Source organism: Thalassospira australica, assembly GCF_000763295.1.
Lineage (GTDB): Bacteria > Pseudomonadota > Alphaproteobacteria > Rhodospirillales > Thalassospiraceae > Thalassospira > Thalassospira australica.
Genome location: NZ_JRJE01000020.1, coordinates 228,488 through 286,158 on the forward strand (window position 1 = coordinate 228,488; position 57,671 = coordinate 286,158).

General features: G+C 53.6%; 50 protein-coding genes (2 of these 50 running past the window's edge). 30 read left to right on the forward strand and 20 right to left on the reverse strand.

Annotated elements, in window-relative coordinates:
* Positions 1 to 962: the end of an efflux RND transporter permease subunit gene (locus JF44_RS0110180; protein ID WP_033068841.1), read on the forward strand. It extends 2,233 nt beyond the left edge of the window; only the last 962 of its 3,195 coding nucleotides appear in the window; its start codon lies off the left edge, out of view; its stop codon occupies positions 960 to 962.
* Between the two features lie 114 nt (positions 963 to 1,076).
* Here JF44_RS0110180 and JF44_RS0110185 read toward each other — a convergent pair whose 3' ends face one another.
* A complete protein-coding gene (locus JF44_RS0110185; protein ID WP_033068842.1) occupies positions 1,077 to 1,856 on the reverse strand; it encodes a substrate-binding periplasmic protein in 780 nt (259 codons plus the stop codon).
* Positions 1,857 to 2,016: 160 nt separating this feature from the next.
* Here JF44_RS0110185 and JF44_RS0110190 point away from each other — a divergent pair, with 160 nt between their 5' ends.
* Together JF44_RS0110190 and JF44_RS0110195 are read left to right on the forward strand one after the other, a co-directional pair.
* A complete protein-coding gene (locus JF44_RS0110190) occupies positions 2,017 to 2,970 on the forward strand; it encodes a TIGR02285 family protein (protein WP_081944399.1) in 954 nt (317 codons plus the stop codon).
* 144 nt (positions 2,971 to 3,114) lie between these two features.
* Positions 3,115 to 3,960 carry a transporter substrate-binding domain-containing protein gene (locus JF44_RS0110195; protein WP_156111650.1) on the forward strand — a complete coding sequence of 282 codons (846 nt, stop codon included), beginning with the start codon at positions 3,115 to 3,117 and terminating at the stop codon, positions 3,958 to 3,960.
* A 73-nt stretch (positions 3,961 to 4,033) separates the two neighbouring features.
* Here JF44_RS0110195 and pssA read toward each other — a convergent pair whose 3' ends face one another.
* From pssA to JF44_RS0110215, 4 genes are all read right to left on the reverse strand, one after another.
* Positions 4,034 to 4,894: a CDP-diacylglycerol--serine O-phosphatidyltransferase gene (pssA, locus tag JF44_RS0110200; protein WP_033068844.1), complete on the reverse strand. Its 861-nt coding sequence runs from the start codon at positions 4,892 to 4,894 to the stop codon at positions 4,034 to 4,036.
* Complete coding sequence (locus JF44_RS0110205; RefSeq protein ID WP_081944400.1) at positions 4,894 to 5,622, reverse strand: phosphatidylserine decarboxylase; 729 nt, start codon at positions 5,620 to 5,622, stop codon at positions 4,894 to 4,896. The genes pssA and JF44_RS0110205 overlap by 1 nt, the downstream gene beginning before the upstream one ends.
* A gap of 163 nt (positions 5,623 to 5,785) precedes the next feature.
* On the reverse strand, positions 5,786 to 6,967 hold the full coding sequence (locus JF44_RS0110210) for an Ig-like domain-containing protein (RefSeq protein WP_033068846.1): 1,182 nt from the start codon (positions 6,965 to 6,967) through the stop codon (positions 5,786 to 5,788).
* A gap of 233 nt (positions 6,968 to 7,200) precedes the next feature.
* Complete coding sequence (locus JF44_RS0110215) at positions 7,201 to 8,166, reverse strand: hypothetical protein (protein ID WP_033068976.1); 966 nt, start codon at positions 8,164 to 8,166, stop codon at positions 7,201 to 7,203.
* Positions 8,167 to 8,536: 370 nt separating this feature from the next.
* Here JF44_RS0110215 and JF44_RS0110220 point away from each other — a divergent pair, with 370 nt between their 5' ends.
* Complete coding sequence (locus JF44_RS0110220; protein ID WP_033068977.1) at positions 8,537 to 9,121, forward strand: LOG family protein; 585 nt, start codon at positions 8,537 to 8,539, stop codon at positions 9,119 to 9,121.
* A 109-nt stretch (positions 9,122 to 9,230) separates the two neighbouring features.
* Here the strand turns inward: JF44_RS0110220 and JF44_RS0110225 are convergent, their stop codons facing one another.
* Positions 9,231 to 9,686 (reverse strand): Rrf2 family transcriptional regulator, encoded by a 456-nt coding sequence (locus JF44_RS0110225; protein WP_033068847.1) that lies wholly within the window; start codon positions 9,684 to 9,686, stop codon positions 9,231 to 9,233.
* A gap of 149 nt (positions 9,687 to 9,835) precedes the next feature.
* On the opposite strand from JF44_RS0110225, the gene JF44_RS0110230 reads away from it, so the two are divergent.
* The 6 genes from JF44_RS0110230 (at position 9,836) to JF44_RS0110260 (ending at position 16,184) form a co-directional block, all read left to right on the forward strand.
* Entirely contained in the window at positions 9,836 to 10,798 is a 963-nt protein-coding gene (locus JF44_RS0110230; RefSeq protein ID WP_052065716.1) for an NAD(P)/FAD-dependent oxidoreductase, read from the forward strand.
* Positions 10,799 to 11,135: 337 nt separating this feature from the next.
* On the forward strand, positions 11,136 to 11,921 hold the full coding sequence (locus tag JF44_RS0110240) for a DeoR/GlpR family DNA-binding transcription regulator (RefSeq protein WP_033068849.1): 786 nt from the start codon (positions 11,136 to 11,138) through the stop codon (positions 11,919 to 11,921).
* Complete coding sequence (locus JF44_RS0110245) at positions 11,918 to 13,066, forward strand: ABC transporter ATP-binding protein (protein WP_202901497.1); 1,149 nt, start codon at positions 11,918 to 11,920, stop codon at positions 13,064 to 13,066. The genes JF44_RS0110240 and JF44_RS0110245 overlap by 4 nt, the downstream gene beginning before the upstream one ends.
* Before the next feature lie 16 nt (positions 13,067 to 13,082).
* Entirely contained in the window at positions 13,083 to 14,348 is a 1,266-nt protein-coding gene (locus tag JF44_RS0110250) for an ABC transporter substrate-binding protein (protein WP_033068850.1), read from the forward strand.
* A gap of 97 nt (positions 14,349 to 14,445) precedes the next feature.
* Positions 14,446 to 15,339 carry a carbohydrate ABC transporter permease gene (locus JF44_RS0110255; protein WP_033068851.1) on the forward strand — a complete coding sequence of 298 codons (894 nt, stop codon included), beginning with the start codon at positions 14,446 to 14,448 and terminating at the stop codon, positions 15,337 to 15,339.
* On the forward strand, positions 15,336 to 16,184 hold the full coding sequence (locus tag JF44_RS0110260; protein ID WP_202901498.1) for a carbohydrate ABC transporter permease: 849 nt from the start codon (positions 15,336 to 15,338) through the stop codon (positions 16,182 to 16,184). Before JF44_RS0110255 ends, JF44_RS0110260 begins: the two co-directional genes overlap by 4 nt.
* Positions 16,185 to 16,200: 16 nt before the next feature.
* On the opposite strand, the gene JF44_RS0110265 is transcribed toward JF44_RS0110260, so the two are convergent.
* Positions 16,201 to 17,112, reverse strand: coding sequence for a LysR family transcriptional regulator (locus JF44_RS0110265; RefSeq protein WP_033068852.1), 912 nt, complete (start codon positions 17,110 to 17,112; stop codon positions 16,201 to 16,203).
* A 213-nt stretch (positions 17,113 to 17,325) separates the two neighbouring features.
* Between JF44_RS0110265 and JF44_RS0110270 the strand changes: the two genes are divergently transcribed.
* Together JF44_RS0110270 and JF44_RS0110275 are read left to right on the forward strand one after the other, a co-directional pair.
* Positions 17,326 to 18,993, forward strand: a complete 1,668-nt coding sequence (locus JF44_RS0110270; protein WP_033068853.1) for a GMC family oxidoreductase — start codon at positions 17,326 to 17,328, stop codon at positions 18,991 to 18,993.
* 51 nt (positions 18,994 to 19,044) lie between these two features.
* Positions 19,045 to 21,555: a CoA transferase gene (locus JF44_RS0110275; protein WP_033068981.1), complete on the forward strand. Its 2,511-nt coding sequence runs from the start codon at positions 19,045 to 19,047 to the stop codon at positions 21,553 to 21,555.
* A gap of 238 nt (positions 21,556 to 21,793) precedes the next feature.
* On the opposite strand, the gene JF44_RS0110280 is transcribed toward JF44_RS0110275, so the two are convergent.
* A complete protein-coding gene (locus JF44_RS0110280) occupies positions 21,794 to 22,498 on the reverse strand; it encodes a glutamine amidotransferase (RefSeq protein WP_033068854.1) in 705 nt (234 codons plus the stop codon).
* An 11-nt stretch (positions 22,499 to 22,509) separates the two neighbouring features.
* On the reverse strand, positions 22,510 to 23,238 hold the full coding sequence (locus JF44_RS0110285; RefSeq protein WP_033068855.1) for a hypothetical protein: 729 nt from the start codon (positions 23,236 to 23,238) through the stop codon (positions 22,510 to 22,512).
* Between the two features lie 93 nt (positions 23,239 to 23,331).
* Between JF44_RS0110285 and JF44_RS0110290 the strand changes: the two genes are divergently transcribed.
* Positions 23,332 to 23,892: a MarR family winged helix-turn-helix transcriptional regulator gene (locus tag JF44_RS0110290; RefSeq protein ID WP_033068856.1), complete on the forward strand. Its 561-nt coding sequence runs from the start codon at positions 23,332 to 23,334 to the stop codon at positions 23,890 to 23,892.
* Between the two features lie 139 nt (positions 23,893 to 24,031).
* Here JF44_RS0110290 and JF44_RS20335 read toward each other — a convergent pair whose 3' ends face one another.
* Positions 24,032 to 24,205 (reverse strand): hypothetical protein, encoded by a 174-nt coding sequence (locus tag JF44_RS20335; protein ID WP_156111651.1) that lies wholly within the window; start codon positions 24,203 to 24,205, stop codon positions 24,032 to 24,034.
* A gap of 411 nt (positions 24,206 to 24,616) precedes the next feature.
* On the opposite strand from JF44_RS20335, the gene JF44_RS0110295 reads away from it, so the two are divergent.
* The 6 genes from JF44_RS0110295 to JF44_RS19955 all read left to right on the forward strand — a co-directional run bounded on the left by JF44_RS0110295 (position 24,617) and on the right by JF44_RS19955 (position 34,699).
* The gene (locus JF44_RS0110295) at positions 24,617 to 25,831 is read left to right on the forward strand and encodes an NADP-dependent isocitrate dehydrogenase (RefSeq protein WP_033068857.1); all 1,215 of its coding nucleotides are present in this window, start codon (positions 24,617 to 24,619) and stop codon (positions 25,829 to 25,831) included.
* 300 nt (positions 25,832 to 26,131) lie between these two features.
* Complete coding sequence (locus tag JF44_RS0110300) at positions 26,132 to 27,112, forward strand: AraC family transcriptional regulator (protein ID WP_033068858.1); 981 nt, start codon at positions 26,132 to 26,134, stop codon at positions 27,110 to 27,112.
* Positions 27,113 to 27,961: 849 nt separating this feature from the next.
* Entirely contained in the window at positions 27,962 to 28,228 is a 267-nt protein-coding gene (locus tag JF44_RS20340) for a hypothetical protein (protein WP_156111652.1), read from the forward strand.
* Entirely contained in the window at positions 28,198 to 30,051 is a 1,854-nt protein-coding gene (locus tag JF44_RS0110305) for a tectonin domain-containing protein (protein ID WP_156111653.1), read from the forward strand. The genes JF44_RS20340 and JF44_RS0110305 overlap by 31 nt, the downstream gene beginning before the upstream one ends.
* 288 nt (positions 30,052 to 30,339) lie before the next feature.
* Entirely contained in the window at positions 30,340 to 32,061 is a 1,722-nt protein-coding gene (locus tag JF44_RS0110310; protein WP_162181400.1) for a hypothetical protein, read from the forward strand.
* Between the two features lie 37 nt (positions 32,062 to 32,098).
* The gene (locus JF44_RS19955) at positions 32,099 to 34,699 is read left to right on the forward strand and encodes a tectonin domain-containing protein (protein ID WP_052065718.1); all 2,601 of its coding nucleotides are present in this window, start codon (positions 32,099 to 32,101) and stop codon (positions 34,697 to 34,699) included.
* 104 nt (positions 34,700 to 34,803) lie between these two features.
* Here the strand turns inward: JF44_RS19955 and JF44_RS0110330 are convergent, their stop codons facing one another.
* Positions 34,804 to 35,667 carry a pirin family protein gene (locus tag JF44_RS0110330; protein ID WP_033068864.1) on the reverse strand — a complete coding sequence of 288 codons (864 nt, stop codon included), beginning with the start codon at positions 35,665 to 35,667 and terminating at the stop codon, positions 34,804 to 34,806.
* A gap of 250 nt (positions 35,668 to 35,917) precedes the next feature.
* Between JF44_RS0110330 and JF44_RS19960 the strand changes: the two genes are divergently transcribed.
* On the forward strand, positions 35,918 to 36,439 hold the full coding sequence (locus tag JF44_RS19960) for a DUF2059 domain-containing protein (RefSeq protein WP_081944402.1): 522 nt from the start codon (positions 35,918 to 35,920) through the stop codon (positions 36,437 to 36,439).
* 93 nt (positions 36,440 to 36,532) lie between these two features.
* Here the strand turns inward: JF44_RS19960 and wrbA are convergent, their stop codons facing one another.
* The 7 genes from wrbA to JF44_RS0110370 form a co-directional block, all read right to left on the reverse strand.
* The gene (gene wrbA, locus JF44_RS0110340; RefSeq protein ID WP_033068865.1) at positions 36,533 to 37,135 is read right to left on the reverse strand and encodes an NAD(P)H:quinone oxidoreductase; all 603 of its coding nucleotides are present in this window, start codon (positions 37,133 to 37,135) and stop codon (positions 36,533 to 36,535) included.
* 106 nt (positions 37,136 to 37,241) lie between these two features.
* A complete protein-coding gene (gene glpQ, locus JF44_RS0110345; protein WP_033068866.1) occupies positions 37,242 to 38,315 on the reverse strand; it encodes a glycerophosphodiester phosphodiesterase in 1,074 nt (357 codons plus the stop codon).
* Positions 38,316 to 38,442: 127 nt separating this feature from the next.
* Positions 38,443 to 39,630, reverse strand: coding sequence for a vWA domain-containing protein (locus tag JF44_RS0110350; RefSeq protein WP_033068867.1), 1,188 nt, complete (start codon positions 39,628 to 39,630; stop codon positions 38,443 to 38,445).
* A gap of 5 nt (positions 39,631 to 39,635) precedes the next feature.
* Positions 39,636 to 40,484: an AAA family ATPase gene (locus JF44_RS0110355; RefSeq protein ID WP_033068868.1), complete on the reverse strand. Its 849-nt coding sequence runs from the start codon at positions 40,482 to 40,484 to the stop codon at positions 39,636 to 39,638.
* Between the two features lie 136 nt (positions 40,485 to 40,620).
* Positions 40,621 to 41,616 (reverse strand): helix-turn-helix transcriptional regulator, encoded by a 996-nt coding sequence (locus JF44_RS0110360; RefSeq protein WP_033068869.1) that lies wholly within the window; start codon positions 41,614 to 41,616, stop codon positions 40,621 to 40,623.
* A gap of 171 nt (positions 41,617 to 41,787) precedes the next feature.
* Complete coding sequence (locus JF44_RS0110365) at positions 41,788 to 42,363, reverse strand: YdeI/OmpD-associated family protein (protein WP_033068870.1); 576 nt, start codon at positions 42,361 to 42,363, stop codon at positions 41,788 to 41,790.
* 104 nt (positions 42,364 to 42,467) lie between these two features.
* A complete protein-coding gene (locus tag JF44_RS0110370; RefSeq protein WP_033068871.1) occupies positions 42,468 to 43,085 on the reverse strand; it encodes a TetR/AcrR family transcriptional regulator in 618 nt (205 codons plus the stop codon).
* 141 nt (positions 43,086 to 43,226) lie between these two features.
* On the opposite strand from JF44_RS0110370, the gene JF44_RS0110375 reads away from it, so the two are divergent.
* The 10 genes from JF44_RS0110375 (at position 43,227) to JF44_RS0110420 (ending at position 53,849) form a co-directional block, all read left to right on the forward strand.
* Positions 43,227 to 44,315 carry an extracellular solute-binding protein gene (locus JF44_RS0110375; RefSeq protein ID WP_033068872.1) on the forward strand — a complete coding sequence of 363 codons (1,089 nt, stop codon included), beginning with the start codon at positions 43,227 to 43,229 and terminating at the stop codon, positions 44,313 to 44,315.
* Between the two features lie 144 nt (positions 44,316 to 44,459).
* Positions 44,460 to 45,323 carry an ABC transporter permease gene (locus JF44_RS0110380; protein ID WP_033068873.1) on the forward strand — a complete coding sequence of 288 codons (864 nt, stop codon included), beginning with the start codon at positions 44,460 to 44,462 and terminating at the stop codon, positions 45,321 to 45,323.
* Position 45,324: 1 nt separating this feature from the next.
* Positions 45,325 to 46,116 (forward strand): ABC transporter permease, encoded by a 792-nt coding sequence (locus tag JF44_RS0110385; protein ID WP_033068874.1) that lies wholly within the window; start codon positions 45,325 to 45,327, stop codon positions 46,114 to 46,116.
* The gene (locus JF44_RS20680; RefSeq protein WP_033068875.1) at positions 46,113 to 47,222 is read left to right on the forward strand and encodes an ABC transporter ATP-binding protein; all 1,110 of its coding nucleotides are present in this window, start codon (positions 46,113 to 46,115) and stop codon (positions 47,220 to 47,222) included. Before JF44_RS0110385 ends, JF44_RS20680 begins: the two co-directional genes overlap by 4 nt.
* A complete protein-coding gene (locus JF44_RS0110395; protein ID WP_156111654.1) occupies positions 47,222 to 47,953 on the forward strand; it encodes an MBL fold metallo-hydrolase in 732 nt (243 codons plus the stop codon). Before JF44_RS20680 ends, JF44_RS0110395 begins: the two co-directional genes overlap by 1 nt.
* Positions 47,954 to 48,021: 68 nt before the next feature.
* Positions 48,022 to 49,446 carry an aldehyde dehydrogenase family protein gene (locus JF44_RS0110400; protein WP_033068876.1) on the forward strand — a complete coding sequence of 475 codons (1,425 nt, stop codon included), beginning with the start codon at positions 48,022 to 48,024 and terminating at the stop codon, positions 49,444 to 49,446.
* Between the two features lie 180 nt (positions 49,447 to 49,626).
* On the forward strand, positions 49,627 to 50,343 hold the full coding sequence (locus JF44_RS0110405; protein ID WP_033068877.1) for a YajG family lipoprotein: 717 nt from the start codon (positions 49,627 to 49,629) through the stop codon (positions 50,341 to 50,343).
* 185 nt (positions 50,344 to 50,528) lie between these two features.
* A complete protein-coding gene (locus JF44_RS0110410) occupies positions 50,529 to 51,371 on the forward strand; it encodes a tetratricopeptide repeat protein (protein WP_033068878.1) in 843 nt (280 codons plus the stop codon).
* Positions 51,372 to 51,522: 151 nt separating this feature from the next.
* On the forward strand, positions 51,523 to 52,857 hold the full coding sequence (locus tag JF44_RS0110415) for a DUF2254 domain-containing protein (RefSeq protein WP_033068879.1): 1,335 nt from the start codon (positions 51,523 to 51,525) through the stop codon (positions 52,855 to 52,857).
* A 62-nt stretch (positions 52,858 to 52,919) separates the two neighbouring features.
* On the forward strand, positions 52,920 to 53,849 hold the full coding sequence (locus JF44_RS0110420) for an AraC family transcriptional regulator (RefSeq protein WP_202901499.1): 930 nt from the start codon (positions 52,920 to 52,922) through the stop codon (positions 53,847 to 53,849).
* A 68-nt stretch (positions 53,850 to 53,917) separates the two neighbouring features.
* Here JF44_RS0110420 and JF44_RS0110425 read toward each other — a convergent pair whose 3' ends face one another.
* Both JF44_RS0110425 and alaS read right to left on the reverse strand, forming a co-directional pair.
* Complete coding sequence (locus JF44_RS0110425) at positions 53,918 to 55,273, reverse strand: hypothetical protein (protein WP_033068880.1); 1,356 nt, start codon at positions 55,271 to 55,273, stop codon at positions 53,918 to 53,920.
* A 158-nt stretch (positions 55,274 to 55,431) separates the two neighbouring features.
* Positions 55,432 to 57,671 carry the 3' portion of an alanine--tRNA ligase gene (gene alaS / locus JF44_RS0110430; RefSeq protein ID WP_033068881.1) on the reverse strand. It continues 415 nt past the right edge of the window, so 2,240 of the gene's 2,655 nt are visible here — the last part of the coding sequence; its start codon lies beyond the right edge, outside the window; its stop codon occupies positions 55,432 to 55,434.

Here is a 57,671-nt window from a genome sequence, read left to right on the forward strand (position 1 = left end):
ACGGGATCAATTTTTCGACCTACCGCCCGGATGATTCCACCGAGGAAATCGACATTGTTGGCCGCTATCCGGCGAACTACCGATCCCTTGACGAGTTGCAAAACCTCAAGATCGTGACCGACAAAGGGCTTGTCCCGCTTGCCAACTTCATCAAACGCACACCGATCCCCAAAACCGGCACGCTGACCCGTGTCGACAGCCGCCGTGCACTGACTGTTAAGGCCGATGTGCAGGAAGGTGTTCTGGTGGATACCAAGCTTGGCGAAGTCAAAGAGTGGATGCAAACCCTTGAAATTGATCCGCGTGTATCGGTTGAATTCAAGGGGCAGGATGAAGAACAGCAAAAATCGGCCGAGTTCCTTCAGAATGCGTTTTCGGTCGCGCTGTTTATCATGTTCATCATTCTGGTCACCCAGTTTAACAGCATCTCGAGTTCGCTTCTGATCATGATCGCCATCATCATGTCGACTGCTGGCGTGTTCCTTGGTCTGATGATTACGGGGCAGGCCTTCTCGATTGTCATGAACGGGATCGGGATCGTTGCCTTGGCCGGTATTGTCGTGAACAACAATATCGTTCTGATTGACACGTTTGACCGGCTTAAACACACCGCCGGCAGTATCGAGGCCGCGATCCTGCAAACCGGCGCACAACGTTTGCGCCCGGTGATGCTGACCACGGTCACCACCATTCTAGGCCTTGTGCCCATGGTGCTTCAGATCAACATCGATTTTGCCCATCGCGCGGTAACGGTCGGCGCCCCATCCACACAGTGGTGGGTACAGCTTTCGACCTCGATCGCATTTGGTCTGGCATTCGCCACGGCCTTGACCCTGATCTTCACGCCTTGTGCCTTGATGATGCGTCACAAGTTAGGGGGCGGGTTGCGCAATCTGCGCCCGAAGATTGCAAAATTGTTCAATTCGATGATGTCACGCAACAAGCCACAGGCATCGAACTGACGAAATAGCCGCGCGACTTTTCCCCCGACCCCGCCGCGCGGTTATGCCGGCCCCCTTCACCGGGGGCCGGTTTTTTTGGCTATGAGTGAATTGGGCCTTAGGCTCAGGACCGGGTTAGTTGGACGACACAAAACCACCAATGGCCCAGATACGGTCATAGTCACCGCGACGCTTAAGGGCGTCCAGGGCATTGCGCAAACTGCGCACCACGATCTCATCTGTTGTCAGGCTGGCGGCAAGATACAGTTCGGTTGAAAGTTCAGGAACCTCGGCCACGACTTTCAAACGCATGTCATCAACCGCCAGCGCCTTCGCGCGATAGGGCAGCGACAGGGAGTCCCCCGCCACCAACTCGGCACGCCCGGCATACAACATGCGAATGGTCGCCTCTGCCGAGGGGGCCTTGACCACATCAAACCCCGCATTTTCAAGGTATTGCGCTTTTACATCACGCATTTGCCCGGCAACATGAAAGGCTTGAAGCCTGCGCCAGCTTTCCACTTCGGGCACATCATATCCATCAAGCGAGAACAATCGAACGTGATACGGGGCGACCGTCCCGATCCACTGAAACTGTTCTTCGCGGTCCGGACGCCGTGCGATGCTGAAAATCAGGGTATTGGGCATGCGCTTGGCTGTTTCATAGGCGCGCGCCCATGGCTCAACCCGAAGCAGGCATGTCAGTTCCGCCTCTTCACAAATACGGTGGACAATATCCACAGCAGGGCCGCTCGCCTGATCGGTGTCTTCTTGATAGACGACATAGGGCGGGAACGGCGTGGTCATGACAGTGATGTCACCAGCGGAACTTACCCCTGGCAAGAACCCTGCAACATATGCAATCAGTCCGGCAAGAACCGGCCCCAACACCACCTTTGATGGATAGTCCTGCATGTCAGTATCTCAAAAAGACATTATAATCTTCCAAGTATAGATTAAATCAAGTCTGTATCACGCGTAAATACACACTTTGCTAAGGGTTTTGGCCATATCGTAACCAAGAGTGCAGACCAAATAGAGAACAAGATCAGAAAACCGGGAATGGGAAAATGTAATGGCATGGCATTTACGGGCCGTTGCAAAATCATGGATAGCCGGAGCAATATTTGCTCTGACTTTTCTTGCATCCCTGGAAACAAAAGCTCAGACTTCCGGTGACAATACCACCATAATCTGGGCCATTCCCCCGCTTGCACCAGCATTCATCTGGCATGACAATACCCTTAAAGGTTACGCCGCAGACACCCAGGAATGGTTTACAAGCCGACTTCCAGATTACGCCCACAGCGTCCTTGAAGTGCCGCTTGCGCGGTTGTTGGCAGAAATGAAGAATGGTGCAGAAGGCGAACTACGCTGTTCGACAACCCTGATCCCCACAGCAGAACGGCGTGACTACATTGTTTTTGCCAAAACCGTCTTGCTGCATCTGCCAAATGCTGTTGTCATCCGCGCAGGAGAAGAAGGACGATTTGATCCTTTCCTGACCGTGGAAGGCCATGTCGATCTTGACCGTTTGCTGGCCACAGGTGATCTTCAAAGCGCTGTCCGCATCGGGCGGGCCTATGGCACGCGCATTGATACCGCGCTTGCCCGCCACCAGAACGCCGCACAGGTCATGACTGTCGCCGATGACACCAAATTCCTGCGCATGCTTGAGCTCAACCGGATTGACTGGACGCTCTATTTCCCGTCAGAGGCGGAATATTACCGCCGCGAGCAAACCCCAAACCTTGAAATCAATGCCCTGCCCGTGGCCGGCAACACCACCTTGCTTGAGGCCACCATTGGGTGCGCCAACACACCGGCCGGACAAAAAGCCATCGCAGAAATAAATGCCATCATCGATCAAAACCCGACCATGCCCTGGACGGATTTCTATGCCCGATGGCTTGGCCCGAACGACCGGGACTGGTTCTTTGCCGCACGCGATCAGTATATTAATTCCGATCATTTCGAAACGCGCCTTGAATATAATCCCGCGACAACCGGCACATCACAAAAGCAATAAGTATTTGCAATGCAACAAAACAATCCCCTTATAAGTAGTTGTAACACTAATTAGGGGATGGAGATTGCCGGAATGCTTCCGACAGGATTGCATCAAATACGCACGTTGGTCCGATACATATGCACATATGTGTTCGGGGCGATTGTGGGCATTGCAACGCTTGTGAACGCAACGGCACAAGGCGCAGAGCAACCTGAAGTCACATGGGCCGTGACACCTTTGCCACCTGCCATGCTTGAACGTGATGACGATATTGTCGGCTATGGCATTGATATCCTCGACTGGTTTTCTGACAGGCTGCCGGACTATCACCAGACCAAGGAAATTATCCCCCTGGCCCGGTTGCTAAAGACGCTGAGCGGACCGGGTACTTTTTGCGCGTTTGGCATGAACGCAACCCCCGAACGTCAGCAGTTCCTGCATTTCACCGATGTTGTCCAACCCCATTTGCCTGTCAGCCTGATTTTAGATGCATCGCGTTCAGATCAACTCAAAAACTATTTGAACACCGATGGGGATGTGGACCTTGAAAAACTGATCATCCACAGCAAGCTAAATGGCGTCTTGCGATCACAGCGTTCCTATGGCCCGGAAATTGATGCGATCCTGCGCCGGCATGTCGAAAATCCGCGGATCACCCATATCGGCAATGATGCCAATTTTTTGCAATTGATTGCACTTGGTCGAATGGACTGGACGCTGTATCTCCCGGCGGAAGCCGAATATTACCGCCGCACGAAAGTACCCGAAGGCGCGTTTTCAAGCTGGAACATTGCGGGGAATGATCAACTCATGCCCGCATCAATCGCATGCAGCAAAACACAAACCGGCAAAAACATTGTCGATGCGATTAATCTTCTGATGCAAAACCATCCGGAAATGCCGTGGACGGAATTCTATTCGTCCTCATTGTCGGCATCTGACCAGATCCGTTATCGAAAAGCGCTTAAGGACTATACCAATACACGCACCCCGGTTGCCCCGAACTAACTTCAACAGGTCGATGACATGGACACAAAAAAGGCCGGCATCACTGCCGACCTTTTGAAATGCTTGTCTTGCATCAGTTCTGATGGACGCGGTTCAATCCTTCGTGAGGATCGTCATCCGGTTCGCCGTCATCATCTTCTTCGTCAGCCTTGTCTTGATCCTGCTGGTTTTCAACCCCCATCCGGCGGTACGACCGATAGGACAGCGGCATGGTGATGAAATAGATCGCGGCAATCGCCGAAAGGGTCAGCCACGGCGATGACACCAGAAACGCAACCGACGCCCCGAATGCCAGCATCAGCGGCAGAACCCAGGCGCGCGGCACCTTGACCTTCTTGAAACTAAAGGTTGGCAGACGCGACACCATCAAGCACGCGATCAGAACACCATAAGGTGCGACGATATAGGGGCTGTCAAAGATACCTTCGCCAAACTGGAAGGTCAGAACAATCGGCCACATCGACAGGGCCGCTGCCGCCGGGGCCGGAACCCCGGTAAAGAAGCGATAGGCCCATGTCGGCAGTTCCGGCTCACCCAGCATCTGCGTGTTGAAACGTGCCAGACGCAACATCATGCAAACCGCAAACAGCAATGACAATGCCCAGCCGATCGAACCAAATTCATGCAGCGACCAGAAATACAGCATCATCGCCGGGGCAACGCCAAAGCAAACAAAATCCGAAAGGCTGTCAAGTTCAGCGCCAAAACGACTGGACGCATTAAGCATCCGGGCCAGTCGGCCATCAAGGCCATCAATAATCCCGGCAATCAGAATGGCGGCAACGGCGGCCTCCCAACGATCCTGCATCGCAAAGCGGATCGAGGTCAGACCGGCACACATCCCCATCATCGTCGCCACATTGGGCACCAGCCGTGTTAACGACAGTGCCTTGAAGCGACGGGGACGACGGGTTGGTTCGATGCCGCCTGCCATTATCGGATCTCCCCGACTGCGGCGTCCTTGTCCTTGACCGAAACATCGGCCAGCACGGTTTCACCAGCAATCGTGGTTTGCCCGACAATCACGTTGGGCGACACACCTTCGGGCAGATACACATCAACGCGTGAGCCGAACCGAATAAGACCAAAACGCTCACCTGCCTTAAGCAGGGAACCGGTGCCGACATCACACAGGATGCGTCGTGCCACAAGACCTGCAATCTGGACCACACCAAACTCGCGGCCTTCCTTGTCACGCACCAGAAGGATCTGGCGTTCGTTATTGTCGGACGCCTTATCAAGTTCTGCGTTAACGAATTTGCCCGGCACGTAAGCCTCGCCGACAATCTCGCCATTGACCGGGCAGCGGTTCACATGGACGTTAAACACGTTCATGAAAATCGATACGCGGGTGCGCGGGGTTTTGTCGTCAAGCTCAAGTTCCTTGGGCAGTGGCGCCTGCGAAATCATGCAAACACGGCCATCGGCCGGTGAAATCACCAGATTTTCATCGGTGGGCGTAATACGATCCGGGTCGCGGAAGAAATACGCGCACCAAAGTGTCAGGATCACGCCGATCCAGCCCAGCGGTTCCGCAATCAGGAACAAGCCCACAGTGACCGCCGCAAAGATTGCAACGAATTTCCAGCCTTCCGGGTTGATCGGCACAAGAACGGATTTCAAAGTCTTTTTTCCCTGGTTGCCATGGTTGGGCGCATCAATTTGGTAACATGTCTATTGTGCGGGCGCGTTCTTAGCATCTGGTTGATATAAATGCCAACGCAACCCTCGATAAACTGTTTGCCCCAAACATAGGTCCCAATCCTAAAAAAAGGGGCAGACCACGTTTAACACGTGAACTGCCCCCGGAAAAGAAAAGTGATGTTTACTGAGGGGTTTCCTCGTTGGGCAGAGCAAATATCTGCCCCGGATAAATCAGATCAGGATCGCGAATCTGATTGCGATTCTGATGATAGATCACCCAATACTTCAGGCCTTCGCCGTAGGTGCGCCGTGCAATCCGCCACAGGCTGTTGCCCGGCTGAACGACATAGCGTGACCCAGGCTCAAGAATTTCATCCGGATTTGCCCGTTCGAACGGAATTTCAACACGTGCGGTCACGGTGCCCGTTTCATCAATCTGGTCGGCGCGCATGGTGTAATTGCCCGGCTCGATCGGTTCACCAATCGTAAGCGACCAGTTGCCGTTTTGATCGGCAGGCGCGGACCCAACCGGTTTGTTATCAAGATAAATCTGAACCGTGTGATCCATGTCGGCCTTGCCAGACATCGCAACGCGACCCTCGGTGTCATAATCGACAATATCAATCGACAAACGCGGCAGTTGGGCTGCGGGTTCGGCTTCTGCCGTGCCCTGCTGCTCGGTCACTGTGGCCATTTCCGGCGCGGTTTCCGGGGCAACCTTCGGAGCAGGCCCCTGCATGACAGTCGCGGCACCATTGCCTTCGGACGGTACCTTAAGCGCTATGATCGGCTGCTTTTCGGTTTTTGGTTCTGGCGATGCTTCGTCTGCCGGATCAGCAGAAGATGCGGTTTCATCCTTGGCGATGACTTCTGATGACGCGCCGTTTTCGGCAACCGACGGGGTTGCTTCTTCTTCAGGGATCAGCACAACAACCTTGTCATCGGCCTTGGCGACCTTGCCGGTCTCGTCTTCGGACTCAAGGGACAGTTCGCGATCACCGCTTGCCAGTGGTTTGTTGGGCAAGACCACCCATTCACCACGTTCGTCCGCCGTTGCCTCGCCGATGACCTCTTCCCCATCGGTGATACGCACCGTGCTGTTGGGTTCGGCACGCCCTGCGATCACCGCGTTGCCATCCGGGCCAATGCGCACAACGTCAAACGTTGGGTTGGTGATTTTCGGCGCGGCGGATTCCGGCTCCGGGGCCGGTTCGGTTGGCGTGGTTTCAGTGGTGGCCGCAGGCGTCTGAGTTGCCACCGGTGCGGTTTCTTCGTCCGCACTTTTGGTCAGCATGTAATTCAGCGCAATCGCGGCAATAATAAGTACAACGCCGACAATGACGAGGATATAGGGTCGCTTCACCGGAAATACCCTTTAACGATGTTTATGTTTTTAGGGGCAGCCCCTAACGATCACACTCAAAGCACGGAAATTGCTTGCCAAATTCCCCTCAAACAATCCGCCCGAGCACGTTAATTAGAAACTTGTACTACTTTCAGCTTACAGTTTCCATAACGTAACGAACAAACGATACCGCGCAACCGTTAGGTAAAGATGAAGAGAATCAGGCGACAAGCCGGAAGTCAACCTTCGCGCTAGGCGCGGGCGGCCATTTCCGCCCCGACATAGGCAACCAGGGCCGCCATGATCAGCGGCAGGGCCAAAACCCCGACCCTGATGGCACTGCCCAACAAAGCCGCCTGTGGCAGGTTATCGGTTGGCAAATGCGCTGAAAGTCTGGTCGCAGCGGGCCTGCCAGACACCACAAAAAGCAATACCGCATAGGCAACGCAAGAAGCCGGATTCATGATCATTGCACTTGCTGCGGCGGCCATCAAGGCACCGACACCCCCCAACCAAACCGTCGCGCGATATTGCGGTGCCGCCTTTTCTGAGACCAGCGCAACAATCAGCGCACTCCAAAGTGCTGCCAAAAACACAACATGGTCCGTCAGGCCAAACATATGCCCGACAATCCCCTGCCCCAAGGCAAGTGTCATTAGCACGGCAACCGGGCCGGGCTTTGCAAGGTCGCCCGGCTCAAGGGCAGCGGGTTTTGCTGATTTCGCTTTGGCGGTTTTTGGCTTTTTGCCCTTGGTTGGCTTGGCCAAGGCGTCCTCGTCTTCGGAAAAATTCGGGCGCGTTACCCACAGGAAGCAGCCCCCAACAACCAGGAATGCTACCCATGCGATGATCTGGATCATACCGGGGTGATAGGAAAGCCCCGTGATCGGCGCTGCCAGAACCAGCCACGCGCCAAGAACCAATAATACTGCCGCGACGCTCATGCAAACACGCGCCGACAGCCGGGAAAAATCCAAAATCGCCCCGCATACGCCCCCCAGCACAAGCATCAAAAGCGGCGAACCAACGCCGCCGCGTGCTGTTTCGGGCAATCCGATGGCCGCCGGGACAGCAACCGCAACCGCCGGGATCACGGCCCCAAGAACCAGCCGGCGTGCAACCGCACGATCCAGACCAAGCCAAAGTGCCAACATCAGAACACCGGCAATAATGCCCGAGATCAAAATGGCGAGAATAAACGGACTGTCGACAAACACGTTGGGCGATCCTGCCTTCTTTTTATTTCCAAAATGCGCAGCAAACCGCGCCGGGTACAAATAGGTTCTGCCCTTACCCTTCCCACAATCAGGTTCAGAACTTGTTAACCCTCCGGGTTTTTGGCCGGGTTTTTGGGCGGGTTTTAAACGGGAGCAACTCTTAATATCCCTGTGTTACACAGGCGATTGGCAATATTGCGGCCAAATTCGAACAGAATACGGCGATGTGTCACGGAAATTTAAATGCTGCCTTGCGGAAAAGACTGCCCTGCGAAGGGTTTGTTCGGCTATGGTCAGTTCCAGTACGGGTGTGCTGTTTGCAAAACAGTGCCCCGCTACCTGCGCAACAACAAAGAAAAGGCAGGTCGCCATGACAAATGTAAAATCTATCTGTGTCTTCTGCGGTGCGTCTGACGGCAAAAACCCGCAACACATGGAAAACGCCATCGCCTTTGGCAAGATGATGGCAGAACGCGACATCACCCTGATCTATGGCGGTGGCCGTATTGGTCTGATGGGGGCAGTTGCTAATGGCGCCATGCAAAACGGCGGCACGGTCGTCGGCATTATTCCGGCCCACCTTGATGACATCGAAGTTGGTCATACCGGCTTGTCCGAACTGATCGTGTGCAAATCCATGCATGAACGCAAAGTCGAGATGTTCAAACGGTCCGATGCCTTTGTCACCCTTGCCGGCGGCCTTGGCAGCCTTGATGAAGCCTTTGAGGCCATGACGTTGCGCCAGCTTGGCATTCATGACAAACCGATGGTGTTTCTTAATGCGCTTGGCTATTGGGACAAGTGCTTTGACATGATTGATAGCATCATTGACGAAGGGTTCGCCCGCGAAAGCCACAAGAACCTTTATACGGTTGCCGATACGCTTGAGCAGGTTTTTGAACAGCTTGCCGCCGAACCGGCGCCGAAATTCGACCCACGCGAAAAGCTTTTCTGATCCAAGCACGATCAAAGAACTAAATCCCGGCCAGACTGATCTGGTCGGGATTTTTTTTATGCCTGTCGTACGCAGGGCAAACCATACGCGTCGATCTGAATGAAATTTGTCAGACGAGTTCGCAGGTCGGTTTGGTTGTGATTTTTGCCATGCGTTGATCAAACTCATCGGCCAGATCGGCAAGCGTCACAGATGCAAATTTATCAATCAGCAACTGTTCGGCGGCATCAAACGCACTACCAAGCGCAGAATTAACCGCCTGTTCGACCAGACATTCGGGATGGTCCACGGCAACACTGATGGCAAAAAGTTCCGGATTGCCAAGGGCACGATGGATATCAAGCATGGTAATTTCCGACAAGGGCCGCGTCAGCACCCATCCGCCGCCATGCCCCTTTTCCGAATGCACATATCCGCCGTCGCGAAGCCCTGCCATGGTCCGACGCACCACCACCGGGTTTGTGCCGAGCATCTGGGCAATCCGATCAGATGTCGCAGCACCATCGATCCGGTCCATGTGAATAAGAACGTGCAACATGCGCGAAAGCCGACTGTCACGGCGCATTTCAAACTCCCGGTGCGGATGTGATTTCCTGCCATACGTACCATCTGGCACATCTCGCAACAACAAAAGTTTCGAAATCCTTTGACGCAGCGATATCATGATACTTATAAAGTTACATGAAACTATTTATTCGCCGATGAGGAACGAACATGTCAGAAAATCTGCCTTCTGCCGCCACACCGCCTGCAACCGGCAAACACAAATATGATGTCGCCATTATCGGGGCGGGCTTTGCCGGTCTTTCGGCGGCCATGCAGCTTGCACGGGCGCGGCGCAATATATGTGTGATTGATGCCGGAGAACCGCGTAACCGGTTTGCCACCACCGCCCACGGATTTTTAGGGCACGATGGCAAAACACCAGACGAAATCCGCAGCACGGCCATTGATCAGTTGTGTCGCTATGACACGGTTGATTTTCGCAACGGGCTGGTTACCCAGGCCATGGCCTGCACCCTGCGCGATGCATCCGATCCGCTATTTGGCCTGAAACTGGCCGATGGCAGTGCACTTGAAGCAAGGCGCATCATTCTGGCCACAGGTGTTCGCGATCAATTACCTGAAATTCCCGGCCTTGCCGAACGTTGGGGCGAAACGGTTTTGCATTGTCCTTATTGTCACGGCTATGAGATCCGCGATAGCCAGATCGGCGTCCTTGCGACCACGCCCGCATCCAGCCATCAGGCCATGATGCTGCCCGATTGGGGACCGACCACCTATTTCAGCCAATCCGAACATATCCCCGATGATGATATGCTTTTGGCCATGCGGGCACGCGGCATTACCATCGAAGATAGCCCGGTTGTTGAAGTTCTGGGCACGGCACCGGCTATTGATGGTGTCAGGCTGGCCGATGGGCGCACCCTGCCCATTCAAACCATTTTCGCCGGCCCCAGCGTTTCGATGCCAACCCCTGTTGCCGACATGTTGGAATGTCAGTTTGACGAAGGACCGCAGGGGTCCTTCATTACCGTTAGTCCCACACAGGAAACCAGTGTGCCCGGCGTATTTGCCGCCGGGGATGCGGCCACTGCACGCCATAATGCAACACTGGCATCGGCCGCAGGGGTCATGGCCGGATTTGGCGCCCACCAATCGCTTGTTTTTCGGTAACGCGACGCTGGCAATCGGCATGGCCGCAAATGTATGGATTCGCCGACAAAGCCCCAAAAATCCGGGCAAGACCCCCGAATTCATAGACAACCCATCAGGTTGTCCACATCCCGACAGGTACCGCGACACGTTATGTGCGCGGTGCTTTTGTTACAGCCTCATGCAAATCGCGATGTTCAAACGCACATTTCAGTGCCGAACAGATGGTAACCCCTTGTATTTCGCCACTTTTGGTACTGTTCGAACATTCATATGAATGTAATGCAGCTGCAACTTTAATGACAACGAATGCTCGTATGATCGTTTTCATGTTCAAAGCAACAAATTGAACGATCAAATGAATATTTCGACACGACAACGCGACATCATCGACATTCTGCGCCGCGACAGCTTTGTTTCCATCGACAAACTGGCGGAGCATTTTGACGTCACCCCGCAAACCGTCCGACGTGACGTCAATATGCTGAGCGACGCCAACCTTGTGCGCCGTCGCCATGGCGGAGTTGAATATGCCGGTGAACCGGGCATGAACCTGTCTTATGACAGCCGTCAGGTCACCAACATTGCCGCCAAACATGCCATATCGCTTCATGTCGCCAGCCTGATCCCTGATGGGGCGTCGATCCTGATCGGCATTGGCAGCACGCTTGAACTGGTCGCGCTTAATCTGGTCGATCACCGCAACCTGACAGTAATTACCAACAATATGAATGCCGCCATGGCGCTGGGCAACAATACCGGCAACCGTATTGTCATTCCCGGCGGCACATTGCGCCTGCCTGATCGGGACGTCATCAGCCCGGAAGCCGAGGCAATGTTTAACAACTACAAGGTCGATTACGGCCTGTTTGGCGTTGGCGGGATCGAACCGGACGGCACCCTGACCGATTTTGATCATCGCGAAGTATCGCTCCGTCAGGCCATCGCAAACAATTGTCGCAATTCCATCCTTGTCGCCGACCAATCCAAGTTCGGCCGTCCCGCCCCCGCCAAGGGCGGTCACATCACCGACCCGGACATGATCGTTGTTGATGGCGCACCCGGCAGGGCTTTTGACCCGCTGTTTGATCGCCATGACGTTCGCGCGCGCCTGCAAATTGTAAAAAGCGAAAACATCGAATGACTGCCCAGATGACAGACACGTCACCCTTTATTCAAATCAATGCCGTTTCGCGCGTTTTTAACGGTGGCAGCGGCGTTCACGACCTGTCGCTTGATATTCCGCGCGGCAGCTTCGTTGTTCTGCTGGGCCCGTCAGGCTGCGGCAAATCCACGACCCTGCGCCTGATCGCCGGTTTGGAAACAGCCGATCAGGGCCGCATCATCATTGATGGCAAGGATGTCACCAACACCCCGCCGTCCAAACGTGGTCTGTCGATGGTGTTTCAATCCTATGCCCTGTTTCCGCATCTGAGCGTTGCGGAAAACATCGTCTTTGGTCTGAAGGTGCGCAAAACCCAAAAGGCGGAAATCGCATCGCGCCTGACCGAGGCGCTTCGTGTCACCGGCCTAGAAGGGTTTGAAGACCGCAAACCGGCCCAATTGTCAGGCGGACAACGTCAGCGCGTTGCACTCGCACGTGCAATTGTTGCCGGTCATCCGCTGTGCCTGATGGATGAGCCGTTATCAAACCTTGATGCCAAACTGCGCCATGCGGTGCGCAAGGACATCCGTGATCTGCAACAACGTCTTGACATCACGGTGGTTTATGTCACCCACGATCAGACCGAAGCCATGAGCATGGCCGATATCGTGATCCTGATGAAGGATGGCCGGATCGAACAGGTCGGCAATCCCGCCGACCTTTATCTGAAACCTGCCACCGCCTTTGCCGCCGGTTTTGTCGGAAGCCCGCCCATGACGCTTTTGCCGGCAACCGCCTTGCCGCAGGACGTTATCCCCAAGGAACTGGATGCATCACGCCTGACCTTCGGCATACGCCCCGAAGACTTGATGCTCAGCACCAAGCCCGATGCGCAGCCATGGGGCATGCGCGCCACGGTCACAGGCAGTGAATTTTTGGGCGCAGAAACATTTGTCTTTGTCGCGATCCCGGGAAAACACGGCGAAACAGGCGATGCTACCGCCCGCCTTTCCGGACGCGTAGAAATTTCGCCCGGGACGGAAGTCTCGCTCAGTTGGTCTGGCGCTGCGGCCCACTGGTTTGACGGCGAAGACGGTCATCGTCTGACAGTGACGGGACCCGATATCGCGGCGCGCGAAACCACAACCACCATCGCAACAGACACTGCATTTTCGACACTTTAACAGGGAACTTTTGTCCATGCGTAACATCGTAACCAGTGCCGCTTTTGCGGCCGGATTGATGGCAACGGCGGGAAACCCGGCCTTTGCTGCTACTGAGCTGACCATGTATTACCCGATCGCTGTTGGCGGCCCGCTGACCAACGTGATTGACGGCATGATCGACGGGTTCGAAGCAGAAAACCCGGATGTCAAAGTCAATGCCATCTATGCCGGTAACTATGACGACACCCGCCTGCGCGCTGTTTCCGCAATCAAAAGCGGCGACCCGGCACAGCTTTCGGTGATGTTCTCGATCGATGTTTACGACCTGATCGAACAGGACCTGATTGTTCCGTTTGATGATGTGGTCGAAACCGCAGAAGACAAGGAATGGCTGAAAGGCTTCTACCCGGCGCTGATGGCCAATGGTGATGTGGATGGCAAGACCTGGGGCATCCCGTTCCAGCGTTCGACCATTGTCATGTACTACAACAAGGACATGTTCCGCGAAGCCGGTCTTGATCCGGAAATGCCGCCGCAGACCTGGGAAGAACTGGTTTCGACCGGCAAGGCGCTGTCAAAAGACGGCAAATGGGGCCTGATGGTTCCGTCGACCGGTTATCCGTACTGGATGTTCCAGTGCTTTGCCATTCAGAACGGCAAGGAACTGATGAGCGGCGATGGTACCGAAACCTATTTCGATGATCCTGCCGTTGTCGAGGCACTCGAATTCTGGCGCGGTCTTGCGACCGAAGAAAAAATCATGCCCGAAGGCACGATTGAATGGGGCACGCTCCGTCAGGCCTTTGTTCAGGGACAGACCGCAATGATGTGGCATTCGACCGGCAACCTGTCGGCGGTCAAGCGCGAAGCCAAATTTGACTTCGGCGTTGCCATGCTGCCCAAACACAAACAGCCCGGCTCGCCGACCGGTGGTGGCAACTTCTATCTGTTCAAGGATTCAACCGACGAACAGAAAGAAGCATCCCTTGCGCTAATCAAATACATGACCGCACCGGAACGTGCTGCAGAATGGTCGATTGCAACCGGTTATGTTGGTGTGACGCCAGATGCCTATGAAACCGATGCGCTGAAATCCTACGTCGCGGACTTCCCGCCAGCACTCGTCGCGCGTGATCAGCTTGAAGTTTCCGTTGCGGAATTCTCGACCTATGACACAGCACGCGTCCGCGAAGGTCTGAACAATGCCATTCAGGCGGCCCTGACCGGTGAAAAGACGCCTAAAGAGGCCCTTGGCGATGCACAGGCCGAAGCCAACCGTCTTCTTCGGGCCTTCCACTAAGGGTACCCGATCTGCACGCCGAAGCGGGATTATCCCCGCTTCGGCACCTTTCTGTTTGTGACTTTCATTGATGCCTTTACCTCAGGACGTGCCGACCATGAACGAAATGGCCCGACTTCAAAAACGCAAGCTGGCACTTTATGGCTGGATGTTGGCGGCACCGGCATTGGCGCTGATGAGTTTGTTTGCCTTTTACCCGGCCATCGCGACCTTTTGGCACAGCCTGTTTACCCGTGGCACGTCGCGCCGCCCGTCGGTCTTTGCCGGGTTTGAAAATTATGGCGATCTGTTTGCCGATCCGACCTTTTGGACGGTGGCGACCAACAACCTGATTTATGCCGGTGTCACCATCCCGGTTTCGATCATCTTTGCGCTGATCATGGCGCTTTGGGCCAATGCGCATATCCCGGCCCGGTCGTTTGTTCGTAGTGCCTATTTCACACCGACCATCCTGCCGATGATTGCCGCGGCCAATTTGTGGCTGTTTTTCTATACCCCGGACCTTGGCGTGATCGATCAGATTACCGGCTTTTTCGGGGCCTCACCGACCAACTGGCTGGGGCAGCCCGAAACGGCATTGGCATCAGTGATCATTGTGACGATCTGGAAAGAAGCCGGGTTCTTCATGATCTTCTACCTCGCAGCCCTTCAGACCATCCCGCCGGATTTGCGCGAAGCCGCCCGGATTGAGGGGGCCGGTCGCTGGACCTATACGCGGCGCGTGTTGTTGCCGCTTTTGATGCCGACCACGATCTTTGTCTTTGTTAACGCGATGATCAATTCGGTCAAGCTGATCGACCATCTGTTCATCCTGACCAAGGGCGGGCCGAACAATGCCTCCAAACTGATCCTGTACTGGATCTGGGAAATGGCATTTGCCTATTTCGACAGCCCGCATGCCGCTGCCATGACCATTCTTGTCCTGCTGGTGCTTGGCCTTGTTGCCGTCGCGCAGTTCCGACTGGTTGAAAAACGGACCCATTACCGATGAATAGCGCCATGACCGCCGTTTCAAACAAACGCACCCTGCCCGACCTCGACAAGGTGCTTGATACCATCGGGGCCTGGACGCTTGCGATTGTCTGGATTTCGCCGCTGCTGTTTGCCGCATGGGCGGCGTTGCAACCATCGGGCACGGCCCTTGGTCTGGATTTTTCCAACCCGTTGACGTTCGAGAACTTTACCTATGTCTGGGGGGCGGTGACATGGGGCGAATATTTCACCAACACGGTTATTCTCGTCACCCTTATCCTTGCCGGGCAGCTGGTGCTGTGCACATTGGCCGGGTTTGCCTTTGCCCGGTTTGAATTCAAAGGCCGCAATACGGTCTTTATCCTCGTGCTGTTGCAGCTTTTCATCCTGCCCGAAGTTCTGATCGTCGAAAACTATGCCATCGTTTCCAAGCTTGGCCTGTTTGACACCGCCCTTGGCATTGGTCTGCCTTACATGGCCAGTGCGTTTGGCATTTTCCTGTTAAGGCAGGCGTTCAAATCGGTACCCGTCGAGCTTGAAGAAGCTGCACGGATTGAGGGATGTGGCTGGATGGGTGTTTTGTGGAAGGTTTATGTGCCTGCGGCCAAGCCGGTTTATCTGGCCTATGCGCTGGTGTCGGTTGCCACCCACTGGAACAATTTCCTCTGGCCGTTAATTGTCACCAATTCACCGGAAACACGGCCACTTACAGTCGGCTTGTCACTGTTTGGCGCGCCGGAAACCGGGGTGGATATTTCGGTCATCAGTGCGGCCACCATCATGACCATCGCCCCGCTTTTGATCGCGTTTCTGATTTTCCAGCGCCAGTTCATTCAGGCTTTCTTGCGTGCCGGTATCCGCTAAACCCGAAATTCCGGTGTTACCAGGTTGTGTCCAGCACATCGAAAAGCGCCGATATCGTTGGCGTTTCCTTGCGCCGCTCGGTTGTGATCAGGCTAAGACAGGCCGGGATAGAAACTGAATTGCACACGCCAAGACCAAAGGTCTGCTTTTCATGCAGGGCAATTGAATCACGACACAGGCTAAGCCCCACGCCAGAACGCACCATTTCAAGCATCGAGGCTTCCTGATCAACCAAGGCCACTGAATTTTGCGTACAGTTGAACTGATCAAAAATGCGTTTAAGCAGCCGGGAATGCACCGATGCCTCTGTCGTGCCAATCCATGGTAGTTTGGCCAAGGTTGTCCAATCAGCATTTTCAACCCGGCTTTCCCATCCCACCGGGGCAATCACCCGATAGTTAAAATCGGCAAGCTTTACGGCGTGAATGGGGTCAGATGTTTCCGCCGAAATGTCACCGGCGATATCAGGCCCGCTTAGATAAAACCCGGCGTCGATCTGATTGCGCCGCACCCCGATCAGCATATCGCCACTAACACCGTGAACCAGTTCTGTCTCGATATCGGGAAAATCTGTGCGCAACTGGCTTAGCATCCGGCCAAGACGGATGAATTCCGGATCAACGATTGTGCCAATGCGAAGCTTCCCGCTGACACTGCCGGCACGCTGGCGGGCACTGCGGCGAAAGTCATCCATGGCGTCAAGAACCTGTTCGGCCTTTGTCAGCAATGCCTGACCGTCCAGCGTGATTTGCAAGCCGGTCGAGGTGCGCTTGAACAGGGTGATTTCCGTTTCTTCGCCAAGACGCTTGATCTGATGACTGATGGCCGGTTGCGTCAGATTAAGCACCGAGGCTGCACGCGAAACGCTGCCCTCCCGTGCAACGGTGACAAAAGCCAGCAGCATGTTGATGTTCGAAAAACGGGTCATATAAATAATACTAATATTGCTATTCGTATTTTGTCATTAGATTTGTGCGCCCGTTCAACCTTTAATGAAAACTCGGTGTCGGCATTGAATGAAGCCCGCTTGAAACACGACAGATCAAGCGATCATCAGAACCGCATATGCAGGCCTTCAATGTAACTGCCCGTTTGGGCCAACCACCAAACCAATAAAAGGGATGAAGGGAAGCGCATCACCATGACCACAAACATTGAAAAATTCGATTATGTCGTCATCGGGGCCGGTACGGCGGGCAGTCTGCTTGCCAACCGACTAAGCGCGAACGTCAATAACAATGTGCTTTTGCTTGAGGCCGGCAAGGCAGACAATTATCCCTGGATCCATATTCCGGTCGGCTATCTTTATTGCATTGGCAATCCGCGTACAGACTGGATGTATGAAACCGAACCTGACAAGGGCTTAAACGAGCGCGTCTTGCGCTATCCACGTGGCAAGGCGCTTGGCGGATGTTCGTCAATCAATGGCATGATCTATATGCGCGGCCAGGCCCGCGACTATGACAATTGGGCCAAATTGACCGGTGAAGACGGCTGGAACTGGGAACATTCCCTGGCCGATTTCAAACGCCATGAAAATCACTATAAACTTGATAATGGTAGCAACCCGGCAACACGCACCGGAAAACCGTTTGCTGACATCCACGGACATGGCGGTGAATGGCGGGTTGAAAAGCAACGCCTGCGCTGGGACGTCCTCGACAGCTTTATCGAGGCGGCCGGTGAAAATGGTATCGAACCGACCGATGATTTCAATGAAGGTGACAACAGCGGCATTGGCTATTTTGAAGTCAATCAGAAATCCGGATGGCGCTGGAACACCTCAAAAGCCTTTATCCGCCCTGCCAAAACACGCCAGAACCTGACGGTCTGGACGGAATCACAGGTCGAAAAGCTGACGTTTACGACCAATGCAGATGGTCAGACGGTTTGTAGCGGCGCCATCGTCAACAAGGGTGGTACTTCGCAAACGGTCACGGCCAACAAGGAAGTCATCCTGTCTGCGGGTGCCGTCAATTCGCCGCAAATCCTGCAATTGTCGGGCATCGGTCCGGCTGATCTTTTGAAACAGCATGGCATTGACGTCGTACTGGACGCGCCTGGTGTCGGGGAAAACCTGCAGGACCATCTGCAAATTCGCGCTGTTTACAAGGTAAAGGGTGCGAAGACGCTTAACACCCTTGCCAACAGCCTGATCGGCAAGGCACAGATTGGCCTGCAATATCTGTTTTCGCGTTCCGGTCCCATGAGCATGGCCCCCAGTCAGCTTGGCGCCTTTACCCGATCCGATCCCGACCGCGAATATTCAAATCTTGAATATCATGTGCAACCGCTCAGCCTTGAGGCCTTTGGCGGTGATTTGCATGACTTCCCGGCGATCACGGTATCGGTTTGCAACCTTAACCCGACCAGTCGCGGCACGGTTCAGATCAAATCCGGCGACTTTCGCGCCCCGCCCCGGATCGCGCCCAATTATCTTGATACCGATGAAGACCGCAAAGTTGCGGCCGACAGCCTGCGTCAGGTCCGCGACATCATGGCACAACCGGCCATGACAAAATATCAGCCCGAAGAATTCAAACCGGGCGTGCAATATCAAACCGATGAAGAGCTTGCAAAGCTTGCCGGCGACATCGCCACAACCATTTTCCATCCGGCGGGAACCGTCAAGATGGGCCGCAAGGACGACACATCAGCCGTACTTGACCCGCATCTTCGTTTGAAAGGTGTGCATGGCTTGCGCGTTGTTGATGCCTCTGTGATGCCGGAAATCACAAGCGGCAACACCAATTCCCCCACGCTGATGATCGCCGAAAAAGCCGCTGCCTGGATTTTGTCCGGCCAGTAACCGCCACCTGCTGCTTTCGACTGCAAACACATGCAGATTTCGGAGGAAAAAATGTATACCCAATTTTCCAAACTCCCACTAACCGGCGTCAAAGTTATTGATTTCGGGCAATATATTGCAGGCCCGGCCGTTGCTATGTTGCTGGGCGATCTTGGCGCGACAGTCGTTCACATTGATCCCCCCGGCGGCCCGATGTGGGATAGCCCGGCAAATGCGACGCTTAATCGCAACAAGGTCATTGTCAATCTGGACCTGAAATCCGAAGAAGGCCGCGCACAGGCGCGTGCCCTCTGCGCCGAAGCCGATATCATCATCGAAAATTTCCGCCCGGGAAAATTTGCCAAGCTGGGCTTTGATTTTGCCGAAATGCGCAAGGAACGACCGGAACTGATTACACTTTCCGTCCCCGGATTTGCATCCAACGATGCAGAGCGCCGCGAGCAGCGCGCCTTTGAAAGCATTGTCGCGGCAAGTTCCGGCGTGTTCACCGATATGGGGCTAAACCGTGTATTGATGGGGTTAAACCCATCATTTTCTCCCTTGCCGCTTTCCTCGGCCTATGCATCGCAAATCGCGGCATCGTCGGTTGTTCTGGCGTTGCAATCGCGCCAGATAACCGGATTGGGCGATCAGATCGAAGTGCCGCTGGCCGCAGCCATTATGGAGGGGCTTTGCTATAATTCGATCAAGATATCGGATGTTCCAAGACGTTATCTGACCCAGCGCGAACTTGAAATCGAACGCAGACGTATCGAAGGTCTGCCGATGAATGTCAGCTACGAGGAACTCCAAGAACTCCTTGATCCATTCTTCAGAAGCTACATGTGCAAGGATGGCCGGATGTTCTATGTGGTCTGTCCAAGCCACAAGCATCACGCCAAGCGCTGCCTCGAAGTTCTGGGGATCTATGAGGAACTGGTCGAGGAAGGCCTGACGTCCGAAGACGACACCTATAAGCCGCAAAGCGAATGGGAGTCCGAAACATCCCTTGGCGTCTATCCGATGCCAAAGGACTGGGCCGACAAGATTGCCGCGCGCATGAAGGAAGTCTTCATGACCCGGACATCGCATGAATGGAAAAAGATGTTTGGCCGTGGCGGCATTCCCGGCGCGCCGCAGCGCTGGCTTCAGGAATGGATCCATGACGAATATGCCGAAGGGTCCGGCCTGATGATTGATGTCTGGGACCCCGAATATGGCGAAATGACCACACCGGGGCCTGTCGTCTGGATGGAAGAAAGCGGTGAAGAGGCCTTAAAACCCGAACCGCGCCGCTGGGTGGATTTTGATGAAGCGCTTAAAATCCTTAAAAAGCATCGAACCGAAATCCCCGACCCGGCCGAAGCCCCCGAACAGGAAGGGTGGCTGTCGGGTGTGAAGATTCTTGATCTGTGCAATGTGATTGCCGGGCCGCATGCGGCCAGCTACCTCGCCCGGTTTGGCGCCGAAGTCATCAAGCTTGAACCATCGGTGCCCCTTTATGACAGTTGGAACACAGTCATTTACGGCATGTCACAAATGCGCGGCAAAAAGTCGATCCTTGCCGATATGAAATCCGAACACGGTCGCAAGGTGTTCGAAGATCTGGTGAAATCGGTTGATGTCATCATCTGGAATGCGCCCGATAGCCAAATCAAGCGTATGGGGCTTGATGCGGAGAACCTGCGCAAGCTCAATCCCAATGCGCTTTTCTGCAAGCTTGATTGCTTTAGCGGCGTGAACCGTGGTGTGCGCACCGACTATATTGGTTATGACGATCTGGTTCAGGCAGCAACGGGCATTATGTTACGCTTTGGCGGGGCGATGGATCGCCCCGAAGAACATGCCCATGTTGGCACGATTGACGTCATGTGCGGCTTTGGCGGCGCACTTTCGGTAGCCGCCGCCCTTTATCAGAAATACCGGTTCGGGCGGATCGGGCGTGGCAGAACGTCACTTACCGCCAATAGTGGCCTTTTGCAGATCCCGTTTGCCTATGATTATCGCGGCCGCGGCCTGTTTGACGAGCCATCCGGACCCGATATGAACGGCAATGATGACCTGAACCGCTTCTACAGCACTGCATCGGGGACCTATGTGTTGCTGAGTGCATATGAAGACGATTTGCCCCGCTTCCGCGAGGTCGAAGGCCTTGAAGAACTCCCCGACGTTCCGGCGGAAGAACGTGCGATCTATCTGGCAACCGCGTTCCAGACCATTCCCGCCACCGAATGGATCGAACGCCTGCACGCCGCGGATATCGGGGCGGCCATCTGCGACAATATTGATGCGCTTCGCGCAGAAAACACACGCATTGCCGATGGCACAGCGGGCACCGAAAATGGAAGCTATTCCTTCTCGGCCTATCCGGATCATCCAAGCGGCCATGAAGTGGTTCAGCTTGATCCCTATGCGGTGCGGACAACCCGTTCAAAAGTGTTTGCACTGTCACCGGCAGAAAAGTTTGGCGCATCGACACGCACCATCCTTAGCGAACTGGGTTATGCCGATCAGGCAATAGAAGCGATGCTGAAATCCGGTCAACTAAGTGAATCCTGGAGCGAGGAATACCTGCCAAGCTGATATATGCTCAAATTGACCAGTTTGCTGATGTTTCGTCCTGGAAGAAGTTGTCGCCTGCGGGCGATGGCGATGACAATGTCAGGACGAGACAACAGCCAATTTCGGACGCCAGATGGCCGATTTTGATTGGGAGCCGCAGGCAAAAGGCTTGGACAACCATGTGACTGCACCTGTCGATATGTCCCTGCCTAGCGATCGCATCGAACCGAGAAACAGCAACGCAGATAGATCGTGTTCATCACACCCGAATTTGATTAAGCCAAGACCGACAGACAGCGTCCGCCTTTTTGCGGAGTGACTCCCCCAACACTGCGGCATCTGCACGAAGCTGGGGGATATTTATGCCTGCATTCGACAATTCTGCTGTATGGCCAATCAGCCATTGCTCAAAACCAACTGACGTCGCCTCGGGGTGGAATTGGAATGCAATAGTGTTTTCGCCAAGGGAAAAGGCCTGGTTTTCATATTGCCGACTGCCCGCCAGAAGCTGCGCACCTTGTGGCAAATCAAAAGTATCCCCGTGCCAATGCAAAGTTGTCGGGTTTTCCTGAAAGACCGCCAAACACGATTTCTGTCCGGCCACGGTTAGTGTAATCGGAGAAAAACCGATTTCCTTCGCGGGCCCGGGATACACACGGCTTCCGGCCGCCCGCGCAATCAATTGTGCGCCGAGACAGATTCCCATAGTCGGCCGGTCACGTTCCAGCCGACTGGCAATAAAACCAATAATGTCCCTAAGAAAAGGATAGTTATGGTCATCGTGCGCGCCGATGGGCCCTCCAAGAACAATCAACAGGTCGGGGTCAAGCGTTTCCATTCCTGCCCGGTCATCAACACCGACATCATGATAGCGAATGTCATATCCTGCTGCGCTTATTGCCGGGGCAAACGCACCAAGGTTTTCAAAACCGATATGGCGAATGGCCAATGCTGTTTTTCCCATCGGCGGCTCCCTTAGTCTATCGTGCCGGGCATTTTCAGGCCGCCGGCAGCTTCAAACACATCGGTCACGCACAAAAGAGGATCATGAACGCTGGCATTCACCTGCAATGCAGCCGTCACCGCATCGAAATTGCCCCCTTTAAGATCAGCTTGCGCATCAAATGGGACCGTCACGACCAAACTGTCCTGGGTAAAGTGCGGATGCCAACCGGGGCTGTCGATCAGAATAGGAAGACCGGGCCAGGTTTTGGGCAAGTTCGGTGTCGCACCTTCAGGAATATCGCGAACCTTCAACCCTCCCTGCCCACAGGAATCATCCGGGACAAGAACCACCCAGTGTGAATGCCAGCGACGACCGTCATTTTCCGGATCACCATCACCGTCTTCATCAAAAAGAGGCGTGTCATCAAAATCCGGATGGGACGTAACCGCAAACGAGAGAATACCGGCACCTGCATCAAAACCGATTACAGAGGTATCAATCGTGGTTGGCCACACATATGACCAGACCGGGGCACCTGCCAACTGTCCATGTGAATCTGGTTTTTCGGTTCCCGGGCGCCCCTCGAAATGCATGGTGAATTCAAGGGTTGTATCTTTGCGAACGATATCGGCATGATGAATATCAAACGCAGGATGATCTGCAGTAAGGGGAGCTTCAATCCGGTGAGCATATGCTGAGCTGTCAACCACGCCTGCAATCAGTGCGGCCCCAGCCAGCAAGAGAATACGTACGTTCATTTTGCGATCCTTGTGTTAATAGTATCGAGTCGCTATTATCTATATTCGCAGACCGCAAAAAGGTCAATTATTTAATATCGAGTAGCTATCAATATGAATACCGACGCACATAAAGCGGCAGATCTGATTGAACGGATAGCACGCCTGATGCAGGCCGAAGAACAAAAAGGCCACCTAAACCCGGTACAATGGGAAGCATTGCGCTATCTTGCCAAAGCAAACAGCTTTTCACGGACACCAGCAGCGCTTGCAGAATATCTCGGCTCAACGCGCGGTACAGTCTCTCAGACGCTGATTGCGCTCGAGAAAAAGGAGAGCATCAAACGAACGCCCAGTGCACGCGACAAACGCTCGGTCGAGATTGCCCTTACCCCTACGGGGCAACAGCAGCTGGCAAATGACCCACGACAAAAGCTCGCATCCTGCATCGAGGCAACCCGAACAGCTTTGCCCCTGCGCGAAGCGCTTTCTCAAGTTTTGAATGAGGCAATCCTTCGTAATAAGGGGAAAAGCTTTGGCATTTGTGCAAGCTGCCACTTTTTCCTGCGCACGGACAAACCGGGAAACGCGGCCATGCCCCACCGTTGCGGACTTTTGAATGTGCCGCTGTCAGACAAGGACTCTGAAAAGATTTGTGTCGAACACGAAAAATAGTCTCGCACTATTCGGTCTTGTACCCGTCATTCTCAGGCGTTGAAAAAGGTGTACTGCACGATTGCAGCCATATCGCAAACAAGGCCGGGTCAGAAAAAGTTCAAAACCCGCCCGATCTGCAAACATAGCCGCCAACGGTTTATGCAAACAGCGTCAGCAGCCGCCAGGCAATCGGCCCCAACATGGTCAGGACGCCGATCCACATCAGAACCACGCCCCAGTTGCGGTCGCGATTGGTAAAGCCGAACCCCAACAGACAAAAGCCAACAATACAGATCACCAAGACAATGATGTTTTCATTCATCAGGTTCATGACACGTCCCCATAAAAGAGTACCGGAGTCTCCCCCTGCTCCGGCCAATATGATCACCATATCGCGTTATTGAACGCATGGTCATTGATCCTGATCAGTTTATCCGCGCGTTCCTCGCAATCAGGGTGCTTTTTGAAATTTTGCCGCAATGCGTTCTAAATGTTCGGGATTGTTGCCCTTTTTTGCGATGCAAACCGACCTGAAACAGGATCAGAAGGCGCAGGTTTCGGGGTTTTTGCGCCCTCATCACATTGTTGTAGCCGCACCCTCTTTGATTTTCTGGTGGCTTCCTGTATGTTGCGGGCTCCCGACGCGGCCAGGGCGCTCCCTCGCGCGCCGGAAGACAGAGATTTAACCATCTTGAATGGCAGCCGCGCTGCATGTCGGCCGCGGCCAGCAAGGGAGTATTCTATGAGCAAGATTCAAGTGAAGAATCCGATCGTCGAGCTTGACGGCGACGAGATGACCCGGATCATCTGGGATTTCATCAAAAACAAACTGATCCTTCCCTATCTCGACGTCGACCTGAAATACTACGATCTTTCGGTTCAGAAACGTGACGAGACCGACGACCAGATCACCATTGATGCGGCAAACGCCATCAAGGAACACCGCGTTGGTGTTAAATGCGCAACCATCACCCCTGATGAGCAGCGCGTTGAAGAGTTTGATCTGAAAAAGATGTGGAAGTCGCCGAACGGCACCATCCGTAACATCATTGGCGGTACCGTTTTCCGTCAGCCGATCATTTGTTCGAACGTTCCGCGTCTGGTTCCGGGTTGGACGCAGCCGATCGTTATCGGTCGTCACGCATTTGGTGACCAGTATCGTGCGACCGACTTCAAGGTTCCGGGCGCAGGTAAACTGACCATCAAGTTCCAGCCGGCAGACGGCGGCGAAGTGATCGAGCACGAAGTCTTTGACTTCCCGTCCTCGGGTGTTGCCATGTCGATGTACAACCTTGATGACAGCATCAAGGGCTTTGCACGTGCTTGCATGAACTATGGTCTTAACCTTGGGTGGCCGGTCTACCTCTCGACCAAGAACACCATCATGAAAGCCTATGACGGCCGCTTCAAAGACCTGTTCGAAGAAGTCTTCCAGGAAGAATTCAAAGACAAGTTCGAAGCAGCAGGCATCACCTACGAACACCGTCTGATCGACGACATGGTTGCATGTGCGATGAAATGGAACGGTGGTTTCGTTTGGGCTTGTAAGAACTATGACGGCGATGTTCAGTCCGACACCGTGGCACAGGGCTTCGGCTCGCTCGGTCTGATGACCTCGGTTCTGATGACCCCGGATGGACAGACGGTTGAGGCAGAAGCAGCCCACGGCACCGTGACCCGTCACTATCGTCAGCACCAGCAGGGTAAAGAAACCTCGACCAACCCGATCGCATCGATCTTTGCGTGGTCGCAGGGTCTTAAATACCGTGGTGAATTCGACGGTACCCCGGAAGTCGTCAAGTTTGCTGAAACCCTTGAGAAAGTCTGTGTCGACACCGTCGAAGCCGGCTTCATGACCAAGGATCTGGCACTGCTGATCGGCCCGAACCAGAAATGGCTGACCACCAACCAGTTCCTCGACAAACTGGACGAAGGTCTGAAAGCTGCAATGGCCTGATCGATCTGATCACGCTGGCAGTTTTGCCAAAATCAAGAAACCCCTGCCGGGCAACCGGTGGGGGTTTTCTTTTGCCAAATTTGCATGGCGAACAATGATGCCTAGCCGGATGTCTAGGCGGAATTTTTTTTCCAGCTTCGGGGATTATGCGAAAGATCAATCAATCAGGAATAGATTATCTCCCCGCCAACACGTATGATTGGCGCATCTTCATGTAACGGAAACAGGCGCCTTTTGGGGCTCCGACATCTGCGGAACGGGCGTTTTCCGAGTATACATGTCGGGGGGACGAGCGCGGCCATGACCTATCTTCAAAATCACACGATATTGTCTTCGAACGACCTTGATGAGGTTCGCGTGTCGATCGAGGATATTGCATCACGACACGATCTGGATATCAAAGAGCGCAATGCAGAGTTTAACGCCCGCATCGCAGCAGTGGCGTGTGATGACCTTAGCCTGATGCATGTTTCATTCGGAAATTCGAGACTGACTGTAGACTCCTCGGAAGAGGATGACGATGGTTTGTTGCTTTATATTGTTACCTCCGGGACCGGCGTTGCGCAGCATTGTGGACAAGAAATGGAATTCTTCTCCGATACAGGTTTCATGCGTGATTTGGCCCTGCCGATCCGGGCCACAGAAGATAACTTCAGCGCGTTTGCCCTTCGTTTATCGAAGGGTAAACTCAAAAACTATACCCGTTCTGTGGTTGGCGAAGATGTCGATTTAACCGGCCTGCGGTTCGATCCGATGATTGATCCCTCAACACCGGGTTGGGACGTATTTCGCAATACCGTCCACTATGTCGCCGAGGCACTTGATGGTCCATTGCGTGAAATGCATAACCCGATCGTGACAACCCAGATGAAAGACGCCCTGGTCACACAATGCCTGAGCCTGTTACCCAACAGCTATCAGCACATGATAAACGGCCTCACTGTTACGGAAGTTGTGCCCTATTACGTTAAACGCGCACGTGACTACATCCACGCCCATGCGGACAAAAAACTGGGGCTGGCCGAAATTGCGGCTGTGGCGGGATGCGGATATCGTGGACTGCAAAAAGGCTTCATGGATGCCTATGGCATTCCCCCCATGGCCTATTTGCGTGCCGTGCGTTTAAAGCGCGTCCGGGCTGTTTTGATAACAGAACCGGGCGGGAAAACCGTTTCTGAAATTGCCACACAATGGGGTTTTGGCCATATGGGCCGATTTGCAAAGGACTATCAGCGGGAATTCGGCGAGCTTCCGTCGGAAACAATCCGCAAATACCTTTAGAAACACCACTCAGTATCCACAAAACGTCCAACGTATCCGGAAAGCGCAGCAAACGTACGTCGAAACCGAAATGCTTATTCCATTATCGGGGACAGTACTTAATCCTTTGCGCCGGGGGTTGAGGCGTCTCTTGTTCATTTGAAAGTTTCAGCGATCTTGAAATGTCTTTGCTTTACGCAAGCCAAAGCATCAACAACGGCGTGTCCAGCTGAAAATTGCTGATCCATCAGCCCGGGTTTGAAAACCCTTGGCTCTAGCAAGCTGATGATGTTCTGAACTGCAAGCAGTTCAGACTTTCAGAGGTCTTCTCATCCCCAATGCAGTTCATAAGGCAGACCTTATGACATTCGCACGGTGACCTTGTTGCCTTGCCCGCAGGCAGGGGACAACAGTGACACAACACACATTGTTTGATTGAGGATTGATCGATGGAAAGCTGTTTGAAGTCTGGCCACTTGCTTTGGCGGGCACTGCTTCTCTTAACTGTGTTTACCGCCATTACGCTGGCAAGTTCATCACATGCCACAGCACAGCAGACACAAGCAGCATTTTCAAAACCTGGGCATGCCCTCTGCGGCGCAATGGATTTGCGCACAAACACCCTTTTGGCTCCCTGTGGTTTTGCCAAGGCCACCAAAACAGGCAAAGCCGTTGGCAAATGCCCTAGGGGATCATTCTTTGATATCGGGACCTGGTCGTGTTTTTCATGCCCAAGCGGATATAACCGGACCGGTTTTGCCGTCGATACACCTATGGCCTGTTCAAAGACAGTGTCAGCCCAGTACAGATCGGCAAAACGTATCGGTGCACATAAATCCTGCCCGTCCGGATCGTTCAAAGACCCGCGAAATGGCGGCGAATGCTGGTCGTGCCCGGCTGGCTTTGGCCGCACCTGGTCGCCTGTTGATGCATGGGATGCATGCGGAAAGTTTGGCGCATCAGCACGTCGGGCTGAATTCATTGATCGGGTATGCCCGGAAGGCGCGATTACTGACCCTAATGGCAGTTGCTATACCTGTCCTGACGGGTTCCGCCGAACCGCCGCAGCCGTCACTGCCAACAATGCATGTTTCCGAAATGAAAGCTTGGTTCCTGCAGAAAAAACAGCGGCTTTGACCTGTAAAGCGGGGGAAATTTTCGATTTTGTCGATAGCGGCACATGCTGGACGTGCCCCGAAGCATCGGTGAGGTCCATTTTTGGTATCAAGTCGAAAGAAGCTTGTGAATATACGACCATGCGCTGGGAGGCTGCAAAGCGCACGCCGAACGGCCTTTTCGGGCTTCCGGGCGGGCACGAGATTGCCGCCGAGGTCATTGCTGAACGTACGCGAGTTGATGCGGCCAGTGAAAAATTCATCACACAATCGAAGATGAACAGAAGCGATGCCGAGGCATATCGGATTGCAGCGTGGAAACAGATACATGATGCACCTGAAACATCCCCGGAGCTTAAAGGTGCCGTGTACGATTACATATTTGACGTGATCCAACGCGGCGCCAAGACAAAGCCTGAACGGGACATGGTCGCCTATATTGCAGCTTATGTGCAAGACACCCGCAAGTTATCAGCGTCCGAGATGAAACTTGTAATGGAAAGTTGGCAAAAAGGCCTGCAAGCCAAAAAGGCGTCACGCCCAACCGTCGGCACGAACGTATACGATACCGGCGTTGCACCGCCTGACCTTCGCTCAGCAATCAGTTCGATCATGCATATCGGTCCGGCAGCAGGTCTTACTTTGCTTTATATTGGGGGCAGCACGTTAGAAGCACTTTCCCCTGCATTCCAGCAGGTTGCCAGTCGCATAGCTCTTCAAATACTTCCGTATCGCTTCAAGGAAGTCACTCAAGGCGTTACTATCAGTAGCGCCGGGTTCGCGGGCGCTACTGTAGGTCCATTGATAGTCTTGAGCGTCTCATCTGTCATTGCATCAATCGCAACGGACATCGCGCTAGAACAGAACAAGCAGGAAGCGATCGTCAATGATGCACTCGCCGTCGCACAACGTCCGGTCAATCTTGCCCGCCTGCTTAAAACTGACGATGGGCGGAACGAAGTTGCGACCAACTGGGCCCTGATGACCCAGGAGCCCATCAAGCCGAATACTGCGCTTTGGGCAAGGTTGATGCAGAGCAAGAGCAAGAGCACGACCAATACTGTGCCAACGGTTGTTCTAGAGGGTGAAAAAGTGGTCGTAGGTGCGCCCGATATCCCGGTCATCCCGATGGCGCAGATTAATGCAATCACGACAACAACCACCGCCGGTCCAAATGGCAAAAATGTTTGGGAAAGAGTATCAGGCAAAGCCACTGACATTGCCGTAGGCACCGATGGCACGGCCTATGCGATTGGCCCGACCAAAGAAAACAGAAGTGGTTATCAGATATTCAAACGCGAGAGCACAGCGAATGGCTGGACCAAACTGCGAGGGGCCGGATACCGTATTGCTGTTTCAGATACAACGGCCTGGGTTATCAATCTCCGTGGTCAGATATACTCCCTAAGCGGTTCCAAATGGCAAATTGTCCGGGGTCCTCGGGCACAGGATATCGGTGCCAGCGCCAAGGGCGTGTGGATCATCGATATCAAAGGGAAAATCCATAAACGTGAAGGCAATCGATGGAAAAACATTCCAGGTAGAGGTTACCGGATCGACATTGACCAGGACGGTCGCCCATGGGTGGTCGACAAGAACGGGGATATGTGGGTGCATGGCAATGATCAAAAATGGCAAAAACTACCAGGTCAGGGCATTGACATCGCAGTAGACGTCCCCGGCCAGGCCAGAGCAATCGATAAGCTTGGCAACACATTTGTCTTTGACGGCCCCAAACGAAATTGGGTTGCGACTTCCCGGGAAAAGGATGCCCTGGCAATCGGTGCTGGCGGTGGTCAGGTCTGGCGCGTCACCAAGAACAATCAAATTTATCGGATGAAATAAAAGGTCGCTGGTTGAGGCATATTTTGCCTCAACCCGTCCGCATGCCGAATTTATATATTTTGCGTGAACTAAAAAGACAAGAATGGGGATTTGATGCGGCTGTTTATGACGTCTCTTCGCAGCACGGTTGCGGTTTGTGCGTTGGTGGCTCTGGCGGGCTGCCAAACACTGTCTTTGAGCACCACACCGACCAACACAGACAATCAGCTTGTTGTAAACTCTGCAGTTCAAGCTGATGCTGTTTCAGAATTGGTCCGAGAGAGCACGCGGGCCCTCGAAGCCCAAAAAATGGATGACGCATCACGCTTGATCAATCTGGCCTTGAAGCTTGATGTCTCCAACCCGGATTTGCAGTTTCTCAATGGCCTGACCTACCACCTGATGGGGGTTCAGGGAGACGCCAGCAAGTTTGATCTGGCCGAGCAAGGTTACAAACAGGCTCTTAAATTCGATCCAGGCAACTTGTCGGCGACGTATCAGTTGGGCCTCTTGTATATGGATCAGCGGCGCTATGGTCTGGCGCAGGGGTATTTCGCAGCGGTCGCCCTTCATCGTGATGACGACCCGTCTGTTCTGTATAACCTAGCCTCTGCATCCTATTACGCCAGGGACCCAAGAACCTCGGAAGCCGCCCTGAGACGATTACTGGCAGTCGCACCAGAGGCAAAGCAACAACCCGAAATCCTCAAGGCAACGGCGTTGTCCCTTGCGGCAATGGATGATCGCGAAGGGGCATCAGCATTTGTATCTGCCTATCGCGATGCGGTTATGGGGCCGGAAAGCATCGCGTATCTTGAACGTCGTGTGCAAGGGTGGCAGTCTTTTTACGACAGCGATGCCAAAGTCCTTATGGCCCAATATGGAAATGATCCGTATGGCAGCGATCCTTACGGGTCAAGCACCCCATACGGTCAAAGCAACCCATATGGATCTGATCCCTATGGGTCAGCACCAGATCCATATAGTGCTCCGCAAGCGGGGGCGTATGGTGCAACGGACCCGATGCAGCAGGGCTTTGCCGATACAAGTATGGTCGTCGTTGATGTTGTCCTGATCGGTACACAGGAAGACGTTCGCAATTCGCGTGGGATCAACCTTCTGAACGGTTTGCAGTTGCAATTTGGTGACCCGCTGACCGGGACGGCAGGTTTCGGCTATGGATCAACCCGAACAAAGGATTACCTGAATACCGGGTTGGAACAAAGCACCCAGACAATTACCCGGGCGATCAGCATTCCTGCTGTCACATATTCATTGAACATTGCCAATTCGGCCGACGCCAACAATCAGGTTCTGGCCAAACCAAGTCTGGTCGCCCAGGCAGGGCAAACGTCGGAGTTTTTCTCGGGCACGGAAATTCTTGCTGCGGCAGTCTCCGGCGGTAATGGCGACAGCGTTTCGGTGCAAAAGGAAGTTGGCGTCAAGCTGGCGGTTACGCCGGAAATTCTGCCCGATGACATGATCCGTTTGCACGTGGTTGCAGAACGCACCTTCCTGACCGATCCTTCCAATTCGGTTGTGTTTGAATTCCGCCTCGACACGACCAAGACCAATGTCAATTCGACCGTCACCATGAAGTTCGGCGAAACCCTTGTTCTGGGTGGTTTGAGCGAACGCGAAACATCGAAATCCGCCGATGGTGTACCGGGGTTGATGGATATTCCGATTATCAATCTGTTGTTCTCACAGCGTGTTGAACGTCAATTCGAACGGTCTGTCCTGATCCTGATGACACCGCGGCGTCCGCATTACACCCGCAGAGCACAAGCTGATCGTGATATCGCGATCGATGAAATGTCGGATCTGGAACGCGATATTGAACGTCTTCAACATCGTCACAAGGACTGGTTCACCCCGCGCGCGACTTTCAATGAAGTCATTGAAAAGCTGCAAGGACGCGAATTCTTTGAAGAATTCAGAACCGGAGACGTGAAAGTTCAAGATTGGCAAAATGACGCCAGCAACCAGCAACATATTGCGATGGTGCGGGACCGATTGCTTGGCAGTTAGCATTTTGTTTTCAAAAACTGTGATGCGAGGTCATCTAATGACGCAGCTGATCATGCGGGTTTGTCTTGTTCTGTTTTGTATCGCATTTGCGACAATTCATCCGACACATGGCGTGTATGCACAAGATAATCGCGCCTCTCCAAACTGGACCCGCCTGCCCGGTACGGCCGTTGACATATCAATCAACAGTGACGGGCAGGCCTACGTTGTGGCCCCGGATGGCACCCCTTGGCGCTGGGATGCCGAGGAACAACGTTGGCGTAAAATGTCGGGTAACTTTGTCCGGATTTCCGCTGCCGAAGGAAACCGACCCTGGGCGATCAACCATGAAGGCGTGGTTTATCGCTATAACGGGCTATGGTGGGAAAACAAGGATACCGACGTTGCCGATGTTGCTGCTGATACACAAGGAAATGTCTATATCGCCAAAGTCAGCGGCGAAATCAAAAAATGGTACCCGTTGCGCAGCGAATGGCAGCCGATTGACGGGATAGCTTATCGCATCGCACTGGACATGGCCGGCCATCCCTGGGCTGTGACCCGGGATGGACGCGTTCGTTCCTTTGACGGCAAGGACTGGATCACGATGCCCGGGCGTGCGACCGATATCGCCATTGGCGGGAACAATGCTGTTGTGATTGCCGATGCCGAAGGCCAGATCAGAATTTGGTCTCCTGCCCGACATAGTTGGCGACTTGTCGCCGGGGTTGCCGGGGTAGCAGCCCCTGCTGCCACCCCCGATGGCGCGCCATGGGCCGTCACCGGAGGGGGCGCTATCATGGCAACAACCTTGCTGGTCGCACCGGAAAAGATCAAAACCGAAAAAGGCCAGGCACCGGAAAGTCACGCACCGCAGGCGGTCGCCCCTGTCGAAAGCGCCCCTCCTGCGATTGCTTCGGGCATCACAGCCCCGCCATTGCCAGCAACAGCGGCCCCTTCACCCCCGCCTGCCCGGGCGACAACGTCAACGGCACCGACGCTTGTCACAAATGATGCGACCGCCTCGCCTGTTACACCCGATACAGGCACAAGCAACACCCAAGCCAGCAAAACCGTCGCGCCAGCAACCGGCAACGACCCGGCACTTGATCCATCCACTGTGACAACGACCGAGGACATTGTCTTTGTCAACACACGCCAGAACGCGTCGGCTTTGGCAATCGGCCGGGATGGGAGTGTATTTGGTCTTAATGCCGCGGGCGGTGTCCTGCGTTGGTCAAACAGCCGTAAACGGTTTGACGATTTCCCGGGCACAGTGGTGCGTCTGGCCGTTGATTCCGATGGTAACCCGTGGGGTATTTCAACGCTGGGCCGGGTATTTCGCCATACAGGAAATCTGTGGAAACAAATCCCAAATGCAACCGGCTCAGACATTGCCATTGGCGGGGATGGGTCGGTTGTCATCACCGATGCCAACGGCACTTTATCCAAACTTAATGACGCCATGACGCGGTTTGATCGCATTCCTGGGCAGGGTATTTTGGTCGCGGTTGCGCCGGATGGAACTCCATGGACAATTCGTTCCGATAGTCTGGTGCAGCGATGCGACACATCACCTTGCGAGGTTTTCGCACAAAAAGCCAAAAGCATATCCATCGGCCCGGATGGCAGCGTTTATGTGGTATCAGAAAATCACTTCCTGATGCGCCTGGGCACTGATGGCAAAACCTTTGAAATTGTTCAAATACCGGGCCACAACGTGCAAAGTGTCGCGGTCGGTCCCAATGGTTTCCCTTGGGTGGTGGCAGACAATACGATTGTCCTGGCTTCCAAATTCTTTGAACGTGACGAAATGGTTGACCGCCTAATTGCAGCCTCAACCGTAGGGGACACCACCGGAAGTGGCGACATCGCCCCCGTGGTGGATGTTGCATCTGACAGCACGTTTACGTTTTCAAAAAACATAACTTTTGAAACATTCACAACAGACCTCAATACGCTTGATGCCATGACCGTCGGACAAAATGATGAGTTCTATGTATATGGCACCCCGCTAGACCAGGGATCAAAACGGCTATTGAAGTTCAACACCACGTCAAAGAAGCTCGACGAAGTTTCCCTGTCTTTTAACCAGGACCTCTCGACGTTCGATGTTGCAGATGATGACAGCATCTGGACAAACGGAGATAGTTCGAATTCGATTTACAAGCTGTCCTCAACAGGAGCTATCCAGCGCACCTATTCCGTCACATCAGGTAACATCCGAAACCTGTCGATTGGCTCGGATGGCACGGTTTATGTCGTCGTCGACAACCGGCTTTATCGCCTGAAACCCGGCACAAACGCCTTCACCAAATTCAGCAATGATGATGTTTACAAGGTTGCGATTGGTCGTGCAGGCGATCTGTGGATTGCAGACAGCAGTGACATTGTACAGCAATTTACCGGCACACGGTTCGAAAACCGCCCCAAGGGTCAAAGTATTAACATCAATGATATCGGTGCCGGAACAGATGGCAGTATCTATGTCACCGTCTTTGAAAACAGTGAATACATTTTAAAGAAATGGAATGCCACAAACGGTTCATTTGACAAGGTCAATAACGTCAATGCCGACCAAGTTGACGTGTTATCGGATGGCCGCCCCTGGATCACGGATACAAGCTCTGACACCGACATTAAACGCGCCAAGGATTAGATTTCATTCGCGTCCCAACCCATCGTGAAATGGAAAACGCCCTGACCGAAATTACCGGCCAAGGCGTTTTTTTTGCCAAATTATATCTTGCAGGTTTTGAAGCGTCAGGACGCAGCCTTGCGGACAAAATTACCGTTCTGGTAATCGTCAAAGGCCTGCATCAGTTCCTGCTTGCTGCTCATGACAAACGGACCATAACGCACCACCTCTTCATGGATCGGCCGGGCGGCAATCACCAACATCCGCCCACCGTTTGCACCGCCCTTCAGGGTGACACCATTGCCATCCTTTAAAATCGCCAGATGATGGGTCGGGACATCCTTGTCCGCAACCACCGCATCACCGATAAAGACATAAACCACTGCGCTATGGCCTTCGGGCATTGGCACAGAGATTTCGCACCCTGCGTCCAGCTTGACGTCAACAAACACCGGATCAGTCGAAATGCCGTTAATCGGTCCGGCCTCGCCATACATTGACCCCGCCAGAAGACGCAGTTGCGCCCCCGCGGCAGGCGAAATTTCCGGCAGTTCATCGGGTTCGAGGTTTTGATAGCGCGGATCGATCATCTTGTCTTTTGCCGGCAGGTTGATCCAAAGCTGGAACCCCTGCATCAGGCCATTTTCCTGTTCCGGGGTTTCAGAATGAACGATGCCGCTTCCGGCTGTCATCCATTGTGCCCCGCCAGACCGCAGAACACCCTCGTTGCCCATGCTGTCCTGATGGCGCATTGCACCTTCCACCATATAGGTCACGGTTTCAAACCCGCGGTGCGGGTGCTCCGGGAAGCCCGCGATATAATCATCGGCCTTGTCGGTCGAAAGTGAATCAAGCATCAGGAACGGATCAAGCATATCAAGCTGGGGCGAGCCAATGGACCGCTTGAGCGACACACCGGCACCATCAGACGTATCCATGGCGCGTAAGACCCGCGCGACACCCCGTGCATTTGTGATTGTATCAGACATGATCCAGTCTCCTTTACCTGTGCAGTCCAGAGCCTGCAGGAATTTTTATGCCCTTACTCTCGCACAAAACTGTCGCCAAACAATGCCCAATCAGGCATCTGATTGTTTCCAAATCCTAAACAAAACAGCCCATACACACGCCAAGGTTGCCATACGTTTTCCGGTAACCGATGATAAGGATACCTCTTGGTGATTCTAAACCATTCGGCACAAAAACAATAATCGTCCGAAATCCTGAAAGGACCATTTCATGCCAGCCCTCAAATGGCCGCGAGCAGCACTTTTGGCTTTCCTAGTAATCGTCAGCTTCACTCTCGGCGCGTCACTAACACCGGCCCATGCACAGGACGTTTCACAGCGCAAAGCGGACAAAATCCGCGAAATGATTCAACTTGCGCAAGCCGACAAGGTCATTGATGCAATGCTGCCGATAATAAGCGAGCAAATGAAAAACTCGATCAAACAAAATGCGCCAAACGTGCGAGACACACATGTCGACATCATCGTCGAAACCATGCAGGAGGAAATGCGCGCCAGCGTCGATATGTTCTTTGAACTGATGGTCCCGCAATATGATGCCATGCTGTCAGAACAGGTGATTGACGATACGATTGCCTTCTACAAGACGCCCAGTGGCCAGGAACTGATCAAGGCCACGCCAAACTTGACTGCAATCGGGGGCCGCGTCGGGCAACAATGGGCGCAAATGGTTGCCCCGAGGGCTGCGGCAAAGGCCAAGAGAAAGGCACAGGAACTGGGTTACAACCTATAGGCTCGAGCCCTATTGGCATCAAATTTTCCAGACAAAAAAGGCAGCGCCATTGCGGGCGCTGCCTGATCAAGGGTCGGAAAACCTCCCGTGTGATTAACTGGCAAGCTTGGAGGCGAGTTCCGCGACGTGCTTGCCCTGGAACTTGGCAATGTCGAGTTCGTTTTCGGACGGCTGGCGCGAACCATCCGCCCCGGCAAGGGTGGAGGCACCATAAGGTGACCCGCCGGTAATTTCGTCCATATTGGTCAGGCCAGAACAGCTATAGGGCACACCGACAATCACCATGCCATGATGGAGCAAGGTGGTATGGGTCGAGGTGATGGTGGTTTCCTGACCGCCATGCTGTGTGCCAGTCGAGGCAAAAACAGAACCGATCTTGCCGATCAACTCGCCCTTGGCCCAAAGACCGCCGGTCTGATCAAGGAAGGTCCGCATCTGACCGGGCATATTGCCAAAGCGGGTCGGCACACCAAAGATGATCGCATCATATTCCGGAAGATCGGAAACAGCGGCAACCGGTGCGGCCTGATCCAGCTTCGCCCCTGCGCCCTTGGCAACATCTTCGGGCATGGTTTCGGGAACACGTTTGACATCAACATGTGTCCCGGCAACACCGCGTGCGCCTTCGGCCACGGCATTTGCCATGGTTTCGATATGTCCATACATCGAATAATAAAGAACCAATACTTTCGTCATTTTCCGCCTCCTAGGTTGAATTCCTGTGGTCGTATCGTGACGTAAGATCGCGTGGTTGATAACCGCGCGCTGGGAAACAGTCTGTTCGTGTAAAGGGGCAACATCCTTACGCGTCAGGATTGCGCGCCAGATACTGAACGACCTGATCGGGGAAATCGGTGAAGATGCCATCAATTCCGGCATCATCAAAAATGGCCTTAAGCGCGATATCCATATCACCCGCCCACTTCGGCAGCTGATCGGCACGCAGCGTATAGGGATGCACCAGAAGCTGTGCACGTTGGGCCGCGATCAGGGTTGGTGTCATAACCGCCGTGCCATTTTCGCTTAAGCCTGTAACGACCTGGGGCAACCACGGTCCGATCCCGTCCACCACACGGGCCATTTCGGCAATGCCCTCGTCTGATTTCAGATAGTCATAATCGGTGCCTTCCGGCGGTCCCCAGCGGTTTTCGCCCAGAAGCTGAACCAGTTTGCCCTGATAGTTCAGCTCATTGCGGATACGTTGGGTTTCGCCCCAGTCAAAACTCTGCACAAAGGCATTGGAATCCGGATTGTTATAGCCCCAACGTTCCAGGATCGAGATGACGGTTTCCGCAATGTCCTGCCCTTCGGCATGATGAAAGGCCGGGTCTTTCAGTTCAGGATAAATGCCGACATCACGCCCCGTGGAATGGTTCAGCCCCTGAATGAGTTTGATTTCCTCTTCAAGGGTCGGGATTTTAAACATCCCGTATTCACCGGGAAAACGATCCGCATACACCTGTTTGCCGGTATCGGCCTTGAACCGCTCGGTGACATTCAGCGATTTAAGTTCGGCCAAGGTGAAATCAATCGCATAGTAACGACCATCTTCACGTTTGCGATCCGGGAATTTTTTCACGACATCTGTCGTCGTATCGATATGAATATCATGCAGGATGACCGGCACACCGTCCTTGGACAGAACAACGTCCTGTTCGATGTAATCAGCCCCCATGCCATAGGCCAACGCCTTGGCTGGCAATGTATGTTCCGGCAGATAGCCCGATGCACCACGATGGGCGATGACCACCATTTCCTGATCAAGGGCCTGTGCATGCACGGTATTGTTCGCAAATGGCATGGAGGTGGTCAGAACACCCCCTGCCAGAATACCAACCGCCACCAACGTGGACTTGACCATTTTGTTTACCAGCATCCCGGGTATCCTTATTCAGTGTCCTTTAAACATCAGGACTATAGGCGCGGATTGACGCCGCAGAAACGCGTGGTCGCGCGTTGCGTGCAATCTTCATCAAACTGTTACGTATTAAATGAACGCGGGCCTAGCGGTTAAGTTCCCCGGTCATACGATCAAGCCCGTCAAGACTAAGCGGGAACATCCGCCCTGCCATCAGCTTGTGCATGATCTGGATGGATTGATGATGCCGCCACCAGTTTTCCGGCTGTGGATTGATCCATGCCGCATGGTCGAAATGATCAAGTAAACGCTGCATCCACACAGCGCCCGCTTCGGCATTCCAGTATTCCACTGCCCCACCGGGATAGGTGATTTCATAGGGGCTCATGGTCGCATCACCGACAATCACCAGCTTGTAATCCGCGCCATAGGTATTGATCACATCCCATGTCGACACCTGTTCGTTCCAGCGCCGCGCATTATCCTTCCAAAGCCCTTCATAGGGACAATTGTGGAAGTAGTAATACTCAAGATGCTTGAACTCGGTTTTCACCGCTGAAAACAGTTCCTCACAAACCTTGATGTGATCATCCATTGATCCACCAACATCAAACAGCATCAAGACCTTGACCGCGTTATGACGTTCCGGCCGCATCTGCACATCCAGCCACCCTTGGCGGGCGGTTGATGTGATGGTGCCGGGCAGATCAAGTTCATCGGCCGCACCGGTACGCGCCCATTTGCGCAACCGACGCAGCGCCACCTTGATGTTGCGCGTGCCGATTTCAACACTGTCATCAAGGTTTTTGAATTCGCGCTTGTCCCAGACTTTTACTGCGCGCCGATGACGGGATTTATCTTGCCCGATCCGCACCCCTTCGGGATTATAGCCATAGGCCCCGAACGGTGATGTCCCCGCCGTACCGATCCATTTGTTGCCCCCCTGATGGCGGCCTTTTTGTTCTTCCAGACGCTGTTTAAGCGTCTCCATAAGCTTTTCCCAGCCGCCAAGGGCTTCGATCTCGGCCTTTTCTTCGTCGCTCAGGAATTTCTCGGCAAGCTTGTGCAACCATTCCTCGGGGATTTCGGTTTTTTCAACTTCATCCATCCCCTCGGTCAGGTCGATCACGCCTTTGAAATGCTCGGAAAACACCCGATCAAATTTATCAAGATGGCGTTCATCCTTTACCAACGCGGAGCGGGCCAGATAATAGAAATCCTCGACCGAATAGTTTGCCAGCCCCTTTTCCACCGCCTCAAGCAATGTCAGGTATTCGCGCAAACTCACCGGAACGCGGATCTCTTTAAGCTTATAGAAAAATCCGGTGAACATCGGACCTAGCGCCCTTCGCGCCGGGCCATGAAGGCAAGCCGTTCAAACAGATGCACGTCCTGCTCGTTTTTAAGCAACGCACCATGCATCGGCGGCACAGCGGTTTTGGCATCCTTTGCGCGCAATGCTTCGGGCGGCAGGTCTTCGGCCATCAAAAGCTTCAGCCAGTCCAGCAGTTCGGACGTGGATGGCTTTTTCTTCAAGCCGGACACGTCGCGCATGTCGTAAAACAGGTTGAGTGCCTCGGCCACCAGACGTTTTTGAATGCCGGGATAATGCACCTCGATGATCTCGGCCATGGTGTCAGCATCCGGGAAGCGGATGTAATGGAAGAAACACCGGCGCAGAAAGGCGTCCGGCAGTTCCTTTTCATTGTTTGATGTGATGATCACAATCGGGCGGTTGATCGCCTTGACGGTTTGCTGTGTCTCATAGACAAAGAACTCCATGCGATCGAGTTCCTGCAAAAGGTCATTGGGGAACTCGATATCGGCCTTGTCGATTTCGTCAATAAGAAGCACCGGCGCTTCGCCGTCTGCCTCAAAGGCTTCCCACAGCTTGCCCTTGACGATGTAGTTGCCGATATCATGGACACGTTCGTCACCCAATTGGCTATCACGCAGGCGCGACACCGCATCATATTCATAAAGCCCCTGCTGGGCGCGTGTGGTGGATTTGATCGACCAGGTAATCAGTTTCTTGCCAAGTGATTTGGCGATTTCTTCGGCCAGAACGGTTTTACCGGTGCCCGGTTCGCCCTTGACCAAAAGCGGCCTTTGCAACGTGATCGCGGCATTGACGGCGACCATCAGGTCTTCGGTTGCAACGTAATTTTCCGTGCCTTTAAACTTCATTTTCGCCCTGCAATAGAGGTTAACGTTTGCGTTAACCTAGGGCGTTGAAGGGATTTGAGCAAGGGATCAAACCTGCATATTTGGGCACGCGGTTCTGCACCTGTGTCATTTGGTTTCCGGGACTTCAATTGGTCAATCAATTGCTTTTGCGGTTAAGTGCCTGTGCCGGACTTTCGCCAAACCAGTCTCGATAGGACCGTGAAAAATTGCTTACATGGTTGAACCCGACGGCGGCGGCAACCTGTTTAACCGTCATTTCGCCGATTGCCAGCATTTCGCGTGCGCGCACCATGCGTTCTGATCGAATGAACTCGGCGCAGATTTTATCCGTTTCGCGCTTAAACAGGCTGTTAAAACGACTTTCGGTCACGTCAGCATCATCTGCTAACTGGGCAACCGAAAGCGGGGAGGCAAGACGTTGTGTGATCGTTGCAATGGCATCCTGAACAATTGTCTGTTCAAGCACACTTGGTTCAGGCGTATTTTCATCTTGTGAATGCTGCTGAATATAAGCATCAATCACCTCGGCGAGAAACAGGGTTGATAAACCTTCAAGCTTGAATTGACGGCCCTGCCCGATGACCTGTGCGGAAAACATTGCGCTGACGATGCTTCTGATTTTGTTGTTTACCCGCAATGGCCTGATTTCGATCGTTTCCGGGTCGTCCGATAAAAATCGATCAAGCACGTCGGGCAGAACATCCCCAAACCGGGCCTTGAGCGCATCAAGTTCAATACTCACGCCCGCATGGCGGATCAATTGCCCGCCCGGCAGTAAATAACGCGTGCCAACAGGATCAATCCGCATCATCAAGCCGATCTCTGATGACATGCTATGATCGCGCCCGCTTGGACACTTGAGATCAAGACTTCCGATAAGGTTCACCGATCCGGCAAGCCACCCGGCGGGAAGCGAGTTTTGAACGTCAAATCGGGAATCTTCACGCACATTCAATTCGGCACGATACAAACAAGTACCATTGCCAAAATCGATGCGTTCCAGCCGACCGCGCACACCGGGCAGCTCAAACAACTCACCGTCGGCAAGCCGAAGCTCACCAACATCAATGGCGGTTTCATTTTCCGAGACAAAGCCAAACGCATCCTGCGTCTGGTCATCCATCTGGCCCATGTTCACCCCAATCTGCCAACCATTCTGCGCCCAGCCTTATCATTGGTGGTATCGCACGTTATTTTGGTAATGTTGTTATTTATCATTCCCCAACAGGGCTGTCTGTGACGATGCGCACGTCAAATCACAAACGAAGGCAAACACAGATATAAAACACCGGATAACAATATTTTACCGGTCGTGCATACCTTTGCCTTGAAGGATTCTCGGGCGGTGTTTGTCGATCCGTGCCATGCGGGTTGCCGTTTGTTTAGCACCGGCGATAAACAAGCTATATCCGCGCTGTCGACCAGGTGTCAGAGCGTCAAACGCTGCTTTAAGCTCGTAATCCTGTTCAAGCCGTGCGATCAGTTCGTCAGGCAATTCAATTTCATCGGACTTTTCGACTTTAAGCCCGGCCTTTTCAATTTCGATGGCGTCGCAGACAAAGGCTTTGATACTGGCTTCCAAAGCAATGACATCGTCGACACTGTGAAACCTGATCTGACGCCCGGCATTTGAGTTTGGCCCAGGCGGGACAAGGATACCGTCAGGATTCTTAAGCAGCGCCCCCTTGAAAAACATCAGTGCAAGGAAGTTTTTCATACCCTGTATGATCGCGACGTTTTTGCTTTGATGAGAATAGCACGGCTTGCCCCATTTGAAACCTTCGTCCAGCCCGCATTCCTGCAAGATTTGACGAAGATGAAGCTGTTCATTACGCCAGTTTTCACTGTTTGCGAAGTACGTATCTGCCTGTGATCTCATGCCTACACCCTATGCCAGCGTCCACCATGTGAAAGTGGGCCAAACCTAGCAAAACACACGCATTGCGCGCAACCTTAGATGCGTTTACATGGCAACAAATTCGCCTAAACCTGCGACATCAATTTGATGAGAGGTACGCACTGACGTTCGACTTCGGCTTTGAGGTCTGCCTCGTCCATTTCCTCGTCTTTGACAAACTCGATGAACATCATGTTCACGTTGTTAAAAACAAGTTCACCCGTCGCGTCGCAATCCACATCCTTTCGCACGATGCCACGTGATTGCAAAGACCGGAACAGATCGCAAACCTGCTTGGACAGACGATGATCAAGGGCGGTATAGCGTTTCGAGAACGGCGTTTCGGGCTGCCCGATTGAAAGTGACATCGCGGTACGCCACATTTCTTTGGATAGATATGTCAGCGAATGATCATAATATTTGCCGATCAATTCCGATAATGCGTCGCTCACATTATCGAGTTCGCGACCAATCAATTCATCGCCTGCAGCAAGCACTTCCTCGACCTCCATCGAGACCGTGGCCATTAGCATATCGCCCTTGTTTTTATAGTAATTATAAAACGTTCCGACCGATACACCCGCCATTTCGGCAATGTCTTCGATGCGCGCACTGTCATAGCCGACCTGACGAAACAGGGTCGTTGCCGCCTCAAGAATACGGCGATTCTTGTCGGCTTTCTTTTGGGCGCGCAATCCTGACATTGTCACTCCGGAAAAATGAACGGGTTCAAAATTTACATTGACTCAAAAAATGAACGGGTTCAATATTTTTTCAAAGGTGCCGGAACGAGCATCGAAAACCCAATAACAAGGGAGGCCTCAATATGAAATCAGGGAGAGCCAATGTTTCGTCACGTCTCTACGGGGAAGACCCGCAATAAGTTTCTTGGCAGTGCTGCGACCTTTATTCTGGGCGCGGTTGCCATGGCGCAAAGCGCACACGCCACCGAAGAACTCAATGCACTTGTCTGGTGTGACCATACCGATCCGGCCTTGATCGCGCCGTTCGAGGAAAAATACGACGTCAAAGTCAATCTCAAGGAATATGAAGGCACGGGTGCGGGCCTTTCGATCATTGAACAATCCCGTCCGGGCGATTGGGATGTGTTTGTGATTGATGGCGTTGATGTCCATCGCGCAGTTGAAATGGATCTTCTGGCCGAAATTCCGGCCGATGCCCTGCCGACATCCGATCTCTTTTCCGACGTCGTGATGCCCGAAAACAACGTGGTCGATGGCAAGACATATGCCGTCACCGAAAAGTTTGGCTACAACACCATTTCGTTCGACAAAACCAAAGTCGATCCGAAAGACATGGAAGACATGTCCGTGATCTGGTCGGACAAATATGCCGGGCGGATTGCAGTTTATGATTATTACCTGCCGGTCATTGGCCTGGTTGGACTGGGTCTTGGCATTGATACAGCCGATCTTGACGCGGACGATATGGACGCAATCAAGGAAAAGCTGTTTGCAATGAAGAAGGCCTCCAAACAGGTGGGTGAGGTTGTGTCTTCACAGACCGCACTTGCCACAGGTGAGGTCGATATCCTTGTTGGTGGCGGTGAATGGATCACGGCGGTTCTGTCGGAAGACAAACCGAACCTTGATTGGGTCATCCCCAAACAGGGCGGCCTGCGCTGGGCTCAGTCGATTGCCGTTATGAAGGACTCCGAAAAGCCTGATCTTGCATTGAAGTTCGTGCAATACATCATGAGCCCCGAAGGTCAGGCCCGTCTGGCAACCTCGTCGTGTTATTGGGGGATGCCCGCCAACGCCAAGGCAGGCGAAAACCTGACCGATGCCCAGAAAGCAGCGCTTCGCTGGGATGATCAGGCCGGTTACCTCAAAAACTCGCAGCTTTATCCGATCCCGGATGCCGATCTCGATGCCGAGATGCAGGATGCCTGGGTCGAGATGCTCCAGCAGTAAGCATTCCCTTGTTTGCTGCCACCTGCCAATGCCCCGCTTTTTGCGGGGCATTGGTTCTGCTAAGCTCGCGTAACGGCGAGCCATACCTTCAAAGTTATAAAAGATCCGCAATCAGGATTTTTTGATTGCGAAAAGGACACCGCGATGGCGCATGCCAGCCTTGAAACACGCGAAAATCGCCGCGCATGGGGGTTTGTGACCCCGGCCCTGTTGTGGACGATCGCGTTTTTCGTCATTCCCTTCATTGTCATGGCAGCGATCAGCCTTGCGACCCGCAAGGGGCGCGAGATCGTCATGGCGTGGAATTTCGACAATTACATTGAATTTTTTGAAAAGGCCCATTTGCTTAAAGGGCTTTTTGTCTCGCTTGAGATCACCTTTACCGTCACCCTTATTTCAGTGATCCTTGCCTATCCGCTGGCATGGATCATTGCCGAACGGGTCCCGCAGAAATGGCAGCGCATGGCGCTTATCATGGCGATCCTGCCGTTCTGGACAAGTTATGTGGTGCGGTCCTACTCTTGGCTTTTGGTTCTGGCGCAAAACGGGGTGATCAACAACAGCCTGGTCTATCTTGGTGTGATTTCCGAGCCACTTGAACTTGCCAGCACACGTTCGGCCACCGTCATCGGGTTCGTGCATTTCTTTGTCATGCTACTAACGCTCACGATTTATGCCAATCTGGTGCAGATGCCGCCCAACTATCGCCGGGCTGCAGCCGACCTTGGGGCCAACGGTTTTCAGGTCTTCTGGCATGTTGTGTTACCGCTAACATTGCCGGGAATCATGGTCGGTGCGTTCCTGACATTCGTTCTGTGCATTGGCGATTACATCACGCCCCAGATCCTTGGCGGCAACAACGAACTGGCCCTGCCACAGGTCATCATGTTGCAACTCGGCCGCCGGGCCGACTTCCCGATGGCCGCCACCCTTTCGATCATTCTGATGGGGGTTGTGACACTGGCCTATATTGCCTGTGCACGCTGGCTTAGGATGGAGAGAACATAAAATGATCTCTTCACGCATTTCCAAGCTGCTGTCCTGGTCCTATCTGATCGCGCTGTATGGCTTTATCTTTTTGCCCGTCGCAGTACTTGTGCTGTTTTCATTTCAGGATGGCCGCCTGCCCGTGCCGCCATTTAACGGCGCGACCCTTAAATGGTATGGCGAGGTTTTTGCCGACAGTCGCCTGATGTCTGCCCTTGGCAATTCATTGATGGTCGCCATCGGGTCGGCATCGGTTGCCTGTGTGCTTGGCTTTTGTGCCGCATACGGGCTTGCCCGGTTTGTCCTGCCTGCATCGCGTTTGCAGCGTGGTCTTTTGATTGCACCAATGACAGTGAGTTACCTCATCATTGCTCTTGGCCTGTTGACCACATTTAACTGGATTGGCGTATCCCTGTCGCTTTGGACCGTGGGGATAGGTCATGTGGTGATCAATCTGCCACTGTGTTTTGCGATTATCTATGCCTCGATGGGGGATCACCAGAAGAACATCGAACGTGCGGCCCGCGATCTTGGGGCGGCGGAATGGCAGGTCATGACGCAAATCAGCGCGCCGATGCTGATGCCATCAATCCTTGCGGCATTTTTCCTGTCTGTAACCTTTAGTTGGGATGAATTCATCATCGCGTTTCTGCTGTCGCGTTTTGACGTCACCCTGCCGGTTGAAATCTGGAGCATGCTGCGTTCGGGGCTCAACCCGAAAACCAACGCGGTCGGAAGTGTTGTCTTCCTGGTATCGGTTGCGCTGCTGCTTCTCCTTGAATTGATTGTCTTTAGAAGGACGGCAAAGAAATGACCGCCCCTGTTTCCATTCGCAACGCCACCAAAACCTTTGGCGCCTTCACCGCCCTTGATGACGTCAGCCTTGAAATTTCGGCTGGTGAATTCATTGTCCTGTTAGGGCCATCGGGCTGTGGCAAAACCACCCTTTTATCGCTTTTGGGCGGTTTCCTGTCGCCAACCAGCGGCAGCATTGAAATTGCCGGACGCAATATGGCGGATGTCGCCCCTGCCAAACGTCCGACCACGACAATGTTTCAGGATTACGCCCTGTTTCCGCATATGACGCTCCGCGACAATGTCGCCTTTGGCCTTAAGATGCGCAAAGTTGCCAAGGCCAAGCGCCATGCCAAGGCCGAAGAACTTCTCGATATGGTCGGGCTCAAGACATCAGCCCACAAGAAACCACATGAATTGTCTGGCGGTCAGCGCCAGCGTGTTGCTCTTGCCCGTGCGCTTGCGGTTGAACCCGACGTTTTGTTGCTTGATGAGCCGCTTGGGGCGCTTGATCTGAAACTGCGCCGCCAAATGCAGGACGAGCTTAAAGCCATTCAAAAACGCGTCGGCACCACATTCGTTCATGTCACCCACGATCAGGAAGAAGCCATGGCGATTGCGGACCGGATTGTGGTGATGAATGCCGGCAAAATCGAAGATGTCGGCAGCCCGGAAAACATCTATATGCAGCCCAAATCGCTGTTTTCGGCGAGCTTCATGGGGGAAGTCAACTTCATCCCCGGCACGCTGGAGGCAAAATCCGACACCGCCCTGACCATCAAGACCGCCCTGGGCACGGTCGATATCCCCCCGTCTGATGACGCCCCCTTCAAACAGGGCACGTCTGTCACCCTTGCCATTCGCCCGGAACATTTCCGTGCGAGCACGGGGGCCGGTCCGCGCATCACACTGGGCAAAGCCAAGGTCGAAGACGGGTCATTCTTTGGCACGCATCACCGCGCGCATTTAAGCCCGCTTGATTATCCGAACATGACCATCACCGCACATATGCCTCAATCGGCTGTGATCGAGCCGGGCGCATGGGTGGAACTGACCCTTGATCCAACCACGGTCGTTGTCCTGCCCGACCATCCCGCCAATACACCTGTCGGGAGTACCGTGTAATGACGATGGAACATGCCAAACCCGAAGACTGGTACAGCATAAAAACCGTGGGTGATGACGTTACCTATATCGGCGAGCCGTTTATCGAAGAATTTTACCGTTGCAACATCTGGCATGTGCGCGGGCGCGATGGCGATATGCTGATTGATAGCGGCATGGGTGTTGTGTCCCTGACCGATTGGGTGCCCCTTGTCACCGAACGGGCGGTGCAGGCGGTTGCCAGTCACACCCATTTTGATCACATCGGTTGCCATCACGAATTCGAACACCGTGTTTGCCATCGTTGCGAAGCCGACCTTTTGGCTGCGCCGACCCGCAAAAACACGCTGGCCGATCCCTATGTCACCGACGAGATTTTTACAAAACTTCCCCCGCTTCCGTACTCATCGACCACCTATGCGGTAAAGGCCGCACCGGCCACGCGCATTGTCGAAGATGGTGATGTGATTGATTTGGGTGATCGCCATTTTGAAGTTATTCACACACCGGGCCATTCGCCCGGCGGTATCGCACTTTGGGAAAAGGCGACCGGCATCCTGTTTTCCGGCGATATCGTGTATGACGGCCCCTTGATTGAAGACACCTATCATGCAAATGCAGCCGACTATGTGCGGTCCATGGAACGGCTTTATGATTTGCCGGTTCGGATCGTGCATGGCGGGCATTTTGCCAGTTACGACGGCCACCGCCACCGCGAAATTATAAAGAACTGGCTGGAAAAGCGGACCTGAATTACGCACCACCACTTCCCGATAAACACGTTCCAGCCCGACACCCCAAACGCTCAGGAAGCTTTCCCATGGATAACGCAGGCAAATTTTACATCAACGGAAAATGGGTTGATCCGATTTCTTCGGAAAAGATGGATGTCATCAACCCGGCCACTGAAGAGGTCATCACGCAAATCACGCTGGCCTGCGAAGAGGACGTCGATCTTGCGGTTGTCTGCGCCAAGCGTGCCTTTGAAAATTACAGCCAGACCAGCATTGAGCAGCGCCTTGAATGGCTTGGAAATCTGCTTTCGATCTATACGCGCCGCTATAAGGAAGTTGCAGATACCATCACTGCGGAACTGGGCGCGCCGACGACCATGTCCCATGAACAGCAGGCCGCTGCGGGTGTCGACCACCTTGAAGATTTCATCGTCGCGCTCAAAAAGCTCCAGGTCGAAGAAACGCTTTATAACGGCGAACTTCTTCTGCGCGAACCCATTGGGGTGTGCGGCCTGATCACGCCGTGGAACTGGCCGATCAACCAGATCGTGCTCAAAGTTATTCCGGCGCTTGCCACGGGATGTACCTGTGTGCTGAAACCGTCTGAATTCACCCCGCTCAATGCCATGCTTTATGCCGAAATGATCGATGAGGCAGGCTTCCCGGCCGGTGCGTTTAACCTTGTTCAGGGTGCAGGGCCGGTTGCCGGTTCAACCCTGTCGTGTCATCCCGACATCACCATGATGTCCTTTACCGGATCAACCCGTGCGGGCAAGGCGATTACCAAGGATGCCTCGGAAAACATCAAACGCGTAACACTTGAGCTGGGCGGAAAATCCCCCAACATCGTTTTTGATGATGTCGATGTCGAAGATCGCATTGCCTGGAGCGTGAATGCCGTCTTCAACAATTCCGGCCAGACCTGCGATGCGCCAACCCGTATGCTGGTGCAGCGTTCGATCTATGACGATGCGCTTAAAATCGCCAAACGCGTTGGTGAAAATGCATCGGTCGGCGACCCGACCAAGGACGGCGATCACATCGGCCCGCTGGTCAGCCACATTCAGTATGACCGTGTGCAAACCCTTATTCAGGCGGGCATCGACGAAGGTGCAACCCTTCTTGCCGGTGGCACAGGAAAGCCCGATGGGACCAATGAAGGCTATTTTGTCAAACCGACCATCTTTGCCGATGTGAACAACACGATGCGCATCGCCCGAGAGGAAATCTTTGGCCCGGTGGTTTCGATCATCCCGTTCGACACCGAAGAAGAAGCCATCAAAATCGCCAACGACACGCCCTATGGTCTTGCCGCCTACGTCCAGACCCCAGACCCCGAAAAAGCCAACCGTGTTGCGCGCAAGCTCAAAGCGGGAATGGTACTGCTGAATGGATCGTCCCCCCGCGCAGGCAGCCCGTTTGGCGGTTACAAACAATCGGGCAACGGACGCGAAGGCGGCCTGTTTGGGCTTGAGGACTTCATGGAAATCAAGATGATCCACAAGCTTTGATTTTTAGATCCCGGGTCCGGGTACTGTCAAAGATGGTGCCCGGAATCTTTTGCGCGGATCACCCGATACATCTGGCACAAAAAAACTATCCGTTTGCGCGAAATCCCCCAATTTCGAATAGTTTACCTTTTCCTTTCAGATACTTAAGAATTGTATCAGACGTGAGGAAAGGGACACTCAATGATCAAAAACATCGTCGCTCTTGTCGCATTAGCGATGCTTGCTGGTTGCGTGACCGCAGCCACACAATTCGAACAAGATTTTTCTGTTGGACAAATGGTATCGGGCAAAATTGTCGTCCCTCAGGGAGACATCCTTTTACCACCGGGTGACTGGACAATTGTTGGAACGTCTATCTCGCACAACAATCACTATCAGTCATTTGGCCACACGGCACTTGCGCGCATTGAAGATGACGGCAATCTGAACGGTCTGGTTTTTGTGATGACCGCATTGGAAACGCCGCTGGGCTTTTCATTCTACTCATCTTCCCACTGCACCCCTGACGACAGAGATATCTATTTTGAAGAAATTGCCGATCAGCATATGGGCAAACAGCTTTGCTTCTTTATCGACAATTGGTCCATGTGGCCCGATGGCGAGCAAGAGGGCGTATATCTTCAAGCGCATAACTATTTCATATCGCATGGGATTGAACGTCCCGACAGCATGTTGTTCTCTGTTCATCGAGTAGTGCGTCGCAACAAACTTATGATTGCGGAATACGGCTTCGATTTTCGCGAACCAGTTCCCGTCGCAATTCCTGACTACACACCGAAAGACACCTCGGTGACGAAGGAACTGTTCAACAATCCGCGATGGCAAAAGAACCTCGACAATGTGATCGCATGGTCACGCGAAAACCATCAAAGGATCGCAAGTGAATTTCTTGATTAACTGATCACTGTAAAAGTCCCCTTTTGAAAGGGGACTTTTTTGTGCCTTGGCATAGCGTGCCCCAGCACATCGCTGCCCCATATGAAACAGGGCTGGTAATGATTTCCGGCGGCATTATAATCCCATCGTTAATCGATAAATCTAGGGCCTGAACAACAGACCCAGTATGGATTGGGAGACCACCTATGAATGCAATGTCCTTTTCCGACATGGGGCTTGCAGCCTTGAAAAGGCGACAGTTTGACGCAGCCATTAACATGCTGCGTCAGGCACTTGGCGAAGATATGGATAATCTTGCCGCACGCTTTGGTTTGGCACGGGCCCTTCACGAAAAAGGTTCGATTGTCGAAGCACTTGGCGAATACCGCACGGTGCTGCAATCTGATGGGGGCCACGAAGAATGCCTGCATCACATTGCACGCGCCCTGCTGCAAAATGGCGATGCACGTAGCGCCCTGAACCATGTTGATATCCTGCTCCGTAGCACGCCAACCAATCCGGACTTCCTGACCCTGCGTGGTCAGGCATTGATTGCGCTTGAACGTCATGATGCCGCACTTTCGGCCCTTCAATCGGCAGCCCATCACAATCCGGGGTCGGAAACCATCCATCGCCTGATCGCCAAATGCCATCGCACCCATGAGGATTTCGAAAGCGAACGGCGTGCGGTCGAACAACTGCTTCGCATCAACCCGTCATCGCTGAGCGCATCCAACGATCTTGGTGTCATCAATCTGCGTGAAGGCCATCTGATCGCAGCATTCGAGGCGTTTGAACAAATCCTTTCTCAAGATGCCACTCACCCGCAGGCAACCCTGAACCGCGCCATTGCCCTGACCGTCATGGGCGGGATGGATCATGACGCGATCTGGAACCGCGTGATGGTAGTCAGTGGCGAAATGGATGACATCGAAGATATCCGCGCCCTTGCCAATGATCTTGCGAAACGGCCCGACAATGCCCGTAAAAACACCCCCGAAGCCGAGGTCCTGATCGCCAAGGCCGCCATCGAAGAGATCGATATTTGACCTGATCTGTTGGCTTTTCACTGACGGTCCTGCCGCTCAACCAAGCCGGGCAGGAACCAGATGCCATGATCGGCGTTTAATTATATGATGTCCGTGCGTTTTCCCGATCCGGATCGCGCAACACTATTTGGCCCGAAAGGGGTTTTGCATCATGGTTCAACGCCTGATCCGCATCTGGGAATTTCTGGCCTACAGCCTTTGGGTATCGCCGTTGCTGTTTGCATTGGGCGGGGCTACTGTTGCCATCGGGGCCATGACCCTTCCACAAGATGCCTTGCACGATATCCTGCCGGGCTTTGGCGACATCGAAACAGTTCGAAGCCTGCTTCAAACCTTGCTCGCGACGCTTGTCACCATGACGACCTTTGCCCTGTCGATCACGATGGTGGTGCTGACCCTTGCGGCCGGGTCCCTTGGTCCGCGCATGATCCGAAATTTTATGGGCGACAGCAAAACCCAGAATGCGCTTGGTATTTTTGTCGGCAGCATTCTGTTTCTGATCACGTCCCTTGTGATGATGGGAAGCACCCCCAAAACCGCAATGATCCCAAATCTTTCTACGGCCCTGGGGATCGCGCTGTTCGTCATCAGCGTTTTTGTCCTGATTCTGTTTGTCCATCATCTTGGCCGATCCATCGTCGCGGACGAGGTCATTCAGCGGATCGGCAAAAACCTTGAAGAAACCATTCAATCAGTTTGCGCAACCCTTGCCGATCCGATCAAGGCTGCCCAAAAGGCCCAAACCGCCCTGCCCGACCCGCAAGGCATCTCCAAAGATCAGGCCATCTCCATCAGCGCATCGGGCTATGTGCAAGGCATTGATTATGAAAAGATATGCGAGGTTGCGGCAAAGACCGACACCCGCGTCTCGCTGGTCGTCCGGGCCGGGCAGCATGTGTTGGCAGGCGATATCATCGGGCAGATAGATCCGCTTGAAAAAGGTGGCTCTGGCAATAATATCGACCAATGCCATGCAGATATCCTTGAGGCGATCATGATCGGATCGCATCGAACCGCGATGCTTGATGTCGAGTTCGCCCTGCGCCAGCTGGTCGAGGTCGCCTTGCGCGCCCTGTCACCGGGCATCAATGACCCGTTTACTGCGATTGCTGCGGTTTATCGCCTTGGCCGTGCCCTTCCGCATGCCATGCAATTCGGCTACCCGGTTGGCATCTGGCATGATGATCAGCATGAAGTCCGGTTAAAAGCACTGCTGTCAGACTTCGAAGGAATGCTTGGGGCGGCCTATGATCAGATCAGACAGGCGGCCGCTACAAAGCCCGACGTTCTCTTGCCGATGGCAGAAGTTCTTGAAAGCCTGATGCGTCAGGCACAATCCGAAACCCAGCGTGATGCCTTGCGCGCCCATGCCCGCATGATCGCAAGCACCGCCAAACGCAACATCCCCGAAGAAAATGACCGCGAAGCCGTGGTTAGCGCCGCCACCCGCGTTTTGCATCATCAGGACCCTGAACCAAAATCCTGAATGCGAAAAACGCATCAACCGCAAGAATGGTCAGGCAATCCTTTCCAATAGCGGGCACAGTCATGCCATCAAATCAGCCCCACGCCCGCCCGAAAGCGATGCCAATGACCAACCGCCCGCAAGATCCCCTGCTAGCCCGATTTTCCCGTGTCATCGCCCATATTGATGCCAACCCGAACAATCCGTTGGACTTGGCGGAACTGGCCGGAATTGCGGGTTATTCACCGTTTCATTTCCATCGCCAGTTCGCCGCCCTGTTTGACATTACCGCAACCCGATATGTCCGCCTGGTCCGGATGCGCCGTGCGGCGCACAGCCTGTTGTTTCGTAAAAGTACGTCGATCACGGACATCGCCTTTGATGCCGGGTTCGAAAATGCGGAATCCTTTTCGCGCGCCTTTCGCAAACTGCATGCTCAAAGCCCGTCCGACTTTCGCAGGCATCCCGATTGGGATGGATGGCAAACCCCATATGAAAAACTTAAGCGGGTTCGGAGAGATACCATGCCCATTGACGCAACCAGCACGATCACAATCATCGATTTTCCGGAAACCCGAACAGCCTGCATGGACCATATCGGCCCGCCTGGCCGGATTGGCGAAACCATTCAGCGTTTCATTGCCTGGCGCAAGATCCATCATTTGCACCCGTCAAAACATGCGACCTTCAATATTCTCTGGTGCAATCCCGAAGACACCCCGCCAGATGCGTTTCGCATGGGTCTTGCTGTTGCCACCAACCAAAACCTGACAGATCAAGACCGCGAAACGGGACTGACCCGCATAACCTTGCCAGCCGGGCGCTATGCCAAGCTGCGTCATATCGGCAGTGATCAGACACTTGGCGACAGCGCGCTTGCACTCTATCGCGACTGGCTGCCGCAAAGCGGCGAAACGCCAGGTGACTTCCCGTTGGTTTTCCAGCGGATCGCATTTTACCCCGATGTTGCCGAGCATGAGGCGATCACGGATATCCTGTTGCCGCTCGCCTGATCATCAATCCTCAGACAAAAGAAAAGGGCCCCAACCGGGCCCCTTAAATCCATCAGATCTTTGAACGCCTAGCTATCCAAGGCCATCTCTTCGGCTTCTTCTTCAAGTGCATCGACACTCACATCACTTGAACCATCGCGCTTAGACTTAATCTTCGGAGGAGACTTTCTCCAAGCGACTAGGTTCTGGCCAACCTCTTGATAAAATTCAGGAACAATCTGTTCTAGCAGCGCAATGAAGTTGGTCTGCTGGGTGAATTTGGCACCGAGTCTCCGTGACAGAAGGATATGGAACCCAAGGACTTGCATTCCCTCTTTACCCGTTTCGGAAATAGCTACGTCTTCCCGAAGATCGTCTAACGGATACAGGGTGGGCTCACTACTTCCAGGCCACATCAACCGAATATGAATGTCCGGGGTTTTTACTGTTTTCAACTGTCTAAGCAACCAGTTGACTCGCGCCTTCGTAGATTTTTTGTCCTCTGGTGCTCTCAGGAACATCTCAACCGAGATAGTGCGTGTCATCAGGTTCGCATAAATCTCCACCGGAGACGCTGCATCCGGAACAATCAGAGTAGCGCCAAGGCGCTTTGTTTCTCTCAGACTTGCGAATTCTTCCTTAAGTCTCAAATTGGGGTCATCCAGATGCTTTCGATGTAGCTTTTCTCGCACCAAAGCCTCGGTTTTGCGGGTCAAAATCAAGGAAAGGTCGCGAGTTTCTTGGTGCCAAGCTTCGAGAACTGCGAGCGCCGCTTCAGATTTGGCCGGAATCGCCTCTGATGCAGACACCAGCTTGTTTAACTCAGTCCACTCCGGCGGCATTCGATCGAAGCCTTTGATCCCGGTGCTTTCATGGGTCAAAAAACGCTTTAACTCATTTAGTAGATAAAGCTGATCGGGATCGGCAATCTGTTCATTGCTGATCAAGAGGTCTGCTGTCGTAAGAATAAACATCCAGGACCAATGGTAGACCGGAATTTTTGAACGACTTTTCCTGACCGAGTGTAACGGGTGGTTTTCTGGCCGAGTTGTGAATTGATTGGAAATTGTTATTACACAATCCAAGCCATGCAGTTTCGCCAAGTTGCGATATCGATCCACTTGATCGTCATCAAGCAAGTTTGACCCCACCTTTGTCTCGATAAGAGCACGCCATTCACGCTTGCCGGTCCGCACAATCAATAAACCATCAGGCCTATCTTTTGACGCGGCCTTATCGCCAGCGAAAACGATCTCTGTAAAGGCCTCAACCGACGCCGTTTTACCAACGCGCAGATTGACAGACTTCAAAAGACTTTGCCCGAACTCATATATGCTGGTCAGGCAACTGAGGACAATGGCAGTCGTTCTTCCCTCTTTGGAAGTAGTAGCGAGTACAGGAAACAGACGAGCAGCTTCACCTTGCGATAAATAATCCGGCTTCATTTTTACCCCCCTTTTACCACAACCAAAGGTTATATCTCGCCGCACCTAACATGCAACCCAAAGATACATTTCAAGCGAGGATATATTCCAGACTTGCAAAGCAAAAAGGGCCCCGGTTGGGGCCCTTTTAATTCATCAGACTTTTGGCTGGTGATCGCTTATCCGGCGATATGTGCCTCGATCGCGGCCAATGCCGCATCAGCCTGCGACGGATCGGAACCGCCGCCCTGTGCCATGTCCGGACGGCCACCGCCGCCCTTGCCACCGAGTTTTTCAACACCGATGCGGACAAGGTCAACCGCGCTGTATGTGTCCTTGAGGTCTTCGGTCAGGCCAACAACGATGGAGGCTTTGCCACCATCACCGGAAACAAGTGCCACGATGCCTGATCCCATCTGATCGCGGAGCTCATCGACCATGCCCTTAAGTTCCTTGGCCGGAATACCGTCAAGCGAACGCAGCGCCATTTTGACGCCATTGACTTCCTTGAAGGCATCGCCGCCCGATGCAGCGCCCGAACCAGCCGTTGCCAGCTTCTTGCGCAGATCGGAAACTTCGCGTTCGAGACGGCGACGTTCTTCCTGCAGCGCCTTGACGCGGGCGGGGATGTCTTCGGGAACGGCTTTCAGGTCTGCAGCAACCGAGGTCAGAACATTTTCGCGTGCCGACATATATTTCGCGGCATCGGCACCGGTCAATGCCTCGATACGGCGCACACCGCTTGAAACCGCCCCTTCGGACACGATTTTGAACATGCCGATATCACCGGTGCGTTTGACATGCGTCCCGCCGCAAAGCTCAAGCGAATAGGCATGTTCGTTGGCGACTGGCTTGCCCATGGAAACAACGCGGACTTCATCGCCGTATTTTTCGCCAAACAGCGCCATCGCGCCCAGCTCGATCGCCTCGTCCGGGGTCATCAGACGGGTGGTGACTTCGCTGTTTTCGCGGATCAGGCTGTTGACGTCTGCTTCGATCACTGCGGCTTCCTCGGCTGTCACAGCCTTGGGGTGCGAGATATCAAAACGCAGGCGATCAGACGCAACCAACGAGCCCTTCTGGGTCACGTGATCACCAAGATGCTTGCGCAGAACCGCATGCAAAAGGTGGGTTGCCGAATGGTTGGCGCGCAGGGATGAACGACGGGTATGGTCCACGCGAAATTCCGCAGCATCGCCAACCTTAACCTCGCCCTCGGCGATCTTGCCAAGATGAACATGCAACGCCCCCAGTTTTTTCTGGGTATCGGTGATTTCAATGATCGCGCCGTTTTCGGTTTTGATCACACCGGCATCGCCCTGCTGACCACCGGACTCCCCAAAGAAGGTGGTCTGGTTGGCGATAACGGCAACTTCGTCACCCTTTGATGCCGATTTGACTTCGGCACCGTCCTTGATGAGCGCGGTTACAACACCTTCGGCCGTTTCGGTTTCATAGCCGAGGAATTCGGTCGCGCCATCACGGTCGTTGATGTCAAACCAGACTTCCTCGGTCGCGGCTTCGCCTGAACCGGACCAGGCCGCGCGTGCCTTGGCTTTCTGTTCTTCCATGGCCGTGGTGAAACCGTCTTCATCAATGCCGATTTTGCGTTCTTTGAGCGCATCAGCCGTCAGATCAAGCGGGAAGCCATAGGTATCATAAAGCTTGAATGCGACATCGCCCGAAAGGGTCGCGCCTTCTTCCATGTCACCGGTCGCGTCATCAAGCATCTTAAGCCCGCGATCAAGCATGGTTTTAAAGCCTTGCTCTTCAAGCTTAAGCGTTTCTTCGATCAGGGCCTGCGCACGAACCAGTTCCGGGAAGGCACCGCCCATTTTGCGCACCAGCGACGGGACAAGTTCATACATCACCGGGTCCTGCGTTCCGATCATATGCAGGTGGCGCATTGCGCGGCGCATGATACGGCGCAGAACATTGCCACGACCGGCATTGGACGGCAGTACGCCATCGGCAATCAGGAAGCTGGTCGAGCGCAGATGATCGGCAACCACGCGGTGCGACACATTATGCGGGCCATCGGGGTCTGAATTGGTGGCGTCTGCTGATGCTTCGATCAGCGCGCGCATCAAATCGATGTCATAGTTGTCGTGCTTGCCCTGCAGGACAGCGGCAATACGTTCCAGACCCATGCCGGTATCAATGGATGGCTTGGGCAGGTCAACGCGTTCGCCGTTTGCCAATTGCTCGTACTGCATGAAGACGAGGTTCCAGATTTCAATGAACCGGTCGCCGTCTTCTTCCGGGCTGCCCGGAGGGCCACCCCAGATATGGTCGCCATGGTCAAAGAAGATTTCCGAGCACGGACCACACGGACCGGTATCGCCCATCGACCAGAAATTGTCCGAGGTCGGGATACGGATGATACGGTCATCGGAAAGACCGGCGATCTTTTTCCAAA

What these genes read in the sequence shown, in the direction of transcription:
- JF44_RS0110185 (WP_033068842.1), bottom strand. Translation starts at nt 1,856, where the DNA reads ATGCAGGACTATCCATCAAAGGTGGTGTTGGGGCCGGTTCTTGCCGGA.
- JF44_RS0110190 (WP_081944399.1), top strand. Translation starts at nt 2,017, where the DNA reads ATGGCATGGCATTTACGGGCCGTTGCAAAATCATGGATAGCCGGAGCA.
- pssA (WP_033068844.1), bottom strand. Translation starts at nt 4,894, where the DNA reads ATGGCAGGCGGCATCGAACCAACCCGTCGTCCCCGTCGCTTCAAGGCA.
- JF44_RS0110220 (WP_033068977.1), top strand. Translation starts at nt 8,537, where the DNA reads ATGACAAATGTAAAATCTATCTGTGTCTTCTGCGGTGCGTCTGACGGC.
- JF44_RS0110225 (WP_033068847.1), bottom strand. Translation starts at nt 9,686, where the DNA reads ATGCGCCGTGACAGTCGGCTTTCGCGCATGTTGCACGTTCTTATTCAC.
- JF44_RS0110230 (WP_052065716.1), top strand. Translation starts at nt 9,836, where the DNA reads ATGTCAGAAAATCTGCCTTCTGCCGCCACACCGCCTGCAACCGGCAAA.
- JF44_RS0110240 (WP_033068849.1), top strand. Translation starts at nt 11,136, where the DNA reads ATGAATATTTCGACACGACAACGCGACATCATCGACATTCTGCGCCGC.
- JF44_RS0110245 (WP_202901497.1), top strand. Translation starts at nt 11,918, where the DNA reads ATGACTGCCCAGATGACAGACACGTCACCCTTTATTCAAATCAATGCC.
- JF44_RS0110250 (WP_033068850.1), top strand. Translation starts at nt 13,083, where the DNA reads ATGCGTAACATCGTAACCAGTGCCGCTTTTGCGGCCGGATTGATGGCA.
- JF44_RS0110255 (WP_033068851.1), top strand. Translation starts at nt 14,446, where the DNA reads ATGAACGAAATGGCCCGACTTCAAAAACGCAAGCTGGCACTTTATGGC.
- JF44_RS0110260 (WP_202901498.1), top strand. Translation starts at nt 15,336, where the DNA reads ATGAATAGCGCCATGACCGCCGTTTCAAACAAACGCACCCTGCCCGAC.
- JF44_RS0110265 (WP_033068852.1), bottom strand. Translation starts at nt 17,112, where the DNA reads ATGACCCGTTTTTCGAACATCAACATGCTGCTGGCTTTTGTCACCGTT.
- JF44_RS0110270 (WP_033068853.1), top strand. Translation starts at nt 17,326, where the DNA reads ATGACCACAAACATTGAAAAATTCGATTATGTCGTCATCGGGGCCGGT.
- JF44_RS0110275 (WP_033068981.1), top strand. Translation starts at nt 19,045, where the DNA reads ATGTATACCCAATTTTCCAAACTCCCACTAACCGGCGTCAAAGTTATT.
- JF44_RS0110280 (WP_033068854.1), bottom strand. Translation starts at nt 22,498, where the DNA reads ATGGGAAAAACAGCATTGGCCATTCGCCATATCGGTTTTGAAAACCTT.
- JF44_RS0110285 (WP_033068855.1), bottom strand. Translation starts at nt 23,238, where the DNA reads ATGAACGTACGTATTCTCTTGCTGGCTGGGGCCGCACTGATTGCAGGC.
- JF44_RS0110290 (WP_033068856.1), top strand. Translation starts at nt 23,332, where the DNA reads ATGAATACCGACGCACATAAAGCGGCAGATCTGATTGAACGGATAGCA.
- JF44_RS20335 (WP_156111651.1), bottom strand. Translation starts at nt 24,205, where the DNA reads ATGAACCTGATGAATGAAAACATCATTGTCTTGGTGATCTGTATTGTT.
- JF44_RS0110295 (WP_033068857.1), top strand. Translation starts at nt 24,617, where the DNA reads ATGAGCAAGATTCAAGTGAAGAATCCGATCGTCGAGCTTGACGGCGAC.
- JF44_RS0110300 (WP_033068858.1), top strand. Translation starts at nt 26,132, where the DNA reads ATGACCTATCTTCAAAATCACACGATATTGTCTTCGAACGACCTTGAT.
- JF44_RS20340 (WP_156111652.1), top strand. Translation starts at nt 27,962, where the DNA reads ATGGCGGCGAATGCTGGTCGTGCCCGGCTGGCTTTGGCCGCACCTGGT.
- JF44_RS0110310 (WP_162181400.1), top strand. Translation starts at nt 30,340, where the DNA reads ATGGATGACGCATCACGCTTGATCAATCTGGCCTTGAAGCTTGATGTC.
- JF44_RS19955 (WP_052065718.1), top strand. Translation starts at nt 32,099, where the DNA reads ATGACGCAGCTGATCATGCGGGTTTGTCTTGTTCTGTTTTGTATCGCA.
- JF44_RS0110330 (WP_033068864.1), bottom strand. Translation starts at nt 35,667, where the DNA reads ATGTCTGATACAATCACAAATGCACGGGGTGTCGCGCGGGTCTTACGC.
- JF44_RS19960 (WP_081944402.1), top strand. Translation starts at nt 35,918, where the DNA reads ATGCCAGCCCTCAAATGGCCGCGAGCAGCACTTTTGGCTTTCCTAGTA.
- wrbA (WP_033068865.1), bottom strand. Translation starts at nt 37,135, where the DNA reads ATGACGAAAGTATTGGTTCTTTATTATTCGATGTATGGACATATCGAA.
- glpQ (WP_033068866.1), bottom strand. Translation starts at nt 38,315, where the DNA reads ATGCTGGTAAACAAAATGGTCAAGTCCACGTTGGTGGCGGTTGGTATT.
- JF44_RS0110350 (WP_033068867.1), bottom strand. Translation starts at nt 39,630, where the DNA reads ATGTTCACCGGATTTTTCTATAAGCTTAAAGAGATCCGCGTTCCGGTG.
- JF44_RS0110355 (WP_033068868.1), bottom strand. Translation starts at nt 40,484, where the DNA reads ATGAAGTTTAAAGGCACGGAAAATTACGTTGCAACCGAAGACCTGATG.
- JF44_RS0110360 (WP_033068869.1), bottom strand. Translation starts at nt 41,616, where the DNA reads ATGGGCCAGATGGATGACCAGACGCAGGATGCGTTTGGCTTTGTCTCG.
- JF44_RS0110365 (WP_033068870.1), bottom strand. Translation starts at nt 42,363, where the DNA reads ATGAGATCACAGGCAGATACGTACTTCGCAAACAGTGAAAACTGGCGT.
- JF44_RS0110370 (WP_033068871.1), bottom strand. Translation starts at nt 43,085, where the DNA reads ATGTCAGGATTGCGCGCCCAAAAGAAAGCCGACAAGAATCGCCGTATT.
- JF44_RS0110375 (WP_033068872.1), top strand. Translation starts at nt 43,227, where the DNA reads ATGTTTCGTCACGTCTCTACGGGGAAGACCCGCAATAAGTTTCTTGGC.
- JF44_RS0110380 (WP_033068873.1), top strand. Translation starts at nt 44,460, where the DNA reads ATGGCGCATGCCAGCCTTGAAACACGCGAAAATCGCCGCGCATGGGGG.
- JF44_RS0110385 (WP_033068874.1), top strand. Translation starts at nt 45,325, where the DNA reads ATGATCTCTTCACGCATTTCCAAGCTGCTGTCCTGGTCCTATCTGATC.
- JF44_RS20680 (WP_033068875.1), top strand. Translation starts at nt 46,113, where the DNA reads ATGACCGCCCCTGTTTCCATTCGCAACGCCACCAAAACCTTTGGCGCC.
- JF44_RS0110395 (WP_156111654.1), top strand. Translation starts at nt 47,222, where the DNA reads ATGACGATGGAACATGCCAAACCCGAAGACTGGTACAGCATAAAAACC.
- JF44_RS0110400 (WP_033068876.1), top strand. Translation starts at nt 48,022, where the DNA reads ATGGATAACGCAGGCAAATTTTACATCAACGGAAAATGGGTTGATCCG.
- JF44_RS0110405 (WP_033068877.1), top strand. Translation starts at nt 49,627, where the DNA reads ATGATCAAAAACATCGTCGCTCTTGTCGCATTAGCGATGCTTGCTGGT.
- JF44_RS0110410 (WP_033068878.1), top strand. Translation starts at nt 50,529, where the DNA reads ATGAATGCAATGTCCTTTTCCGACATGGGGCTTGCAGCCTTGAAAAGG.
- JF44_RS0110415 (WP_033068879.1), top strand. Translation starts at nt 51,523, where the DNA reads ATGGTTCAACGCCTGATCCGCATCTGGGAATTTCTGGCCTACAGCCTT.
- JF44_RS0110420 (WP_202901499.1), top strand. Translation starts at nt 52,920, where the DNA reads ATGCCATCAAATCAGCCCCACGCCCGCCCGAAAGCGATGCCAATGACC.
- JF44_RS0110425 (WP_033068880.1), bottom strand. Translation starts at nt 55,273, where the DNA reads ATGAAGCCGGATTATTTATCGCAAGGTGAAGCTGCTCGTCTGTTTCCT.